Consider the following 57,671-nt stretch of genomic DNA (forward strand, 5'->3'; position numbering starts at 1 on the left):
AATCCTGTGTAGTCAGCATAATGACAAATTAATTTGCGGGTTTTCTCCGATAACCTATATTCAATTGGTTCCACATTCACGTACTTTGGCTTAATATATTTAATTCTGACCATCTCCCTTTTTGTGGTAATAATTAGTTTATTAAAAGGTATAGTAATTGGTGTAGCATTTTTCGTCTTACACTAACTATTGTAGGTGAACTTCTTCTTATACCAATTGTATACCAAAAATTCATAATTCTATACGCAAATAAAGAAATACCAATTAAATAAGGGACACCAATTCATATACGAATTGATATCCCTTTTGTTTTACTTATTTGGTTTTTGTACTTCAAAACAGAACCCGTTACTATAAGATGGCTTATTTATATGTGAAGAACGAAAATGATGCATTAGATATCGTTCAAGAAACGATCACGAAAGCCTATGCCAATATGAGGAATGTAAAAGAAGAAAGGTACTTCAGTACATGGCTAACAAAGATTCTTATCAACACGGCACTAGATGTTTTGCGAAAAAAATCGAAAATCATCCCACTCAAAGAAGCAATGGTGGAAAAACCTTCACCCAATATGCAGATTGAAGAAAATATGGATTTATTGCAAGCAATCGAACAGCTAGAGGAAAAATATAAAACGGTCATTATTCTTCGTTATTACAGAGATTTACCTGTGCAACAAATTGCCGATTATTTAAACTGTCCAGAAGGCACAGTGAAGTCGAATTTACACCGAGCAATTCAAAAGTTAAGACAGTATTATCAAGGGGGACAAGTGAATGAACAAGGATATTAAAAAATCAATTGATTCAATTCAAGTACCTTTTCAAAAGTTAGATGCAGCGATTGAAGAAGGGCTAATGCCTAGCCGAAAAAGAGATACTCCTAAACGAAAAAAGGTAATAATGTTACTGCTTTCAAGTGCTGCCACATTTGGACTAATCATTGGATCAGGATTCATTTCACCGACCATGGCTAGTGTCCTTGCAAAAGTACCAATATTCGATTCAATTTTTACATCAGTAGGAGATAAAGGTTTGCAAGTTGCAATAAATGATGAAAATGCAACATCTCTAAACGAAAAAATAACGAGTAATGGTGTTTCATTAACGATTGAGGATGTGTTATATGATGGTTCACGTCTTGCGTTTTCATTCGTTCAAGATAAGGCAGAAGAAATTTATCCACTTCATATTGAAGTAAACGGAGAAGTCATTAACTTTTCGGAAAAAATGACAGGAGAGTATCTACCAAACGGGCAATATTCTGGGCTCATTCAAGTTCATCCAACTAAACCATTACCGAATGAGTTTGACTTATCCGTTGCAATATATCAAATTGGTAAAACAAAAGGTGATTGGCATTTTGAAACACATGTAATAAAAACAAATAATAATAGTGTTAATTTAACCACAGGGCAAACGGCTGAACTAGGTGGCATTTCATATGAAGTGAAAAAATTTGAGAGTACAAACTCAGCTGTCAGTCTGCACATTTTATATGAAGGAACTGTTGAAGAAATCTTCAATGAACACCAGGTACTTCAGCTACACTTATTAGATCAAGAAGGGACAATTATACCGATGATTGATGCGTCTGGTTCGGGAGATGATGAGAGTATGCTTTACGAATATGTATTCGAACCACTTAGTGAGGAAGTAACTGGTCTTACAATTAGTCCATTCTTTATGCCGTTCACCAAGGAAAGTAAGGAGATTACAGCTGCTTTAGAAGAAAATCATTTACCTTTAACAATCTCACAAGGTGAAATGGGCGACCTCGTGGTGACTAAAATCGAAGAAGAAAATGGTCGGTTTGCACTTTACTTTGAATCGACAAGTTCATTCCCCTTTGGGGCTAATTTTGAAATGAATCAATTATCAGTGGAAGACACCGATGGGAATGATTTAATAGAAGATAGAGGTTATCCTACGTCTACTGGAAAAAATAAATATAAATTGTATTATAATGAGCCAACAGATAGTGGGAACATCATTTTAAAAACAATAGAGCTTCCAAATATGAAACTTGATCAAGAAGCTCAAATCACAGTCAAGGTTCCACGATAGGGGCTTTAACAGAACATCACTTGGTTGCTTAGGCAGTTCTTTTCCTTGTTCAACTCACTTGTACTTTTATGTTGCATGTGAAAAAAATTTTTAAAAAGCTCAGCTAACTAACTGAGCTTTTTTATTTTGTGAAAACCACAAATAGGTACAATTTGAAAAACGTATTAGCTTGTATTTTCCTATACAAATCTAAGTTCCACAAAAGAAGCAGAACTCCAAAACATCTTTTGTTTTTTGCTTGAAAACAGTAAATTTAAACTTCAAACGGGTTGTGACAAGACCGGATTGTCACAACTTTAAACTGTATAATTACTCTTATGATAAGATAATAATCACGAGATTATATAGATATTAATTACTTAAGGCGAGAAAATTCCGTCACAGCAATAAATTTAGCTTCCTTGGAGGTGGAACCATGAATTCTTCAACTAAAGAAATACAAGTCTACATAGTTGGATTCAATATGGAAAATATGAGTCCTTTTGCAAAAATAGAAAAGATATCTTCGGTAGCCGGTCCAGAACAAACGGCAAAATTTCATGAAATACTTGAATGCACGGGTATTGATATAGTCGACTATAGTGACGACATTGCCATAGTAGTAAGTGACCATGGAATGTTTACAGAAGGGCAACCTGTTTTCGAGATTATAACTCCCGACAATAATGTTTTGCGTCTAGCAGGAACACTTCTTTTCGCAAAAAATATATATACTCCCGAAAGCGTCGATTTAGGGGAATTAAGTTCAGCAGAAATCCATCATCTAGTACAAAACCTGAATATTAAAGTAGCAGGATCCATTAAAAATTGATTACTCTTTTATGAATAGTAAATAAATTTTAACAAAAGCAAGAAATGACCTTGTAAGGTCACTTCTTGCTTTTGTTTGTTGTTTATTATGAAGCCATGGTCTAATAAATAAAAAAGGAGAATGCTTATCAACGTTTCTGTTATTCAAAAAATGGTCAAAAAAGTGTTGATGTATCAGCTACTGACAAACTTTGATGCCAAATTAAAAGAGAAAAATCTTCAGCTGACTCACAGAGATTTAAGCATTGGTACAGGGAGAGCTCCATCTTGGTTTAACAATTCATTTAATCAGCTGGAAGACCTTCAGATTACTTCTTTTCTTCGTATGCTAGCAGTAGCAAATGAACGATCCAAGGAGAAAGCAGGAAAAGATATTGAGGCAATCTTCTTGCGTGATATTTTCACTTCTGCGGCAATCGAAACAGCAAACGCACTAAATAATTTGGTTGTCGAAGAGGATGCCCATCTTTTGGATTTTATCCAATCCGAAGAAAAGCTGTTTCTTGACTTGATCGGCTATTGGGGGATTCTGAGTTCTAAAAATAAATTGGATGCTGTCGAAAAAGAAGCACTGAGAGAGATTCGGACAATCTTGAAAACGAGCAGCGATTCAGAAGAGGGGGAAGAAGATGAGCAGTGAAAGGAAAGTATGGTTTATCACTCGGCCTGAACGCGATCCGGTATTCCATGTAGATGCCCTGCGTTCGTTACAAACAACCACAAACAATTTCAGTGAAAAGTGGTCGGGAGAGCGAGCCTTGCATAAGCGATTTGAAGAAGTTCTAGCTAATGACGGGTTGAAACGGCAAAACATCAGCAATGATGGTTCTGGCGGACGAACATGGGCTGCGATGTTACGGACATTCAGCTATGTTTATCTCGACGACTTGGGAAAGTTAAAGCCTACGAAAGCAGGACTGGCTCTGCTAGCAGGAGCTAAAATTCGCGAAAACGTTGCAAAGCAGATTTTAACGTTGCAGATTCCGAATGCCTATTTCTTAGACAGTGGATTTCGGCCGAAATTTGAAGCAGATTTTCAAATTAGACCTGCGCGTTTCCTGATTCGCTTAGTGAATCAAAAGGAACTGGATTATTACATTACCAAAGAAGAGATTGTATTCTTTGCGCTGACAGCCCATCAGGATAAAGATCTTCTAAGCGTAACCCAAAAAATCAAGCAATTCCGTGAGGCTGATGTGTCAGCTAAAGAGGAAATGAAAAATCAAATCGCCGCCGCCTTTGAGCATCGAGAACGCTCCGATAAAGCAGCACGCGACTTTGCGGCTGCCCACGGCGATGTAGCCCATACATTTATGATGCTTTGCGATTACACTGAGCTTGCTGATTATGTCCGGGGAGATGCATTGCGGGTTCCGGCTGAGAAACAAGAGAATACAGCACAGAAGTTGACTGAACTAGATGTACGATATCCGTTCAGCAAACGCTATCTGATCTCGCCAGAACGCTATGCTGAACATGCCGGACTGGATGTGGACAGTTACAAAGCAAGTTCATACGGTTCAATTTCGCCAGCTACCAATTCAGCTAAAAGTTTGCTCAAGGCTCATCAGCTTTTAGCTAAATATCCATTGATTCAGACAATGTCAGAAGAGGAGATTTTAGCAATTCTAAAGCAGCAACTGACGGATAGAGAAGCTCGGAAGTACGCCGCGTTATTAGCGGACCCACAATATTCAGCTCTGAATGAAGATTTTGTTGAATCGTATTTAAATGAAGAAAATGACCGTACTTTTGAAGATAAAACTGCAGAAATTTTGAAGGCCATAGGCTTTGATGTAGAATTGCGTCCAAAATCAGTTGGAGCGAACGTACAAACTCAAATTGAAATTCTTATTAATACAGATGAGGAAAACATCTGTATTATAGATGCCAAAATGTATCGGCCTAAATTTCCTCTTTCAGCAAATTTAGCCTCTCATATGGGCTCTGAATATCTTCCGAACTATCAAGGCTATAAAGGAAAGAACGTATCCTCATTTGGTTATGTAACTGTAAGTGATTGGAGTGGAGAGCTCAATCTGAAAAAAATCACTGAAAAAGCTAACGTTACCATTCCAGGCAGCAACATTAAAGGTGCTTTGATAACAGCAAATGCACTCCTGGGCTTCTTAGATTATTGTCTCGACAATGAAATCGATACAGAAGAAAGAAAGCGTCTTTTCATGTCCTGTTTCACCAACCAAGGATATCGAACAGTTGGAGAAATGATTCGCTCTGAAGATAAATAACTAAAAAAACGAAAAGCCAAAGAGTTTCTTCTTCAGGAAGGAAGCTCTTTGGCTTTTTGAATAAATTGTGCCAATTCTTCGGCCGTTTTTTCTGCATCTTCCTTCACCTCATGCTCCCAAATTCGTTTAATGAACCAGCCTCTTTCAGTATAGTACTCGGTTACTTCCCGATCTCGTTCTCTATTTCTTGCAAGTTTCTTAATCCAGTATTCCTGGTTGCTTTTCGGCTGGTTCCCGTGAATCTCGCAGGCATGCCAAAAACAGGAGTCAATAAAAACCACGACTTTATACTTTTTAATGGAAATATCGGGTTTACCAAACAGCGTTCGGTCATTTTTACGAAAGCGAAATCCTTTAATCCAAAGCATACGCGACACTTTATTTTCCAACTTCGACTGGGAACGGATTGCCTGCATGTTTTTTCTGCGTTGTTCCTTGGTAAGTTTATCTGCCATAGCATACCCCTCGCTTTTTTCTACTATTCCCCCGATATCTGCACAATACACTACCAAGAGCTTCCACTATTTAGCGAAGTAGACTGACTTAAGTGGTGGGGGCTGCTTTTTTTTGAATTTGAGTGTACAATGAAAAGCATAGGGGTATGCAAGAACGTATTTTCGTATAAAAATAGCCACTAAGGAGCGATTTTAAAATGATATTTAAAAAAGGCGAACTTTTTAACGGTCCGGGCGGGCTAAGTTTAGCAGCAAAAAAGGCACGTGTCGTTCATCCAAAAACAGGAGAAGAGTTTCGAATCGAGCATCTTTGGTCAAATGACTATGATGCTACAGCGTGTGAAACGTATCGGTTAAATATATGTGAGAATCCAGATGATGCGTCGGTTCATTGGGGTCCAGTCGAAAATCTGCCAATTGGGGATAAATCCATTCTAGGAGATATTGATTGTTTTGCGTTCGGGTTTCCGTGCAATGACTTTAGTATAGTGGGGGAAACACGCGGGCTTGAAGGCAAGTTCGGTCCCTTATACACGTACGGTGTTAAAGTATTAAAAGATTACCAGCCTAAATTTTTTGTTGCTGAGAATGTCGGTGGGCTTCAAAGCGCCAATGAAGGAAAAGCCTTTATTCAAATCTTGACTGAACTGGAAGAGTGCGGATACAAACTGACTCCTCATTTGTACAAGTTCCAGGAATATGGCGTACCGCAGGCAAGACACCGCATTATCATTGTTGGTATCCGAAACGATTTGGCTAAAGAGGGAATTGAATTCAAAGTACCGGCTCCAACCACGTTAGCATCAACAGAATATAAAACTTCGGCTGAAGCCATTACAAATCCGCCGATTCCGCAAGATGCACCGAATCATGATATGCCGAAACATACAGACAAAGTAAAGGAAATGCTGAGCTACATACCGCCGGGCAGTAATGCCTGGTATCCAGGAATTCCTGAACATTTGCAGTTGAAAGTAAAAGGAGCGCGAATGAGCTCTATTTATAAGAGGTTAGATCCTGACCGTCCTGCATACACGGTAACTGGCAGTGGCGGTGGCGGAACGCATATGTATCATTGGAAAGAATTACGAGCTTTAACTAATAGAGAGAGAGCCCGTCTCCAGACTTTTCCAGATGATTTTGTATTCGCCGGAAGCAAAGAAGCTGTACGAAAACAAATTGGAATGGCAGTGCCGCCAATGGGAGCACAAGTTGTATTTGAAGCTATTTTGAAATCCTTTGCAGGAATTGAATATGAACACGTAGATCCAGCAGCAAAACTACAGTTAGAAAATTTAAGAGGGAAAAAGAAAATCACTATTGAAGAGGTAGAGCCAACTATTAAACATGAAGTGTTGAATAGTTAAGAGTAGTAAAAAGAGAGAGGGCAAACTATGTTGAACTGAACCCCGAATAGGGGTCACTTTTTTAAAGTGTCCATTATTCGGGGTTCAGTTCAATAAATGAGCAGATAGTTTATATATACAGTTTATTAGCATCTATTTCATAACCAGAGCTTTTCATTTCTTTAATTAGCATATTCTTCCAATACCCATTATCGTCCATCTCTACATAAACTACTCCTGAAATATCATTTGGTTTTTCTACTTGTGATTTCACTAATGCACAAACATTATTACGACCTATTTTCCCCATAAGATATCCATGTTCAAATACAACATTCTGACGCGCTCTTGAATTCAGTTCTTTATCATCCTTGGATTTTCCTAAATCACATGGAGTATATAAAATAATAGCAAATCCCACGTTAGAATAAGCTTCTATTTTTTCAATAATAGTATTACCTCCACTAGCTTGTTCGTGTAATATTATTGCTTTTAAACCCAAACTTTCAACAAATCTTGCTGTTTCTTGTTTAGCTAAATTATCATGCCCATGAACTATAAATACTTTGCTTTTGTCCAATATTATCTCACCTTTACACTTAATAAGATCTCCATGCTCAAATATATACTTACCATTTTCAAACAAGATAGTTTCTTTGGATCTTTTAATTTTTATACCTAGTATGTTTTTATTTTCTATAAGCAGATTTTTTATTTCTATTTCTGGCTTTGGATTTAATAAGTTGATAGTTTTACTGATAATTGAATCCGTATTAAAATCGGAACTTAAACCAACTATCCTAATTTTATTACTTTCTTTATCTGCACCCATAATTATATAACCACCATTTGAATTTGAAAGCCCACTTATTATCTTAGCCATTTTTTTTGATGGTAATAATATTGGTTTACATATGATTGATTCAATATTATTGCTTTTTATAAGTTTATCAATTTCATCGCGCATTAATTAATGTATCCTCTCAAACTATTTTTCTTAATGGAATCTTATTAATGCCAGTTATCTTTAATATCTTTCCAAAAGTAATTTTTTGAGGTGATGAATCCCCATTGTCAACCCATAATTCACAATCTTTTTCATAATCTAGTAAGTCTTTTTCAGAGTCATAATAAATTATTATTTGGTCATAATCTGAAGGTCTAATAATAATATAAATCTCCTCACCATTTTTTGTAACTGAATAAATTGTTTTAGCTATTTGTTCACAATCCTTTATATTATATTCCGATTTACTTTCTAAGTATTTAAAAACATTATCTATAGAACGGTCGATAATTTTTTGAACATATTCAAATTTAAACAAATCTTTATTAGAAATGTGAATGAAGTTGTCTGAAAATACTTTATCCTTGAAGGCAATCTGCAATTCACTCAAAGAGGAAATTCCCATTTGAACTAACATGTCTTCAGTTAATTCTTGTTTGATTCCTTTTCCTGGATAATCTTCACTGTATATTTTATTTTCCAGTATATTTTCTAAACTTTTATAGTCCTTGATGTTGAATTTATCCATTATCTCATCATACTTTATTGATTTTTCCATATTTTCAGCAATTTCCGTGTCATCATACAATTTATATTTATTTTTATATAGATCGGAAAAAAATTCTATTGCTTCCTCCTTGTTTTCATTGAACCACAATAATAATTTTCTAAATGTTTTTTTTGTTTCTTCACTAACTAAAGGGTCACGGTATAGCTCTTTTACTGATTTTGAAATTTCATCGGCGATATCTTTTTGACTTAAAGTTCTACTATCTGGTAAATCTAAAAAAATCTCAACACATAGTAAATCTTTTCTTATATCTATACCCAAATCTTTAGATATATCTTTTAAAGTATTATCAGTTGTACCATCATCTAAAAACAAATCATCTTTTATAAGAAAAACACCATTTTGATTTGGTAAAATAGGAATTTCTTTATCATTTACTAAATAACCATAATCATTTTCATTAAGAAAAGATATTAAATCATTAAGCCATTTTAATGTATCTACCCTGTAAGTCTGTAATTTTTCTGATAGAATATCAAGATTTTCTTTATTGGAGATTTCGGTTACCAAATTTTCTATTACTATCTTATCAACACTTTCCCAAATTTCTATCGACCAGTGCATTATTTTCTTCTTATCTTGGATTTGATCTTTGAATATAGCTCTACAAAAATTATAAATCTCTTCTCGTTCTTTTGGAAATGACTCATCAATCGAGAATAACGAAATCATATAAAAGCATGCTTCTTTATTTTTAGAATTTGAAATTAATTCATTTATTTTGTTAATAACATCTTTTTGTTCTTTGGAAGAATATTGTATTTTGTCTCCAGTAAAAATTTTTTTATGTAATAATTTTTCCCTATAATCCTCGCCTAATATAGCTAAAACATTTTTTAATTCCTCGTCAATATTTTTATCAAGATTAAGATCAGTTCTATTTTTAAAAATTCCATTTTGATTGGGAATAACCGAATACTTGTCGCCAATTATCTCTTCTATAAAATTTTCTTCTTCATTTAATAAATTAAAATAACAATTTATCCATTCATAAACGTCTATTGTTGAAAGAATTGATTCTAAATTATTTACATTTACAGTTTTTTCTAAATTTTCAGAAATTTTGTTTAAAGTAAGATTTTTGTAATCTGTCCATAAAACGCTATACCAATTATCTATATCCTTTTGTACCGGTAACTTTTCTGGTATCCAATAGCTACAAAGTTTCCAAATCTTATTCCTAATTTTAGAGTCTTTATGTGCAGGGAACCATATTTTTAATTTTCCTTCTTCATCTAGTATAGAAACTCTTTGTCCTAAATGTGTGTCGACTATTGGAGTATGAATAAGTTTATTTTTTATTGGATTTAGTATATTTTTTTTAATCCAATCAATTGAAAGCCAATCTTCATTTATTTGTAAATTTAGATTATCAGCGAATAAGTGCATATTACCCCAATTTTGTTCTGATGCTTTAATTAATAGTTCATAGTAAAGCTCTTGGGCTATAGATAGGATTAATTTATTTTCAATAATTTTATCTTCATCAATATCAGTTAAATAGACACCATCTCTTGGCTCTGTAGGATTGAAATTGGGACTATTAATAATAAAAGGAAACGGAAAACTTTCTGTACCAATTAACGGAAAGTGGCAAAATAATTTTGGAACAGATTTACTAAATTTTTTTATAAAAATACGATTTTGTATTTCTTCTATTTGAACAGCCACTGTTACGTTATTTTTATTAATAGAAATAATTTTATGTTCTTTTATAAATGAATTATTTGTTTCTATTATTGTATGAAGGGATATAAATTCATTTATAGTTTGAATTTCTTTCTTTAATTCATATTTAATATTTTTATTTTCGATATACAAAGATTCGATTTCTGGTAAAAAAACTAATGTGAAAATAATATTATTAAGCAAATCCATAATACCTTGTTCAGCAACTTTAATACCCTTATCATTCAGCTTATATGTAAACTTAGTATTTAATTCATTTGAGTCGTAATCTTCTATATTAGGAGAAGAATCAATACTATGTAATTGCTCTATTGAATGTTCAACCGATTGTATAATTGAATCAATGTCTCTTCCACTTCTATCAATTACTAAGTCTATTTTTTTGTATGGCTCATCAGTTTCTTTTAAAACTCCACTAATAGATACAATCTCAGATAACAAATGGGTAGTAAGAAAACCAGTGCCAAACTTCCCTATAGTATTAAGTTTACTTGATTCATTAAATTTCCGATCTTTAGTAGAAACTTGCTCAATTAAAAAAGTAATATTTTCAGAATTAAACGGCTTACCATTATGACTAAATTCTAATACTTTTTGGATTATATCTAAATTTAGTTTAACTTTAACTTTATTATTTTCATTTGATACATCTTTAGCATTTTGAAGTAATTCCCATATCCAACGTTTTGAATCTTTATTATTTGAATTTAGCCTTAACTTATCCATTAAATCTAGGATTTTAGTTGCTATTCCTTGGTTTAATGCTTTTTTTTGAGCTTCAAATATCTTTTCGCTATAAGCCATTCTAACCAATCCTTCTATAAAATATAGAGTCTATATTTAATGATGATAAAGCTCCGTTATTTTACTTTAACAACACTTCACTCTAATTTCATGGTTTCTATTAACACATTTAATTTTACACATTTTTTCCAAATCATTCTACTTATGTCTTATAAATTTTATAACAGTTAGTTATATTAAATAAGAAGTCGTAGCTATTTAGTCATTTCAAATCACTGACGTGAAAATAATAGAATATCCTAAGTAACGATACCCATATTATCGCTACTTAGAAAATGCTGACGAGTTGCTGACACCTAGTGAAAATCTTAAGAAATAGATATAGACAGCAAAGCGAAAATAGAAAAGATTCCGAAGAAAGTCATTCGGAATCTTTTCTATTTCAACTTTATGAGTTAAGTAAGGAGTAGGTTTACCAGTCAGTACGTGCTTCTATAGCAACATGATCCATCCCTGTTAGGTTTTATTCCATTCGATATACAAGATAAAGTTTTAAAGGATGCTTACTCTGATGAGGAGATGAATAATCGATTTAAAACTTCTCTAAATTTAGTTACTTAAAATAATATTTCAACAAAATACACTATATATAGTATGAGTTGACAATTTAAGTGTCTATATGTAGAATTAATACAGAATATATGTTCGTTTTTTAAAGTTTAGTTTTTTTATGAATGGAGAGTTGCAAATGGTAAAAAGTAAACAAGAATCAGTACTACTAACAATGGTTGAACAGTTAGATCTTCCTGATTATGTAGTCGAACAAGCTGTAAGACGATATAAGTCTTTAGGAGAATGGTTTGATCGAGAGGGTAGTCTTTTTGAAAAAACAGCTATAGAAGTCTTCCCTCAGGGATCATTTGCTTTAGGTACAACCATAAAACCCATTGAAGAAGAGGAAGAATACGATTTAGACATTGGCTGTAAAGTAAAAATTGGCGACTATAAGTCGATGCATTCTCAAAAATACTTAAAGGAAAGTTTGGGAACTGAACTAGAAGCCTACCGGAAAGCAAAAGGGATTAAAGAGAAGGCAGAATCTAAGCATCGTTGTTGGAGATTGGAATATCAGGACGAGATAAAATTTCACATTGATGTTGTTCCCTGTATTCCTTTAGGAGATGCGGAGAGAAAGATCTACGAACAAAGAATTAATGAATTTTATCAGTACCCTGATGAATTTAGCGAGAATGTGGCAAAATTTGCTATTAACATTACCGATGATCGCCATGAAAACTATGGATTAATTTCACCAGAATGGCCTGCAAGTAACCCACAAGGTTACTTAAGATGGTTCCAGAGTAGGATAAATTCTTCTAAATTAATACTATTAAACGAGAGAACTAGTATAGTTCCCATACAAGTCTATAAGCAGAAATCAGTTTTGCAACGCTGTATTCAGTTAATGAAAAGGCACCGGGATAATATGTTTGCAGACGATAAACGGAAACCTATCTCCATCATCATTACTACATTAGCAGCAAGAGCTTACAGTGGAGAGACAGATTTGTCAGCAGCGTTAATGAATATTCTAGAGAAAATGCCAAGATATATAAACCCATCCTCACCTCGTATTCCTAATCCAGTAAATCCGGCAGAAGATTTTTCTGATAGATGGGAAATGCCAGAAGGCATTGAATTGGACCTGGAAGGTAACTTCAGAAACTGGCTCATGCAAGCTCAAATGGATTTTAAGCAGATTCTTGAAAGTAAAGATGAGAATTTTAAAAATAGGATGGTAAATGAAAAGTTTTCATTAGACATCAATAAGTCTTTAAATTCAGAAGGACATAATAAGAGTTCAAATCATTCAATATCAGCTATAAAAAAATTACCCGTAAATCCTCCTAAGATATGGGGGAAGGATTATTAACAGTAAACTGATAATTTCCTTCTTAGAAAAATATCCATTGATGAGTTTATTACCTTCAAATAAAGATGCTTGGATTATTCAGGGTAGCGTGACTATAGATATTAATGATTCAACACATGGTACTGTTGAAGATGAGTTTTTGTTGAAAATAATCGTTTCCAAAACATTTCCTAATGAGATACCCAAAGTATTTGAGTTAGAAGATAGGTTTCCAAAGACAGCTGATTACCATACGTATATTGACGGTTCTCTATGCCTAGGTTCACCTTTAAGCATTCAAAAGAGAATCCACGAAAACCCCACAATAGAAGGGTTTGTTGAAACTTGTATTGTGCCTTATCTTTTTTCAATGTCTCTATATTTAAAAGGAAATAAAACTTTTGTTCTCGGCGAATTGTCTCACGGAACCATTGGTATTTTAGAAGATTACTTTGAAATATTTCACCTTAAAACAGTTCCTCAAGTTATAAAGTTAATTGATATTCTATGTATGAAGAAAAAGGCAGCTAACAAACAAGTATGCCCATGTGAGTGTAATCAAGTAATAACGAAATGCAAGATGCAAAAAATAGTAATTGAATATAGAAATGCAATGAGTAGAAAGGACTTCGAAAGAGACAAAGCAGACATTTTGGAGCTAATGGAACTTGTAACGCAATACCAAGAACCTAAACGAATTCCTTTAGCTTGATTAAATTATTGTAGTTCTTAAAGGGGGATATGAATGGGGAAAGTGCTTCTGCAATGTTTTTTGATATTGATAACGCCCATACTCGGGATTTTTTTTCGCCTACAAGATGCTTTATATGCAGTCTTAGCTATATTAAGCATTGAGATAAGCCCGATAGAAGCTATATTATCTTCGCTTCCTCTTAGTGAAAGAGGAGTCTCATTAGTATGTGGATTACTAATTTCGTCAATTTTATTATGGGTTCTTCGAAAGGTTAATAAAGAGAAAGTTTTTAATACAGGCGATAAATACGGTGAATATCCATTGTCTTTATATTATTTTGCTTCAAAAATTTTAGGTTATGGGTTTGTTACTTTGGTAAGAGTTCCGATTCATTTACAGTTTCAATTAGTCATTAAAGATTTGTTTGATAATGTCAAAGTGGATGACAATACAAGAGCCTATGTACAACCAGTTAAAGTAATGAAAAAGAATATGGAGCATATTTCTAACGAAGTTAACCTAGTACTAAATGATACCTATAAAATTTTAGAAGAACAGATTCCTTCTAATAAACGACATTTACCGACAATTATTATTTTTAATGGGAATAAGTTTAGTGGGGTGCGAAATTTTAATACTAAGTTCGTTGATGAAATAAGAAAACAAACTAACAAATACAGCCAAAACTACTCGCAAATTAATATATTTGCCACTACAAACACAAAACATAATAAAGCTTTTATCGAAGAGTGTTTTAAAAATGCAAGAAGGACTGGGTTCAAAAACTTGACTGTTTTTCAATTTGATCCTATAAATAACTCTTTTGCTAAAAATTATTCTATATTAAAAAGTTAAGGCATCAGAAACGTATAAGGAATTTTTACTAATGAGATAATCCGAAGATATGCAATCAATAAATGCTATCTTCGGATTTAGTTTCTTCTATTATAAGAGGAAATTATATTATTGTTATTTCATAGTCTTTATCTAATTTATTCAATTGCTTTATTTACTCCGATTTCTTCCATAGCTTTCACGACAGAGAACTCACCAATTTTCGAACGATTATAGACTTCTTCGAATTCTTCTAAAGATTTAGCTTCCAGACGGCCAAAAGCGATTCCTGTTTCTAATGCAATGTCAATTCCCTTGCACTGTCGTTTTCGTATGCGTTCATTAGAATCTTCAAAATTAGATTGCCATTTAAACATTTCTAAGCTTATAGAAACAATAATCTCCGTTCCTTCTATATAATAAGGTCATTTACGTTCCAAATAACGATAGATTGTTGTTCGCGAAACTCCCCATCTTTCTGCCACATCTTTAATCGGTGTACCACCATCAATAAGATTTTTCATCATTTCAATATCTTTATCTCCGTATTTTTCTGGACGTCCGCCAAGTCGGCCACGTGCTTTTGCCGCCACTCGTCCTGCAGCTGACCGTTCTTGAATTAGATTTCGTTCAAATTCAGCAAATGCCGCAAAGAGATGGAACATCAGTTGGCCTGTAGCGTTACTGCGATCCATTGTCAGATTCTCTTGGAGACTGTGAAATCCAATGCCTTGATTATTAAAAGTGTTTACTAAATCAATCAAGTCCTGCATGTTTCTACCCAGACGATCTAATCGCCATACAACGATGGTATCCCCTTGACGAGCATATTGAAGCGCTTCTTCTAATCCTGGTCGTTGTTTTTTTGACCCACTCATCTTATCATGAAAAATTTTAGTACATCCATATTGTGTAAGTGCATCTGTTTGTAAATCCAAGTTTTGTAAACCTGTCGACACACGTGCATAACCAATTAGCATTTCTATTCCTCATTTCCATAATAATCCTATATTTATTGTAACATAAGACAATTGATGAGTAGTTATTGAACATAGAATAATGGTCAGAGTTATATTACAGATTATAGATTCAAAATGATGAATTTTAGAACTAGTAGTGTTGTGTTCAGAAAAGGACGAGTTTTGTTACATCTCCCATTTATATTTAACATTCCATACCTACATAATTTAAGAGAAAATTTGGATATTTATGTTAAAATGAGTCGCCCCTGTTTGTTGTGCAAGCTTTCGGCTCGCTCCACGCTTCCATTCCACCTTCAATGGAATAAACGTTAGTGAATCCTTTTTCCATTAAGAACTTAATATAGTATTATTACCCATGTGGGTATATTAATAAATAAAAAAATAGAGCGGAAAAATTAGTGCTTATGGTTTGGATCTATATAGCCTTATCAATAGATGAAATAAGTTGTTTCTCAATATCTTCTGCAATCTTCTTGATTTTGTCGTCATGCAATATTTCCATTAATGAGGTGGGTTTAGGCATGCCGATTTTTGTCGTTCCATCTTCCTCAAAGACAGCAATTTTACATGGCAGAAAATAACCAACGAGCAAATTCTCAGAAAGTACACGCTGTGCTTCCATTGGGTTACAAACTTCTAGTACCGTATATGGTGTGTTGAAATCTACACCTTTTTCCTTTAGCTTTGCAGTTAAATCAAAATTCCATAAAATGCCGAATTTTTCTTCCTTCAAACTTTCTTCAAGTGCACGAACAATCGAATCTCGTGAATTCGTTCTTTCTCCTATCCTTTTACCATCATAAAATAAAAAAGTCTTCATCCCTTTAGTTGCATTAGCGATGTTCGTGACTTTCAAATAACTCCATTAGAATTATCCACCACGAACTCAACATCATATCTTTCTCTAGCGCCAACAGTGAGAACTTGATTCTCAATTGTTGTGAATTCTTAATTGGTTGTCCGTCAGTACTAACTACTTTGTAGGAAACATCGTGAAAATGTATTTTATGTTTCATAGCATGTTTGTATTGGTATATTACCCAATGGATGTGCAGAAAACATGTAGAAATGATAATAAAACAAATTAATTGTGACAATATCTTTTCATAACGTATTGCTTCTTTATAAATACTACAAATAGCTCCTTATCATAAATCCTTTAGTACTTAACACTCTTTTGTTCCTGAACACTTCGAATTTCGTGCTGAATACATTCATTAATCGTCTTGTTGGGAATGCATTTTAATTAAAGTAATGAGATGAGATACCTACCTCGTCTATTAACCCTAGAAAATTTATAAACCCCCTAATCTGCACACTATTTGCATATTTTAGGGGTATAGACATGTTGTGATGCAAAAAAAAAAATTGCGAGGTGCATTTTCCATGTCGGGATCAGATTACAAAAAAGATAGTATTTCTCTTACTGGAGCAGTCGGATTAGGTACAGGAGTCATGATCAGCGCAGGGATTTTCGCGTTGCTTGGGCAAGTAGCCGAGATGGCAGGTTCATGGTTTCCATTTATTTTCATTGTAGGTGGAATTCTAACAGCCTTTAGTGCCTACTCCTATGTGAAATTAAGCAATGAGTTCCCTTCAGCTGGAGGAATCGGTATGTTTTTAGTTAAGGCCTATGGAAAAGGAACACTAACTGCTTCTGCAGCGCTTTTAATGGCTTTTTCCATGGTAATTAATCAAAGTCTAGTAGCAAGAACATTCGGAACCTATATACTTCAACTCTTTGATGGTGAACAAAGTAGTTATTGGATACCTTTACTTGGAGTTGCCTTACTTACTGTTGCCTTTTTAGTAAATATTTCAGGAAACAGCTTTATTCAATCCTTCACCTCAATTGCTTCTCTTTTAAAGATTGTTGGATTATCAATCTTCGCTATTGCTGGATTATGGGTTTCAGGGTTTTCATTTACACCTGCAGAGGGAGGAAAAAACCTGTCAGATCCTTCGACCGCAAGCTATATAGCAGCCGTGGCACTTACGATTCTTGCATTTAAAGGATTTACCACCATTACAAATAGTGGATCGGAAATTGTTAAACCAAAAAAAAATGTTGGACGAGCCATCATGATTTCAATTTCCATCAGTTTACTTGTTTATTTACTGCTCGCCTGGGCTGTTTCAAGTAATTTATCTCTATCTGAAATTATTAACGCAAAGGACTATGCTCTTGCTGAAGCTGCAAAGCCTGCTTTTGGAAGTTATGGTCTGTGGTTTACTGTAGCGATCGCGATTCTTGCAACGATCTCAGGGATCATTGCTAGTGTTTTCGCCGTGTCGCGAATGCTTGCTATGTTGACGGATATGAAACTCATTCCTCATAAGCACTTTGGAATGCCAGGAAGCATTCAAAAACACACGCTCGTTTATACAATTGTGATTGCTATAGCGCTTACAATCTTTTTTGATTTAAGTAGAATTGCTTCTATGGGTGCAATTCTCTACTTGGTGATGGACATGATTGTTCATTGGGGAGTTCTTAAGCATCTGCGAGAAAAAATAGGGGCAAATTCATTTATTGTAGTGACCGCTCTCGTGTTCGATGCCATTGTTCTTGGAGCATTTGTATGGGTTAAAGCTACTTCTGATTTGCTAGTAGTTGGTGTATCCATTTTATTTATCATCATTATTTTTGTAGGAGAGCGTTTTTTCCTAAATCGTACGGCTTAAATCTAAAAATGTTCGATTCAGATAGATAATCCCTTTAATTCCCTGGTTGAACTGAGCCCCATTTAATGGACAGTATAATAAAATCTTTTTTAATTCCCATTGCTTTCGAGTGTCGTTGTAATTGGCAATGTACGTATTGACCCGTTCCTTCAGTTCTATGAAAACTTTTATTGGCAGACTTGTTAAAAAAGGAATGCTTCATACACAAACAGAGGGAAAGAAGTTTATTTATTCCGCTACTATAAATGAAAGTGAATTTATCAAAAGTACCCTACATGAAACTTTCGATAATATCTGTAATAAAGACGTTGGTAATACAATAATCGAATTAATTTCAAAAGCAACGTTGAGTTTTCATGATATAGAAAAATTGGAAAAAGCACTTAAATGAAGAAAAAGGATGCTGTTGATGAAGTCCCATGCCATTGTGTTCCAGGACAGTGTAGATGTAAGGGGCGTACCTGTTCATTAGGGTACTAAAATGTCATCAAAAATTAAATTAAAAGGAGTGAGAATCATGAAAAAAACAACTTTAAAAATCACAGGTATGTCCTGTGCCCATTGTGTAAATAAAATTGAAACAGCTTTGCAAAGCCTTCAAGGTGTGGAAAATGCAAAAGTTGATTTGAAAAAAGGAACTGCCAAGGTCAAGTATGATGAGACGATTCAAACATTAGACAACTTAGCAGTAGCAATACAGGAAGTTGGATATGAGGTTGAATCAATTAAGTAGAAGGGATGTAGGTTAGATGGAAAACAAAACATTTAATATAGAAGGAATGACTTGTGCGTCATGTGTGCAGACAATTGAAAAAGCGACCAAGAAACTGCCTGGTGTTCAAGAATCAAATGTGAACTTGGCAACTGGGAAATTGAATATTAGTTTTGACGAGAACGAAATATCTACTCAGGATATACAAGCAGTACTATTCGTAATATAAAACAAAACTTATTCTGGGCGTTTGCCTATAATGTAATAGGTACTCCGTTTGCAATGGGTCTTTTCTATCTCCTAGGTGGTCCATTATTAAATCCGATGCTTGCCGGGGCTGCAATGAGCTTAAGCTCTGTTTCAGTCTTAGTTAATGCTTTGCGCTTAAAACGCTTTAAACCTTCAATAATTTAGTAAAGGGGAGATTAGAGTGAAAGGCAGATTAGAACTCGAATTATATACAAGACCAACCTGTTCAGATTGCCAAGACGCGAAAAAATATCTATCGGCTAACAATATTCACTATATAAATAAAGATGTAGGAGAAGATCTTAGTTTGGAAGAAGATTTGAAGCAAATATCAGGGAACCGAATCGTACCGATGTTTGCTTTTTACAAAAAAGGGTTGTTTGGTAAAAGAAAGTTGATTGAACATTTTATAGGGTTTGAAAATAATAGGGATGAAATAATAAGGTTGTTAAACCCGAAAAAAAGTTGATGGTAGTCAGCTCTCGTTAAAAATAAATTAAATCATGCCTAACTCTCAGTAAGAAAATCGATTGTTTAAGGAGCCTTCAGTGGAAGGTTTTCTCAGATGATACCGACCTCTTTTGAAAAAACTTACAAAAGAACTTGAAGAAGAGCAAGATTAATTGATTTAAGTGGTTTACTCCTCTTTCACATATGATAAAAGGGTTCGAAGTTACTAATGGTAACTTCGAACCTTTTATTAAATTTATTAATAGTTCGACCTTTATGATGCATACATATTAAGGTCTTTTGTCGTGTTATTGGGTTTATTAATCTATGTGAAAAATAACGCTTAAATTAATGCAAGTTATCTCTTAAAGTTTACAGATAACTTTCGTAACTAATAGTGTCGTGTTCAGAAAAGGACGAGTTTTGTTACATTGAAGGGTATACAACACTCCTAGGCTATTAAAAAATCTATGGTACAAAACGATTTATATTAAAATGTAATTATTTATCTATATTTAAAAGTTTGATTATTACGTATAGTAGATATTGGCATCTCTTGTCTGCCAAAGAATAACTCTTCTCTTAGATTAATTTAAGAGAAGAGTTATTTTTGTATAACGAATTATAAGAAAATGGATATTTATGTTAAAGTTTATTATGAAAGATTCTTATTAAACTAACGAAGCAGGTTAGTACAACAAAAATTGTTTGATTTTGATAAGAAATATATTTATTGAGGAGGATAAAAATGGAGAATTATAAACTTTATAGACTTGTATTGTTGACAATAATTACTGTTACTTTATTGTATATTGCGTTTATAATATCAGACCCAGGTTTTGGAGTATGATATTAAAGTAACGGAGTGCGTTGATCCAAGAAGGATTAACGCTTTTTTTGTTGAACTTATTTAACTAACGAGACAGGTTAGTTCAATAAGAAAAACTTAAGGTGATTGGTGGAATTGAAATGAAATGGAAGTTTATAGGTAGCACTATCGATGATTCATTTATAATTGATGGAGTAGATATCTTTAAAGAAAAATGGAATGATACAGGTATAAATGTAAAATTAAAAGACCCACTTTATGGATTACATTTGCTGCAGGGGAATTTTCTAACAATGTTTGGGGTATCTACACTGAGGAGAATCGCTCAGCTAAAAAGAAATCACCAATTTCCATACTAAAAAAGCTGTTTAAGAGATTTAACTAACGAAGCAGGTTTATGGAATAAGGTTTAAAGTATTATGAGATTAGAACGGAGGAGATTAAATGGTCTATTTAGTTGGAAGTATTGTCTTTATTCTAATATCTGTATTTGTAATGAAGAAAGTTGATGTTATTAACCCATTTTCAAAAGGAATTCTATTAGGAATAGTATTAAGTTTACTTGCAAATATGAGTTTAGCTGAAAATGTTGCAAATAATCTACAACCTGAAGAAAATGATGGTTACTCAATAAGGAATGGAATTGCTAGGTGGATTTTAGGAGACGATGGAGGTATTCTCGTTGATTTTAAATCTGCCTTTATAACATCCACTTATTTCACTTTGTTATTCTTAGTATTGTTTGTTGTGGTTTTAGTCATTGAGACAAGAATAATCAAGAACAAAAGGTAATCTGTTTCTTCAACTAACGCAGCAGGTTAGTACAACAAGTGTATCTTTTCAAAACTAGAAATCATCAAACAAATTATGGGGGGAGTGAATGAGAATTCGGTATAGTTATTTTGTTTTTATAATAGTAATACTTCTAATAATAGCTGGTTGTTCTAATGAAATATTAAGTAGTGATGAGAATGATAATTTGACACCGCCCAAGTTAAGAGTTTCAGTAGAAGGCAATAAAATATTTGCTGGACAAGGTTCTTACACGTGGTCAAAAGTTTATGATGATGGTACTGAAAAGAATATTAACGCTCAGTCAGGGCCACCACCTGAATTTGCAGGAAAAGAGTTATTAGTAAAATCACAATCAGAGGTACAGTTAATTTTTGAAGAAGCACCAACTGATTACCAAGTAAGAATTTGGGAAACAGATAATGATAAAGCAATATCAATTACAGATAGTACATTCACAATAACTCAAAACAAGGGAAAAGTAATATACTGGGTTGATGCAAATTGGGAACAAGGCACCGCTACTTATGCATTTACATTTAATGTGGAATAATTATATGAGTTATTCAACTAACGAGTGCGTTACTTAAAGATTCGAAGTCCGAACTAAACAACTTTATGAGCCTTACTACATAGTCTAATGTAGTAAGGATCCAATATTATCAGAGAAGAAAAATAAATTAATGGTTAGATCTACAAATGGAAATCTAATAGTTTCTTCTATTATATTATGCAGCTCTCCGGGCAAACTGATCTAGTGAATGAAATTAAAGAACATCACTCCGTAAAAGTATCTGTCATAATGAGAACGTTCATAAAATGATTTAATAGTTTTACGAACTACATAAACCACTAAATTTAAGTAAATTAAATACGTTCGCAAAAGTGTACTTTTACGAACTTCTAAATATAGAAGATTCATTAGATATTCTTGAGATTAAAGTTATGCGAAATTTATAGGGCGAAGTATTTTACTTAGATTTCTTAAATTTAACAATTAACTGTTTATTAGGCAAATCCATAAATAAGCAGTATTGGTCCTGCAAAGTAATATTAGCAATTTCGATAATTTCCTTTGGGATTTTAAGGTAACCATTCTTTGAAATTAGTCGTTTGTTGTGAGAGGACTGTGCATTTTCTCTTCGAATGAAAATTACATCTTCTTGATAGGCGATATCGACTCTTCTTTCTATGTGAAAACCCAATTCTATCTGAAATTTTTTTGGAATTCGCAATATTCCCGAAGTAGGAAATTCTTTATAATTGTATTTGTCTATGACCATAGTAGCTCACTCCTGATTTTGTACATAAATGTGTAAGGAAATATTAAAGGGATTAAAATTATTTATATAAACACACTACTTTCAATTCGCTATGATTTATAATACTTGAAAAATATGAAGAAACTATGCAGATTCAAACCTGTCAATTTAGCAGTCATATTGTAAGAAATTTATTCCTCATTATTTTATTATTTCTTGTTAAGTAAAAGAGCTTATCCCTTTTAGGGATAAGCTCTTTTAGATTACATTAGAATATTTCAACTAAAATATGGATGTATTAATTTTGACGAACACAAACTGGCCACCTAAAGTTATATGACTTCATAATATGACTACTATATGTTTCATAAAGTTCTAACTGGGTAGCTTTAAATTAAGGTGATTTTTTATGATTCCCAAATAAGAAGGAGTGATTTTATGAAGAAATATGTCAATTTCGGAGTAATGATTGTGACGTCTACAGTTATTATGTATGCACTCATGTATCTTAATGTGTTTCAATTAGACCATATCATTTTTAGCGAAACTCGCCTTTACATGGCATTTATTATGGGCTCTGTAATGGCTGTCGTAATGTTGCTTTTTATGCGACATATGTACACGAATAAACGGTTGAATGTGATTATCCTTGCTGTTAGTGCAATCGTTTTTGCTAGTTCACTTGGGCTAGTCAGAAGTCAAACAACAGTCGAAGATACTTCTTGGATGAAAGCAATGATACCGCACCACTCTATTGCAATCTTGACAAGCGAGCGTGCAAATATATCTGATCCACGTGTACAAGAGCTAGCAGATAGTATAATTGAGGCACAGCGTAAAGAGATCAAAGAAATGAAAATACTTATAGAAGAACTGGAAGAGGAGAAATAATAGATAATTTGATTGCTTTATTCATCTTATCCGTACGATTAAATAGTGGTTGTAAGAAGTCATTATAAATTTGAATTAATAAGTTACTAAAGGGGGTTCAATAGAAAAATTCGATGATTCGTTCAAATATTAACGAATCATCGAATTTTTCTTTTCGTTTCTTTACTCTGATTCCTTCTTTAGACAAGTATTCGTGTGTGATTTAATCTATGGAATGTCTATGTTTTAACTCGCTTTTGTTCACTTCAAATTTATAGAGAAATTTTGCTCTCCCTTTCGATTCCTTGCTATTTTTAAGTATTTTTTAATATTCAGTTAATTTTATCTGGTATTCGAAATGGCACTTTTTGTTAAACAAAAATACAGTAAAAAAGCAGATAGTTCATTGGACAAGCAAATTGTCTTAGAAACCATAATAGCAGCAGATTAAATGGCCATACCATTAACAAACCTATGGTTACAAAAGCACATGTGAACTTTGGTCTCTAGGAATTGAAATATTAATGGAGATTAGGGAAATACTAAAAGAGATGAACACGGAGATTAGTCACGGCCGAGGAATAGAGGATAATAAATGAAGCCCTTTAAACGCATTCTGGATAAACAAGAAAATAAGTTTTCAACGATCTTATCATTAATAAAGGAGTGATAATTGATGAACCAAGACCACGCACATGATCACAACGAGCATTTGCTGCATGCACACAAAGACAGAAATATCGTTGAAGAGTTGAATGTGGAATGGGAAGTAAATCCCCATCACATTAGGCCAGGTAAAGATTCCGAAATTACAATAACTATAAAAGATAAACATGGAATTCCAGCCACAACCTTTGCTGTAGTCCATGAAAAGCAAATGCATTTGTTGGCAATCAGCAAAGACCTGTCTGTGTTTCTTCACCTTCACCCTGAATATACAGGAGATGGTGAATTTAAAGTAACAACTCAATTCCCTGCTGAAGGAACCTATAAATTATACGCAGATTTTATGCCTGAGGGAGGTTCACAGCAACTAGCCACCTTTGAAGCCCAGGTTGGAGAAGAAGAGTCTGAGCCAGAGATTAAGGTTGACCAGAAGTTAAAGAAAACGATAAAAGATTTGAGTTTTAAACTTGAATTTGATGTGCTTAAAGCAAGACAGCATATTAATATGGGATTTACCATCAGTGATGCTGATACCAATGAGCCAATCAATAAGCTTGAACCTTATCTTGGATCCGCTGGCCATGTTGTAATTGTAAGCGAAGATTTGAAAGAGTTCTTACATGTCCATCCAACAGACGAGGAAACAACAGGTCCGGCGGTGTCTTATATTACTACCTTCCCTGAACCAGGCATTTATAAAATATGGGGGCAATTTAAATACAATAAGGAATTATTTACTGTTCCATTTGTCATTAACGTGTCTGATAGCTAAGACAAAAGCACACTTTGCCGTGTGCTTTTATTCTTCGGATTGAAAGAAAGGAGGAGTGAATTTGAAAGATCCAATCGAGTTCAACATAGTCATGACAGCCAATACGGATAGAGAAAGGATCAAACTTATCATCATCCTCGCCATACCTGCAGTTATTGAAAATTTTTTTCAAACCGTACTTGGCTTTGTTGATACTTACTTTGTGTCAAAAATTGGACTGGCCGCTGTATCTGCTGTTGGTGTAACAAATGCTATTTTGGCTATTTATTTTGCTTTGTTTATGGCGATCGGGGTAGCTGCCAATGTAAGGATAGCGAATTTTCTCGGAGCAAATCTTCCAGAAAAAGCTCGACATATCTCCCAGCAATCAATTGTACTGTCTATCGTTTTTGGACTTTTTACTGGAGTTTTAACGGTTTTATTTGCTGAGCCTTTCCTGAGATTGATGGGAATTGATGATGATGTATTGGAACTTGGTGCCTTATACTTCAGAATTGTTGGTATTCCATCAATCTTTATGTCCATGATGTTTGTATTGAGTGCCATTTTAAGGGGGGCAGGTGACACTAAGTCCCCTATGTATGTCAGCATCATAATTAACGTCGTGAATGCGATTCTCGATTATGTACTTATTTTTGGGTTTTTATTTATCCCTGAAATGGGTATTGTTGGTGTAGCTATGGCTACGGTGTTTTCGAGGTTGGTTGGAAGTATACTCCTGATTTTCTATATTAATCGCACAAAAGTACTTACCTTTCGTAAAGACTATTGGAAACCGGATAAAGATCACCTAATGGAACTAACAACGCTTGGAGCTCCGGCAGCAGGTGAGAGACTGCTTATGCGTGCTGGACAAATTGTTTACTTTGGCTTTGTTGTTGCACTGGGAACTAATGCATTTGCAGCACATCAAATAGCAGGCAATGTAGAGGTTTTCTCCTATATGATTGGGTACGGCTTTGCAACGGTTGCAACCATCCTAGTGGGTCAACAAATTGGGGCTGGAAGATATGATGAAGCAAAACATTATGTAAAGCTATTGACCTACCTTTCCTTTGGATCTATGGCTATTCTTGGTGTATTGCTCTTCTTCCTGGGCGACTGGGCTGGAAGTTTCTTTACCGAAGATGAGGCTGTTATAAAAGATATTGGGACCGCACTAAAAATTTCGGGAGTATTTCAGCCCTTTTTGGCTGTTCTGTTAATTCTTACTGGAGCATTCCAGGGAGCGAATAACACTAAATTCCCCATGTACCTAACAGCTGTCGGCATGTGGGCTGTCCGAACTCTCCTGGTTTATGTTCTTGCCATCATGCTTGAGTGGGGACTGGATGGAGTTTGGATAGCCATAGGGATAGATATTGCCCTCCGGGCAGTTGTCTTGTTTGTCCAATTTATGAGAGGTAAATGGATGGCACTCGAAAGAGTCCCTGAGCCGGAGACTAATTGCCATCCGCAAACTAACAAAGAAAATATGTCGGCATGTGCGAACAACTACTAAAAAAAGCATTCTTTTGGCTATTTACCAAAAGGATGCTTTTCAGTTACTTCTTCTATTGAGCTGGAGTTTACTATTTTACTAAAGTTTTACAGAATTTTTTATTCGGCTAGATAACCTTAGGTACACATAACAACTTCGGATTCCTGGGTCCTGAGGGCTTTGGATTGAGTAACGAGCACCACTGAAGCGCTTGCTGATGTAATAAGCAACTAATATTGGCACAATTGAATCATTCTCCATTTCACAAAGACTACCTTTACTAGGAAGTCTTTGTGCCTCACGATAATTTTTTGACAATAACGGCATGACTCCCAACTGCTTCGTAACTATCAAAAAAAACATCTTCCGAGACGGTGTGTTGACCCTCAAGTGGATTCATAATATGTACCTTTCCTTTTTCCCATCCGTTCAAGACAACGGCGTGAAGGTTTGTAAAAGACGAATGAAATTCATTTTTCCCTTCAATATACCATCCCCCACGTTTGATAGGGGGTGACAAATCAAGTGTTACCCATACGACTACAGGTATATTTTGATCTATATAAGAAAGGAGTTCTTCTCGTGTACTTCCACTCACATTCTCCGGGGATAAATCCATCTTATTGGCAGCAATTGCACCATTGGCAGCCTCGACGATAGGAGATGCAAAGACGTACCAACCGCCTTTCAACTCACGCGGATTACCCGCGTAGGCTATATGTGGGTTTGGTCCAACTCTTTTGCCATCCCGAATACTGAAAGGTGTTTTGGGCAAGTATTTATCTGCCATTGTCGTTTTAGAAACTTCCATTCCATAATGATTTAGGATGGCTGTTAAAGCTACTATTTCACATCCATTAGGCAGTTCAGGATACTGCATGACAGTAGGTATATCAATGTAATTTGTGCTACGTTCTATGTATGTCTCTATTAGGAATATATCGTTTTTTGAGTCATGTATATATGGTTTTTCTTCTTTAATTGGATTGAATGTTCCACTTTCCTCCATAATTAAAACCTTAATTATGTATTCCTTGCCATTAATCAAGCCTTCAATTTTTGTTTCGCCAGATGGATTAGAGTTCGCTGAAGTAACTAGATTCCCAGTCATTTTATCCACTATCTCGATTTTGTAATTGGATACGGGCTGTCGGTTGCGGCTATTTAATAACATAAAGTTTCTTGATGTTGGTAAGTTCTCGGTCTTACTAGCTTTTTGTGAGTTGGAATCTCCAGGTTCTGAGAGTGCGTTATTTTCCTTTAAGAATGGATTGTCGGTGCATCCTGCCAATAATATAGCAATTGAGAATATCAAAAAGTGGCTTCGTTTCGATTTCATCCATATAAACATTGGTTTCACCTCCGTCTGTCTTTATGTCTTACAGAAGATTCACAAATAGTTTTAATATACCAACAATAGATTATTTCTAAACACAAAACATGGTTTTTTTGAAAAACAGATAGATAGTCCTTGTGAAAAATAAAAAACCACCTATCTTAAATAGGTGTTTACAGTCTTTTTTCTTTTTATAATAGAAATATAAGTAGTTTAGGGGGAATCGACCATGATGACGAAGAATTTAGGAAACCAACGCGACCAGCTTGAGATGTTGACGATTGACCAATTGGTTCCACAGGACCATCTTGTCCGAAAGTTGGATGAGACAATTGATTTCTCATTCATCTATCCTATGGTCGAAGATCTCTATTCTACTCTTGGCCGCCCAAGTATAGATCCTGTTGTATTAATCAAGATGACGTTTCTTCAATATACCTTCGGTATTCGATCGATGCGCCAAACGATAAAGGAAATCGAGACGAACATGGCTTATCGTTGGTTCCTCGGATTTGGATTCCACTCCGAGGTCCCTCACTTTTCGACATTCGGTAAGAACTATATCCGACGTTTCGCTGATACTGACCTGTTTGAACAAATCTTCTTTCGTATCTTGAAAGAGATCATGGACAAGGGTCTTCTTAGTCCTGAACACGTCTTTGTTGAATCGACACATGTAAAAGCAAGCGCAAACAAACGCAAATTCAATAAGAAAACGGTGCGTAAAGAGACACGTGCCTATGAAGAGAAGCTCCAGGTGGAGCTCAACCTTGACCGTGAAGAGCACGGAAAGAAACCGTTCCCTTCAGAATCCTTTGAGAAAGAGGAGTTCAAGGAAATAAAAGAGTCAACGACTGATCCAGAGAGTGGATACTATGTGAAGGACGAGAGGACCAAACAGTTTGCGTATTCGTTTCATGCTGCCACTGATGAGAAGGGTTTTGTTCTTGCCAACTTAGTCACTCCGGGGAAAGTCCATGATAGTATTCCGTTCCAGTCCATTATCGATGCTGTAATTGAACTGGTTTAAAGGCTCTGACATTGAATAATCTGGAATCAATCTCAAAAGAAGATACGGCTTCAAACGAAGATTACCTAACGATTATGAGAAGAAATATCGAGTCACTTAAACAAGGGCTAAACCAATAAGATTGATGGTATATAGAGAGAAAATAAAACAGCCTATTGGACTCAGATAGGCTGTATTACTTTTGGTGTTGTACCCACCTTGCATTTCCCTCAAGAAACAACAATAAACTACATATTAACCCATGAAAACCTATGTATCTGCATAGTTTCTGCACATTTAATGTTTATAGTATGTAGGTAGAAAAAATTAAGATTGAATGGAGTTAGTATGTATGTGTGGATTTACTGGATTTATAGGTGAAACAAAAAATTCGTCAACCGTTTTGGAAGAAATGATGAACCAAATTATACACCGTGGCCCTGACTCGGCGGGCATTTTTACAGATAACAAAGCTGCACTAGGCTTTCGCCGTTTGAGTATTATTGACTTAGAGGCAGGCAGTCAGCCCCTCTATAACGAAGATGAATCATGCGTATTAATTTTTAACGGTGAAATCTACAATTTCATGCAACTGCGTGAAGAATTGATTTTAAAGGGTCATGTCTTCGCGACACATACAGACAGTGAAGTACTTATCCATGGATATGAGGAATATGGGGAGAAGTTGGTAGAACGATTGCGTGGAATGTTCGCTTTCGTAATATGGGACCGAAAAAATGAAAAGTTGTTTGCTGCCCGGGATATGTTTGGCATTAAACCTTTCTACTATACACACATGAATGGGACACTTCTATTCGGCTCCGAAATAAAAAGTTTCCTTCCACACCCCCATTTTATTAAAGAATTAAATGAAAAAGCATTGAAGCCTTATTTAACGTTCCAATTTCCAGTTTTGAACGAGACATTCTTCAAAGGAGTGTTTAAATTACCTGCGGCTCATTATATGACCTATCAAAATGGCAATATTGACTTACATCAATATTGGACACCTGAGTTTCAACCAACAGAACAGCCTTTGGATGAAATTGTTACAGAAATCGATCAAGTGGTTAGAGAATCTATACGTGCTCATCAAATCAGCGATGTTAAAGTTGGATCTTTTTTATCCAGTGGGGTAGATTCCAGTTATGTTGCATCCGTTCTAAAACCTAACAAAACCTTTACGGTTGGTTTCAGTGACAAAAACTTCTCTGAAATTGATAATGCTAGGACATTATCTGAGGAGCTTGGCATCGAAAATGTGAATCAAATTCTAGATCCTGATCGCTGTTTCGATAAATTAGAGGATATTCAGTACATGATGGATGAACCGCATTCAAATCCTTCCATTGTTCCATTATATTTCTTGGCTGAATTAGCTAGACGTGATGTGACAGTGGTCCTTTCTGGTGAAGGGGCCGACGAATTATTTGGTGGCTACGCTGAATACGATACGACGGCTGCCATGAAAAAATATAAAAAACTCCCTAAATTGATTCGTCAACCATTGGGTGTGATTGCGAAACGTTTACCGGAAGTCAGAGGGAAGAACTTCTTAATAAAAGGTGGGCTTTCTCCAGAAAACTGGTTTATTGGACAGGCAAAGATATTTGAAGAAAAAGAAGCAAGCAACTTGTTAACAAATGTGTATAAAAGCTCTCCTACGGTAAGAGAAATTGTAAAACCAGTGTACGACCGGGTTAAGCAAGAAGATGATGTGACAAAAATGCAATATCTAGATCTTCATCTATGGTTAGTGGATGACATCCTATTAAAAGCAGATAAGATGAGTATGGCGCATTCCATAGAATTGCGCGTACCGTTCCTGGACCGTGAAGTAATGAAGACAGCTGCTAAATTACCAGTGAAATATCGAATCAATGGGATTGATACAAAATATGCCTTTCGTTTGGCGGCAGGAAAAGCACTTCCAAAAGAGTCAGCAAACCGGAAAAAAATCGGATTCCCAGTACCTATTCGTCACTGGATTAAAGAAGAAAAGTATTACGAGAAAATCAAGTCTTATTTTGAAAGCGCGCAGGCAGCACAATTCTTTAATCAGAAAGATATCATGGCATTGTTAAACGACCATTATCAAGGTAAAACAAACAATGCGCGAAAAGTATGGACAATCTTTATGTTCTTAATATGGCATAAAAAGTATTTCAATTAAGTAGAGGGGTTATCTACTTTACCTCTTTTACAACATAGTGTTCATTTACTGAGCACTATGTTTTCAATTAAGGGGAATAAGGTGCGAATGGCACTGGTCTTCGACAAGTGATTGAAAAGGAGATATATTATGCAAAACATTAATGGTTTTCAGAAGGATTTGACATCCAACACCTTAAAATACATAGCCATTATTGCCATGTTTTTTGATCACTTTTTTGCAGTATTTTTAAATCAGGAAAGTATGCAAGGAATACTCTCGCGTATCCCCGGGCGGGTTGTTATGCCAATTATGTGTTATTTGATTGCAGAAGGTTTCTTTTACACATCAGATGTAAAAAAATATGGAACGAGGATGCTGGCTTTTGCAGCTGTTTCGCATTTTCCATACATCATCTATTTCAACCTACCAGATGCAACTAGTGTGATTTGGGGATTATCACTGGGGTTAATCGCTTTAGCAACTTTTAAAAACGATAAGCTATCCATATTTTTAAAGATACCTATTATCGTTTTACTCTGTTTGCTAGCAATTCCTGGAGATTGGTACTACATCGGTGTATTGTGGATATTGTTCTTTGGAATATTCAGAGGAAACTTCAAAGCACAAATGATTAGCTTTGCAATTATAGGGGTTTTCCTGCATGTCATTCCAAAAGTAATCAGTTTGGGGTGGGACCAATTGAATCAAGTAGCCATTCTGCTTGCCATCCCAATATTGGCTATGTATAAAGGCAGACGTGGCAGAAAATCAAACTTTATGAAATGGGCCTTTTATGTTTTTTATCCGTTACATCTAATACTGTTATATCTATTATATAGATTGGTTACTCAATGACCTATGGCTAGATTAATGAGGAGAAAATTCTTTGTATTTGTCATACTTGTGTTAGTTTTAATCTTTATGTTAACAGCTTTTTTAAACCGTTTTGACGAGAATGAGGATTCCGTAAATGTACCACCAGGGACTGAAGAAACAACACCAAACTTAGAGCCGACACCTCCCTCACCTTCACAGCGATACAATGTGGATTTGGAATTTCCCGTAACTGGAGCGACGGGTTATACTTCTGTAGCCTTGGATTTAAAAACATCTGGAAATTCAGATGCTCAAACTATAGAAACATTAAAAGCAGGCACTGCCTTCGAGGTTTTGGAGGAGCAAGGGGATTGGTGGTTAATTAAAAATGATACTTCTACAGGGTGGGTAGAACACACATTTTGTTTAGTAAATCTTCCTGATGTCATTCCATCCATTATTTACGACAATACCAATACCTATTCCTCCCGATATATGTCATCAGGAAAATCCATCCCGAACATAACCGGTAAATCATTGTATTCTGGTAAAACATATAATAAGAGGCTTGGTAAAGAAGAGTTTATTGTACCTGTTTTATATTCGATGTCAAGAAAGATATTTCTTGCCCAGCAAGAAGCTTTGGCAGATGGCAATTCCTTGATTATTCTTGAAGGGTATCGACCATATCCAGTACAACAGTCAGTTGTGAGTGAATTGACTAAATTAGCGAATAAGGATAGAGAGGTTAAGGCTGGTATTAGTGCAGAACCATGGGGAGTGAATTGGTTTATTGCGACAAACGTTTCGAATCATCAGATGGGGTATGCGATTGATGCGAGTTTAGCTAAAATCCACGCTACAACAGAAATTGTAATCGGTGAATATGCTGGTATTGAAATTACCGATTATACGGAATATAAGATGCCTACAAAAATACACGAACTTAGTGTTACGGCAGTTACATTTACCGCACCAGTGAAATCAACGATACCATTGGCTTGGAAAAACTCCGTTATAGCAGAAACAATGAACGAACCGGCAATTATGCTCCAATCGTATTCAACAAATGCAGGACTATCGCCCTTAGCTTCTGAATGGTGGCATTTCAATGACCTAGATGCAATGAAGGCAACGATGGATAATAGTAGCGACGGCAATTATTTTTTGACTGATAGTTATAGTACAAGTCCATTCGACTAAACAGATGGCAAGATGGATGCCGATAACTATTATTTTTTCTGAAAATTACTAATGATTTCAAAAAAAGAACCCATTTGATCAAATGGGTTTTTTTCCGTCTTAAAGTATTTGTGTAAAACTTCGAAAGCGAAATGTGAATATTTCACTTATTTCAAGAACAGTGTTAAACATTCCTAGGACTAAAAAGGATTAAATCACCAGTTACAATAGCCCTTTAATTACTATTGGAGTTGCTCTTTAAATAAGTATACCTGAAAAGTACCTAATTCAGCCTAATCATCGTTGCTTTATAGATTCTGATAATAAAACCAAAAATCAGGATTCCCATAAATAATGCCACAATAATCATCGGGAAGATTTCTTTCGATTTGTTAGATGTAATTATTAAAGGACTACGTTTAAAGGGTGAAGACGTAATAGGTAGTCGCATTTCTTTACAGGTAGAAGAAAGGATTTCATTTTTATGGTTAACAGCAATTCTTCAAAAATCAGACCCTCTGCATCAGCGTATAGATTAATAAACGCTCGAACATAAAACGTTCCAGATATCATGTTATAGTTTCTTTCTTCAAAACCAATAAGATAATGTTTTTGAACTTTTATGGTGTTTTGTACGTCATCCAATCTATATCCTTCTGCAATTTTAACCTCTTTTTTAGATGCGTTCCCAACTCAGTCAACTAAAACACCTTCATGTTCAATTTGTGCGTAGGGGTAAATTTCCATCGAATATAGTTGGTATTTTTTAAATTTTTTACTCATAGCATGTACCCAAAGGGGGTACTGATAGTGAGTGACTTTCATTTATATGTGTTGGCCTTAATAAGTGGCATTTCACTGTTTACCATACTGTTAGCTTTAAGAAGGAAGAAACATTTCTCGTCTATGTCAGGAATGATTGTTTCAATGTTCTTGGGCATGAATATTGGTTTAACTGCTGGGATTACTTTTGGAACAGTGTATCAAGGGGATTTATTTCTTTCGACAATTTTGGGTATGGGTTACGGGATAGTGGCAGGTTGTCTATGCGGAGCGTGTTTTGGTTTCCTTTCATCTCTAGAAGGAACCATGTCTGGTTTGATGGGCGGGATGATGGGGGCGATGCTTGGTGAAATGATTCCGGCAGACCAAGCAAATGTGTTGATAAAGTTTTTTTTACTTCTTTCGTTTTGTACCATTTTTTTGATGGTCACACTGTCGACCTCGAACAATGCTACAATTGAGAATATGGATTGGTTATTTAAACCAATTTTAACGTCCTTGTTGGTTGGCGGTGTTTTATTATTAGGAAATTCATTCGAAATGGAAAAAGCAGAATCTAAAGCTCTACCACAGGAAACTCAGTCAGAATCCCATAATGATCCTGATACAAAAACAGAAATCAATAAAATTGTGATTGAAATGTCTGATTTGAAATATTCACCCAAGGAAATGGTTATTGAGAAAAACAAACCCATAACAGTTGAGTTGAAAAATACGGATCAAATTGAACATGATCTAGAAATTAAAGATGTATCTTTTAAAATGGTCAGTGAATCAAAGCACCAGCATGGGGGAGAGAAGAATGTGTTGCATTTGCATGCAGAGCCACAGAAAACGAGTGAAATGACTTTCTCCATCAATGAAAGGGGAACATATGAATTTTATTGTACAATTCCTGGTCATAAAGAGAACGGAATGGTTGGACAGTTAGTTGTTAAATAGGTAGGAAATCATCTTTAAAAAATAGTCTTTTGTACTTTACATACCCCCACCGGGTACATATAATGAGTGTAATGAAGATACGATTCATAATGACTAGCTGAAATGGAGCATTTGTACATGAGTATACCTAAGACGATTAAAGTTGCAGTTAATGGAGGGATTTCATTTGGCTCCAAATTAAATGCTAAACAGCTGATAACTTTGGCCTCGTATTTACCGCAAGATGCCGAACTGGAACTGACAACGTTCCAACAAGTGTATTTGGAGGTTGAGGAAGATAAGTGGGAGGAAATCAAAAAAGAGTTCGAACTAGTAGGCCTTCATTGTTATCCTGTAGGAAACTTCGTCAAAAGTTTACGTACATGTAACTTCTGTAAAGGATCTGAAGAAGAAGGAATGCCGGTGGCGAAAGAAATCAATCGGAGAATAGCTGGAATACCTGTACCATTCACCTTAAAACCTGCATATACAGGCTGTCCTATTGGATGTGGTGAACCAATGGTATCAGACATTGGAATCATGAAAATGAAAGACACGTACAATTTATATATAGGAGGAAAATCAAAAGGCCATGATGCAGAGGTAGGAAAACTGGTTGGCGAAAAACTGACTCCCGAAGAGTTGTATGCCCGTATTGAAAAAATGGTCTATTATTATTCGGAAAATGGGAAGAAGAGAGAGCCATTCCATAAATTCATTTCCCGTGTCGGACTGGAAGACTTCCTGATAAACACGTCAACTTCACAGGCCTAACAGCAACTTTACAGCAATTAGTAAATGCCGGGCATTTTACCCATATATACTATCCTTTGCATACCCTGTATGGGTATGTTATAATAGATTTAATCAAGAATGGAGGCTGATTTGATGGGTAATATATTGGAGTCAACATCACTGAGTCCTGTAGTCTCTGAGGAATGTTGTAGAAAAAGTCATCATCCCGAATCTGTAAAGATTGATTTAGTTCATCGATTGAACCGGATTGAAGGTCAAATTCGAGGGATTAAAAGTATGGTTAATAAGGATACTTATTGTGATGATATCATCACCCAACTTTCTGCCACTCAGTCAGCCTTAAACAGTGTAGCGAAAGTTCTTTTACAAGGTCATTTAAAGGGCTGTGTAGTTGACCGTTTAGCTGAAGGTGACGAAGAAGTGCTCGATGAATTATTAGTGACGATTCAAAAATTAATGAGAAAATAAAAGGAGGAATTTCATATGTCAAATCAAGTTACTTTACAGGTTCAAGGAATGTCTTGTGGTCACTGCGTGAAAGCAATTGAAAATAGCGTGGGTGCACTTAACGGCGTGGAGAAAGTCAATGTACAATTAGATGCTGGGACAGTTGATGTGGAGTTTAACAATGAAGTGGATGTTCAAAAAATTACAGATACGATTGAAGATCAAGGATACACTGTAGGGGCTTAATGAGAAGAATGCTGCGTAAATCGCAGTAATTTTTTTATCAATAATATACCCCCTTGCGGTATGAGAGGAGTGAAAGACTATGACTGAAAAAAAGACGGACATTGCGATAACCGGCATGACCTGTGCTGCTTGTGCGAATCGAATAGAAAAAGGATTGCAGCGAATGGAAGGGGTATCGGATGCGACAGTTAATTTTGCGACCGAAAAAGCGAGTGTTTCCTATAACCAGGAGAAAACAAACGTAACTTCTTTACAGGACAAAATCCGGACCCTAGGTTATGACGTACTGAAGGAAGAAGTTGATTTAAATATAATTGGGATGACTTGTGCTGCATGTTCGACACGTATTGAAAAAGGACTAAATCGTATGGAAGGCGTACAGAACGCATCGATTAATTTGGCTTTGGAGACTGGTCGGGTTTCATACGATCCTAGCATTTTGTCGTCGAATGATTTAATAAAAAAAATTCAATCCCTTGGATATGACGCTGAATTTAAGAATGAACAAATGGGTGTTAAGTTAGATCACCGCAAAGTGGAGATTAAAAAGAAAACACGTCTATTTCTTATCTCTGCGCTATTATCACTTCCACTTCTATGGACCATGGTGGCTCACTTTGCATTCACGTCATGGATCTACGTTCCAGAATTTTTGATGAATCCTTTTGTGCAATGGGCACTTGCAACACCTGTACAGTTTTGGATAGGCTGGACCTTTTATAAAGGAGCTTATTTTGCGCTTCGTAATAAAAGTGCCAATATGGATGTATTAGTTGCTTTAGGGACGTCTGCAGCCTATTTTTACAGCGTTTATTTAGTTTTAACGAATTTAGCTCATTTAGGCGCTCACAGTATTGGCTTGTATTTTGAAACAAGTGCAGTGTTAATTACCTTGATTATTTTGGGTAAAGTGTTTGAAGCTCGAGCAAAGGGCCGTTCATCCGATGCCATTCAAAAGCTAATGAAACTTCAACCCAAAACGGCATTTGTGGAGCGAGAAGGCACAACGCAGGAAATTCCAATAGATGATGTCCGAATCGGAGACATCCTGATGATTAAACCAGGTTCATCCATCCCTGTGGATGCAGAAGTCATTTCTGGTAACTCAGCCGTGGATGAATCGATGCTGACTGGAGAAAGCTTGCCGGTCGATAAAGCTACAGGTGACGTTGTTTATGCGGCTACCGTCAATGCCAATGGAACGTTGCGTGTAAAAGCTCAGAATATTGGTAAAGATACGATACTGTCCAATATCATCCGTGTAGTTGAAGAAGCACAGGGCTCAAAAGCTCCGATTCAACGATTAGCCGATCAAATTTCAGGTATATTTGTGCCAATCGTTGTTGGTATTGCTATTCTTACATTTATCGCTTGGTATTTCATTGTTTCCCCGGGTGATTTTGCGAATGCTTTGGAAAGCACGATTGCGGTACTTGTCATTGCTTGTCCGTGTGCCCTTGGATTGGCGACACCCACTTCCATTATGGCTGGATCCGGTCGATCAGCAGAACTAGGTGTTCTATTTAAAACGGCAGAAGCCATGGAAAATACAAAACACATCGACACGATCGTGTTGGACAAAACGGGAACCATCACGAATGGCCGTCCAGAAGTGACTGAATTTGTGGTGGCAGAAGGATTTGACCGGGATCGTATCATTTCGCTTGCTGCTGCGGCAGAAAGTCAGTCGGAGCATCCTGTCGCAACAGCGATAAGCGCGTATGGCGATAATGGGAAACTTGCGGTTGAATCATTTGAAGCCATTCCTGGGTATGGAATTCGCGCAGTCGTAGACGGTTCGAATTTATTGATTGGTACTCGAAAACTTCTGAACGAGTCGAAGGTAGCTTTCGATGAAACAGGAGCGAGTCAATTAGAATCTCAAGGCAAAACCGTTATGTTTATGGCTGTAGAAGGGAAATACGCAGGATTAATAGCAGTTGCGGACACTGTCAAAGACTCTTCAGCAAAGGCGATTTCCGAAATGAAAAAAATGGGATTGCATGTAGTCATGCTGACAGGCGATCAAGAAGGTACTGCGCGTGCTATTGCCGCACAAGTGGGAATTGAAGAAGTTTTTGCTGGTGTACTGCCTACAGAAAAAGCACATGTTGTAGCTAAGCTGAAGGCTGATGGACGAAGGGTGGCGATGGCTGGTGATGGGTTGAATGATGCACCAGCACTAGCAACGGCTGATGTTGGGATGGCCATGGGCACTGGAACTGCCGTCGCCATGGAAGCTGCGGATATCACCTTGATGCAGGGAGATTTGATGCGAACAGTTGACGCGATTCAAATGAGTCGTTTGACTGTACGTAATATCAAACAAAACCTGTTCTGGGCGTTAGCCTACAATGCAGTAGGAATTCCTATTGCAGCAGCAGGCTTCTTAGCGCCTTGGCTTGCTGGTGCTGCAATGGCATTTAGTTCGGTATCGGTTGTTTTAAACGCTTTGCGACTGCAACGCGCAAAACTTTGAATTAAGTAAAAATACGACTCCTTTGGGGGTCGTTTTCACATTTAAGCTGTAAAATTAAATTGTTATCTTTTCCAAGTAAATGACAGTATTGTGTCTGCATAATTTCTTCATATTTTTCAAGTATTATTAAGTAATGAACAAAGGGAAGTGTTTTCTATAATGAATAGAATTTCGATTAAACTAGCTACTTACTTTATAGTCACGGTACTGATCATGGAATCATTGTTGATGGTTTACCTTCATCAAACGATTGTGCATTCCAGAATTGATGAGGAATATTCACAATTGATGTCAAAGGGTTCAAATCATAGAGAAGTGCTTGAAGATAATTTTTCGGATGATACCATGCGTCACATAGTGTTGATGGAGTATGGCAGTGAACGTAGGGTAGTCATCGCTGACGAACAGTTCAATGTGATTATACGTTCGGAGGGTGAAACTAAGACTGTTGATACGCTACTGAATCGTATTTCGAGTCAAGAATTCACTGAAGACCAAGTCATTGAAAAAAACTGGAAGGGAGAAGACTTTATCGCCAGTTTGCATCCGTACAAACTGAATGGAGAACATGCTGGCTACGTCATTCTCTTCCAAAGCACTGACACCATTCAATCTCTTGTCAAGAAACTTAATTTTCATTTCATGTTGGCCGGATTGGCCAGTTTAATCATCTTGTGCTTAGTCTATATCATACTTTCGAGATTTTTGACTGCCCCTTTAATCCGAATGAAAGAAGCGACAGAGAAACTTAGTAGAGGGGACTTTAATGTTAAATTGCCTTCCCAAGGAAAAGATGAGTTAGGGGATTTATCGGTTGCTATACAGAAATTAGCTTCTGATTTAGAACGGGTGAAGAAAGAACGTATTGAATTTTTGGCATCAATTTCGCATGAATTACGGACGCCGTTAACATATCTATCGGGTTATTCCAAAGTTGCAATGCGACCAGAACTGACTGAGGAAGATCGACAAAAATACCTTGCTATTATTGACGAGGAATCAATACGCTTGACTGAATTAGTGAAAAATCTGTTTGATTTGGCAAAAATGAATGAAACCAGTTTTACAGTTTCAAAACAAGCGTTTCAATCCATGCCATTCTTTTCCCACCTTTATAAAAGAATGCTTCCTTCATTTAATATAAAGGGCATCCAGTTGGAAATGAAATCTCTGGAAAACTTTGAAGTATGTGCTGATCCCTTGCGTTTGGAGCAAATCGTGATGAACTTATTGGATAATGCACTTAAATATTCACCTACGGGAACCACTACGAGTTTGGAAATCGAACAGAAAAATGACAAAACAGTGATTCGAGTGACTGACCAAGGTATTGGCATCCCAAAAACTGATATGGAAAATATCTTCGAAAGACTATTTAGGGTTGAAAAGTCGCGGTCCAGAGAATATGGGGGTTCTGGATTGGGCCTTTCTATTGTAAAAGAACTGGTTGAAGCTCATGGGGGTAGTATTGAGGTGAAAAGCGAATTGGGGAAAGGAAGTCAGTTCACAATTATGATTTAAGGGAGGTTTGACGATGCAAACAATTTTGTTAGTGGATGATGAACAAAGGATGTTGGATTTACTGGAACTTTTTTTAATCCCTAAAAGTTATAGATGCATTAAGGTAAAGAGTGGAGAAAAAGCATTGGCAGTTCTTTCCGAAAAAGAGATTCACCTGGTCATCCTGGATGTCATGATGCCCGAAATGGATGGATGGCAAACGTGTGAAAAAATACGGGAACGTTCATCAGTTCCCATTTTGATGTTGACAGCAAGGACGGATAAAACGGATATTGTGAAAGGGTTAACAGTTGGAGCAGATGATTATTTAACGAAACCGTTTGATGATCAGGAGCTCCTTGCTAGAGTTCATGCTTTATTGAGACGTATACCAAATGAGAAAATGGAGCAAAGAATCATTAAATATGATGATTATGAATTGGATCCAAAATCGTATACGTTATTTTACCAGGATAAGCATGCCTTACTGACGATGAAGGAATATAAAATAATTGAAGCTTTGATTAAGCACCCGATGCGCACTTATACAAGGGAACAACTGCTATTGGTCGCCTGGGATTATCATTCTTCCACCGATATTCGAACAGTAGATTCGCATATAAGGAACTTAAGAGACAAACTAAAGACAGCAGGTTTTCCAACTGATCAATTTTTGAGTACCGTGTGGGGAATCGGTTATAAATGGAAATAACGGAGGTTAGATCATGACTAAGAAAATTAAATTGATTGTAGTTGCGATGTCACTGATTTTTTTAAGTGCCTGTAACTCTGATGATGATGTTTATAAATTCCAGAAGGTGAAAAATGAAAAAATCGATCATATGCATGGACTTGGCTATCCAAATGGAAAAGAAACGGTCATGATTGCTACTCATGAAGGGTTATACGAATACGATAACAATTGGAAAGTAGCAACAAGTGAAAAACACGATTATATGGGTTTTTCTCCTGTTAAAGTGGGGTTTTACTCAAGTGGTCACCCGGAACCAAACTCGGATTTTAAAAATCCCTTTGGAATTATAAAGAGTGTGGATGAAGGAGCCAGTTTTGAACAATTGGCTTTTTATGGGGAAGCAGACTTTCATTACATGTCGGCAGGTTATGAAACCAATACAATTTATTTAATCAATGAAGGACCTATGGATAAACTTGATTTTGGCCTTAATTATTCAGATGATGATGGAGATAGCTGGACACATTCCAAAATGGAGGGATTCAATTCTCAATATATTTCGAATGTTGCAGCACATCCATCCATTAGTTCGAAACTTGTAATAGGGAGCCAAGATGGGCTGTTTCAATCCAAAGACTTTGGGAATTCGTTTAAGCTTTTGGGGGCGCCAACTGTAATTACGTACGTTACATTGACGGAAAAAGACGGAATATACGCAAGCATCGAAAACGAAAAAGTGAAATTGGTTAGGTTCAACTTGGATAATGGTGATTTAGAAAGTCTTAAGATACCTGAATTAAGCCAGAATAATCCGATTCTCCAGATAGCTGTAAATCCAATCGACGAAAAGGAAATTACCATTGCATCCTATGAAAATGATATTTATCAAACTCAGGACTCGGGGAAAACGTGGAAAATGATTGCGGAAAAAGGAACATTGCATGACTAGAAAGGATATTGAATATGTACAGTTTATTGTCGAAAATAAGCACGACATTGAGTGAACCTTTTAGTATCTTTGCACATTCTTTTTCGGAATACCCGTTTTTGGTGGCCATATTCCTTGGACTTGTTGGCGCATTAGCTCCCTGTCAATTGACTGGGAATATTAGTGCCATCACCTATTACGGGAATCGTACTATACAAAACCGAACCGATTGGCTGGATGTTCTTTCATTTATACTCGGGAAAATTGTTGTATTCAGTTCACTGGGCCTTCTTGTTTGGCTGTTTGGTCACACATTTGAACAAAGCATGGTCACTTATTTTCCCTTTTTAAGAAATCTAGTAGGTCCTTTGATTATTTTCGTGGGACTGGTTTTACTTGGCGTCTTCAAACTTAATTTAATCAACCGGATTACAAGCAGAATCCCTCTTAAACTTAGAAAAGGAAAACTTGGTTCTTTCTTGATGGGGGTGAGCTTCTCCATAGCATTTTGTCCAACCATGTTTGTTCTTTTCTTTGTTTCTTTGATGCCTCTTACACTAACTTCTACTTATGGACTGGTATTGCCAGCATTATTTGGAATAGCAACTTCCTTGCCTTTATTGCTTGTTCTTGTGATGATGTGGTTCCTTGAACTGGACAACCGTACATTTAAGAACAGTAAAAGATTTGGATTCGTTGTGCAAAAAACTGCAGGTGTCTTACTGGTTATAATTGGAGTGGTTGATACAATCACGTATTGGGCTATTTAAAAACAGGAGCTGACTTAACCCTTGCAGGTATGGTGTAGGAATGGATGCTACCTATAATTAAGAAGGAGATGCTAAATGAATTTATCACTTGGAATTATCGATCCAATTGCTTTTTCCCTCGGTCCCATCGATGTACGGTGGTACGGGATAATTATTACTGCAGGAATCGTTGTGGCCTTTATCGTTGCACAAAGAGAGATGGTGAAGCATGGGTTCCATCCGGATTTCTTAACGGATTTATTAATGTGGGCGGTACCAACAGCCATTTTAGGAGCACGTTTTTATTATGTACTTTTTGAATGGCAGCAATATTCTGAGAACCCTAATCGAATTTTTCGAATCTGGGAGGGTGGTATAGCAATACATGGAGCATTAATTGCTTCATTGATAGTGGCATACTTGTTTACAAAGAAACGAAAGGTATCGTTTTTGAAAGTTGCGGATATTGCAGCACCTAGTATCTTAATTGGTCAAACTATTGGCCGGTGGGGCAATTTTATGAATCAAGAGGCTCATGGTGGACCGGTTACACGTGACTTTCTTGAGAATATGCTATTGCCGGATTGGATTATTGATCAAATGAAAATCGAAGGTACCTATTATCATCCAACGTTCTTATACGAATCACTGTGGAATTTTATTGGTGTTATCCTCATGATTATGCTCCGTCGCGTAAATTTACTTCGGGGAGAAGTGTTCTTGTTTTATGTCATTTGGTATTCAACAGGTCGTTTCTTCATTGAAGGAATGCGAACGGATAGCCTATATCTAGTCGGTGAATTTCGTACTGCTCAAGTGGTGTCACTTCTTGCGATATTAATTTCCATCATTCTATTTGTATATAGAAGATTTATGGTTAAGAACGCTAAAAGATATAATGATATATAAACTTAAGTTAATTCAATAGCGTTCTGTTGTTGTCTCGGTGGCAGCAAATGATAACGGCTTACCTAAACTCTAAATTTTTAGAGTTTAGGTAAGCCATTTTTCATATACACTGGAATGAATATTAAGACTTGTGAAGTTTTTATGAAAATACGGCGAAACAGGGGTTCTGCATAGTTTCTCCTTACTTTTGATGTATCGTTAATTATGAAATTACATGGAGGTGTCAAAAATTATGAACAAAAGACTGATACTGATATTCAGCCTATTTTTATTCATGGTAATACTCGCTGCATGTTCAGATTCAATGGTCGGTATGGATCACAGCAATATGGATATGGGAGGGCAAGAAGAGAACGATCAAGAAACTTCTGCTAAGGATACTCTGACTCAGAATTTACTACAGACTGTCTCCACAGGCAAAATAGAAATGAATGAATTTACCCTAATTGCGCAAGAACGTAAGCACACGTTAACAGAGGGGAAAGAAGTAACTGCATGGACATTTAATGGTTCTTCCCCTGGTCCTGAGATTAGAGTGAAGGAAGGGGAAGAGGTTAAAATCAAACTTGAAAATGAATTGAAAGTTCCAGTTACAATTCATTGGCATGGTATCCCTGTTCCGAACAATATGGATGGCATACCTGGATTAACAATGAATGCTGTACAACCGGGGGAAAGTTTCACTTATGAGTTCAATGCGTCGGTTTCGGGAACCTATTGGTATCATTCACATCAAGATGGCGTAAACCAAGTAGATAAAGGTCTTTATGGTTCATTTATTATAGAGAGTAACGAAGATGAAAAATACGATAGAGACTACTCCCTGGTCCTAGATGAGTGGATGAGTGACATGGAGTTAATGCAGATGGGCGAAAGTGCAGAATCTGAATCTATGGAAGGGATGGACCACAGTAACATGGAAGGCATGTCCGGTGAACCGAGCGTCACCGAAGAAGATGATGCTATGGGACATGACATGAGTAGTATGTATGATACGTTTACCATAAACGGTAAAAGTGGGAAGGACGTTACTCCTTTGACGGTAAAAGAAGGGGAAAAAGTGAGACTTCGTCTGACTAATGCTGGTTTTATGTCTCATAAACTGCATCTACACGGCCATGACTTTAAAGTGATCGGTACTGACGGACAGGAAATTAATGACCCGGCAGTAATTAAAGATGAACTCATTAGAATTGCACCTGGCGAACGCTATGATATAGAATTTACTGCAAATAACCCTGGAGAGTGGTATTTAGAAAGCCACGGAGACATGGAACCTACTCAGGGAATGAAAGCCTTAATAAAGTACGAGGGCTTTTCAGGTGAAGGTCTTGATCAAGCAAACGAGAATGAGACCTTGCCAGTATTCGATTTAACCTCCTACGGTAAAGGAGAGAAAGCAGAGTTTTCACTTGACCAGGAGTTTGATCTGGAATATACGATGGACCTAAATACTGTTTCCCGAGGAGCTAGCGAAAAGTATACAATTAATGATAAAACATATCCAGATACAGATAAACTTCAAGTCAAAGAAGGAGATTTGGTCAAAGTGAAATTGGTGAATAACTCTAAACGCGATGAGCATCCAATGCATTTACATGGTCACTTCTTCCAGGTACTAAGTAAGGATGGAAAGCCAGTTCAAGGCTCTCCAATCATAAAAGATACTCTAAATTTAAAACCTGGTGAAGAATATGTGGTTGCATTCAAAGCAGACAATCTTGGTAACTGGATGTTCCACTGTCATGATTTGCATCACGCTGCGGCTGGAATGGTCACTCAAGTTACTTACGATGGATTTAATTCAGATTTCACCCCGGATCCTCATGCGAATAACCAGCCAGAATAATCTTAGAAAAGTATCATGAACCAAAAGAAGAGCCTATCCATAGAGGATAAGCTCTTCTTTTTTTCTTATTTAGCGGAAAGTTCGCTATCTGTAACCCATTTATGATTGGTCACTTTTTCACCACCGTTAGTCGGCGTGTAATCAATCATATAAACGGTTGTTTGTTTTGCTGAATCAATTACTGCAGTAGCACCTTTCATGCCTTCCATATGGTCGGCCTCAACTGTTACTTCCGCACCAGGTTCAAATGGTTCTGCTCCAGCATCTTTTAACTCTTCGTGGATAACCCATTCATGATCTTCCACCCGTTCACCGCCAGTAGTGGGGGTATACGAAATGGTATAGACCGTAGTATCAAATGCACCTACAATGGTTGCTTCGGCGCCTTTCATGCCTTCCATGTGATCGGCTTGGAGGACAGCTGTACTGCCAACTTCATAAGTAGGGTTTTCTGCCTCAGCCAATCCATCAGGAATTTCACCTGACCCTGAATGGTTCATTCCTTCCATACTACCTTCAGAAGAGGAACTTTCTTCAGAACTGGAACCCATATCCGTGTTTTCATGATCCATGCCTTCCATATCATCTTTTTCGGGAGATGAGTTTGAACATGCACTCAATGCAAGCGCTAGAGCTGGGAATAATAACAATTTTTTATACACATTTTTCATTTATAAAACCCTCCTTCAACTTGATTATAAATAGTATACCCCTAATTTTTGCAGAAATTATGCAGAACTCATTGTTTATGAATGAATTAGGAGGTGACCGTCATCTTCTATAGTTTGATGTGAATACACCAATTCAATAAATTATATTTTGGTTACGATTATGGTGAGCAAAATGTGGACATAAGAAAGCCTCTTTATCTTCAATTAGAAAAATGGATCTTTTTCGATTGTACTTACCATCATTTTATCATAAAACTTGCAAATCAAAATGCACTGTAAATTAGTTAGAATACCCCGAAAATATGCAGAATTTATGCAGTTTCAAATTTATTGGAACATATTTAATTTGAGTGTTTAACTCCTTAAACCCTTGGTAATACATGTAGGGAAGACAATACGTTAAGGAGGAATAATAAATGAATTCACAATATGAGGAATGTATTAAGGCCTGTTTGGAATGTTTAGAAGCATGCAACAACTGCTTTACTGCTTGTTTAAAGGAAGAGCATATTGGAATGATGAGAGATTGCATTAAACTTGATAGGGAATGTGCGGATATCTGTAGCTTTGCGATTACGGCAATGCAGACTGAGAGCAGACATATCAAAGAAATTTGTACTCTTTGTGCCTTGATATGTAGATCATGTGCTGAAGAATGTGCCAAACATGATCATGAACACTGTCAAGAATGTGCCGAGGCTTGCCGTAAATGTGCAGAAGCCTGTGAAAAAATGGCTGGATAAAAATATTATTAAAAGTAAACAGAAGTCCCCTTTTCATTTGAAAAGGGGACTTCTGTTTTTGATGTGATTAAAATACTGCTCGATATAAAAAATATGTTGTTTAATAAGTATAATATTACGAATATTATAACAAATACATATCGTGGTAGACTGGGTTTAGTTAAAGTTTAGAAAAAAATTCAGCCTAGAGCTAACATCGGAGGATTTTACTTTATATGAAATTACAGTCACGGTTGCTTAAGGGCATTTCAATAGTTACACTATCGTCATTCATCTTTTTAGCTCCACTTGCAAATCAAGCAGAAGCTGCTTCAAGTATAAATGCAACACAAATCGTATCGACTGCAAACAAAGTGATGGGTACAAAGTACGTTTGGGGTGGTACTACAACAAAAGGCTTTGACTGCTCAGGATTTATCGGGTATGTATATAAAAAAGCTGGTGTTGCCTTACCAAGAACAACTGCTGGGATGATAAATGTTGGTACGTCAGTTTCAAAGAAGAATCTTAAAGCTGGAGATTTGGTATTCTTCAATACTTCAGGTAAAGGTGTATCCCACGCTGGAATTTACATCGGAAACGGCAAATTCGCACATTCTTCATCCAGTAAAGGTGTCTCTGTGTCGAAATTAAACGATCCTTACTACTGGGGTGCCAAATATATGGGTGCTAAGCGTATAGCAAAAGTATCTCAAGTAGCTTCAGCAAAAAAATAAACTTACATTTCCAAACGTCTAACTGCAAACTATCATGCGGTTAGACGTTTTTTAGTTTATGCACCGCACATCTTTTCTATGTTATTTTCCATAAATAAATAAGTATTTAATAACATTGAAAAAGCCTTATTGCAAACTACATCTGCAATAAGGCTTTCTTATCCACAATTGAAATTAACTGTTGTATGCTATGCTGCATTCAAGAAATATTCTTATAACGATTTATTTAGAGTACGATTCAAAAAAACTTTCGTACGGTTATGCTGGGGATTCATAAACAAGTCAGCTGGATGACCGGATTCTATGATTTCCCCGTTGTCCATAAAAATGACCCGGTTTGCTACTTCTCTGGCAAATTCCATTTCATGCGTCACTACACTCATCTTCATATGTTCTTCGGCCAGACGCTTGATTTCTTGCAATACCTCACCGGTAAGTTCAGGATTCAAGGCAGAAGTATGTTCATCAAACAGCAGGATATCTGGATTCATCATAAGAGTGCGCTCAATAGTTACGCACTGTTTTTGCCCGCCGGAAAGTGTTGCCGGGTAAGCCATTGCCCGATTGGAAAGACCGACTTTCTCCAAGAGATCTGCGCTGCGTTTTCTGATTGCTTCGATTGGCTCACTTTTTAGCATTTTGGGTGCAATCTCCAGGTTTTCCTTTACAGTTGGAGTTAATAGTTATTAACGCATCCGGACATCGTCTCTTTTGATGTTTGAGGATGACATTCATCTTCTGCATCTTTTTTAACAGAAATCCAATTCCCACGTGTGAATTGTATAGTTAAGACTACGGCTCTAAAAGTGATGTCTATCCCAATTGCAATCCAAACACCGAGAAGTCCCTATCCCAGTTGAATTCCTAGTACATATACAAGTAATGTTTGAATCCCCCACATACCTACTTAAGTCAGATACATGGGGAACTTATTATTATTTGCTCCTTGAAATGCACCGGTAAGAATGAGTAATAAAGCGAGGCGCGTGTGTTACCAGCTCCTCTTAAGACCGAACTTAGTACAAACATTAAAGACATAAATACAGAGGGAATTGCTACTATTTTAAAGTAACTAACCCCTGCCTCTAGCACATTATCTTCTATTCCCATTAACTTTAATAATGGTGTTGCAAAGAACATAGTTAGTATTCCCGTTAATATGCCAAATAAAATAGACAATATGACCGATTGTTGGGCAATATGCCGGGCTTTTTCAAGCTGTTTCGCTCCAATAAAATTTGCTATCCGTACATTAAAGAGAAATCTTAGAAATCCTTAATGACAATTGCTTGTTTATTTAGAGAATCGTAACTTCTGAATAATGTGGTTTTATCATGTTTAACATATCCCTTTAGAGGATCCATAACAATCACTTCATTTTCTGTTGATTTCAGTAAGACTACTGTATGTAAATTTGTGTATGAACGATGAAATTTATTAGTCCCATTTATGTACCAACCCCCATTTATCTTGGGTTCTTCTAAATTTAAAGTAACCCACATGATTACAGGAACTCCTTGTTTTAACCAATTATCTATTTCTTCTACAGTACTGCCACTTACATTTTCTGTTTTCAACCTAGTATCTAATGATTTGGATGCCACCTTTGCAGCTTGTTCTATTGGACCCGCAAATGCATACCATCCATTTTTTGCATTCTTTGGACTTCCAGCATAGCCGATGTTTGGATCGGGTCCGTACCTACGGTTGTTTACCGTCACAATAGGTGATTGGTAAAGGTAGTAATCAGACATTTTAATTTTATCTATAAGAAAACCATAATAGTGAAAAACTGATGTTACTGCTGTTATTTCACATCCGTTAGGAAGTTCTGGATTTTGATAAACTATAGGGAAATTTAAGATTTCTTGTTCTTTTGAATTAAAGTCCGAAATGCTGTTTTCATCGGTTAATGTAGGGTAATTTACACCTGAAGATATATTGGAAATACCTATATTAGAAGTAGTCTTATAAGGATAAAGTCTTAATGGAGAAAATGTATACAAATTATCTTTTTTGAATTCGAACTCTTTTTGAATACGAGTATTTTCGGGATTTTTAACTTTCAGTGTAGACATATCCTCATATAAAAATAAAAGATAACCAAAGGCAGTGAGTAGAGATAACAATAGCATGAATAAAAATATATTTAATTTCATTTGAAATTCACCTACTAATGTATGATAGTTAAGTCTTTCTACTACTAGCTAGAATTCTTCATAATATTGTCAAGATTTTTGTTTTTTTAAAGTATATTACGAAATTAATTTTTATATTTCACTTTAATAGTGTACTGAATAAATAAGCAGAATCTATGCAATATTACATTTTACGGAAAAATTTTATACAAAAAATGTTTAACCACATCTTAAATTTTGGGAAAGCAATGGGTGGAAATAAAAACGAATAATATAATTAGTGGAGGAATAATATTACAAATGTGCATTGTGAAGAATGTATTCCAGCATTTTTGGACTGTTTAGAAGTCTGTAACACTGTCTTTTCTTCTTGTTTGAAGGTAAAGCACGTCGATATTGGGAGTGTACGGATATTTGCAGCCTTGCGATAACAGAATGTTCATTTAGAGCCGAAATATGAAAAAATTTTGCTATATGTGCTTTGATATGTAAATCATGAGGCTTATTAAAAATTAGAACTAGAAAAAATAAAAATATTCTTAGTTTTTTATGTAATTTATTGTAAGAAAACAACAAATGAGCACCACTAAAATGATCTGCACCCCAATTGTTAGACACAACTAACAATTGGAGGTGCAATTTTTTATGACTAAATTTAGTACTGCTTTCAAATTGAACGTAGTGAAGTTTTATCTTGAAAACAATGTTTCAAAACATGAAATAGCTAAGCAATTTGGTGTAATAAAATCTGAAGTGATTAAATGGATTGCATTATTTGAACATCATGGGGAGAGTGGATTACGACCTCGATATACAAATTATTCACAAGAGTTTAAAATAGACGTACTCAATTACATGAACGAAAACGGGACGTCTTTCCGCGAAACGGCTGCGATTTTTAATATTTCTTCAGATGCCACTATTGGAAAATGGTTAAAAATCGTTGAGACACAAGGGATAGACGCTCTACAACCAAGAAAAAGGGAGCGTCTACCTATGGAAAAAGAAGTGAAGAAAATGATATTTGTAGAGGATTCAAAAGAAGCGTTATTAGCCGAAAATGAACGTTTACGTATGGAGAATGACTATCTAAAAAAGTTGAATGCCTTAGTTCAAGAAAAGGAAAGATTACAGAACAAGACAAAGCACAAGTGATTTTTGAATTAAGGCATAAGTATAAAATCATTAACTTAGTTAAGGTCGCTGACCTTCCACGTAGCACGTACTATTACTGGATCGAGAAAATGAAGCATCCTGACAAGCACAAGCTAGTTAAGAGTGTAATAAAACAGATATTTGAGGAACACCAAGGGAGATATGGATACCGCCGGATTACGATAGATTTGCGGAATCGTGGTTATTTACTTAATCATAAAACGGTCCTTAAGTTAATGAATCAACTTGGACTAAAATGCATGGTACGGATGAAGAAGTATCGTTCCTACAAAGGAAATGTCGGAACGGTCGCACCAAACATTTTGGAGCGTAATTTCAAGGCTTCTAAGCCGAATGAAAAGTGGGTTACTGATGTGACAGAATTCCACTCCGTGGTGAAAAGCTGTATTTATCACCTATTTTAGACCTATACAATGGGGAAATCATTGCATTTCATCTAGAGAAACGTCCAGTATATCAATTAGTATCCAGGATGTTAGATAAAGCATTAGAGAGAATCCATGACGGAGACTCTCCAATCCTCCATTCCGATCAAGGATGGCATTATCAGATGAAAAAATATAATCACACATTGAAGGAAAACAATATTGTACAAAGCATGTCCCGTAAAGGGAATTGTCTTGATAACGCGGTTATAGAGAGTTTCTTTGGTTTATTGAAATCTGAGTTATTATATCTTAAAGAGTTTGAAAGTATCGATCATCTCAAGCAAGAATTAGAACAATATATTGATTACTACAACCACAAACGAATTAAGGCAAAATTAAAAGGCATGAGTCCGGTTCAATACCGAAATCATACCTCATCTGCCGCCTAATATTCGTGTCTAACTTTTTGGGTTCAGATCAAAGGTGCTCTCTTTTCTATTTTTAATCATTGTCGTTCGTTTTGTATATAGTTTTGAACGTCTTCTTTTACCCAATAAGGTTTTCCACCGATAATAGCTGTCTCTTTTGGTAATTTCCCTCTCTTTCGATACATGTGAATCTTTTTTACGTCCATAGTGTAACCATACTCATTCATAAGTTCAGCAAAATTCTGTTGACTCAATAAATCGCTTGGATTTTTGATAATTAAGGGTTTCTGTGTTTTCGCGAGATAGGTATCCTCGTGGTAATACGTCCAAATTCTTTCTAACGCAAAGGAGATCCAGTCCGAATCTATTTCTTTAAATAACCGATTCAAGTCAAACGTTTCTTCGTACTCAAATAATCGGGCAAGGGATGCGAACGCTTGTTCATTTTCATTCAATGGTGTCCAATCTTTTGGGATTTCCTTTTTTTCTATATAGCAAGCTAATTTCGGGTAATGGGTCAAAATCTCCTTTGTTGCATTTTTCAATGGGTTTCCCTCCATTTTGTTGAGTTACTCAACATCCTTTTCAAAAATCCTACTAAAATTAATAACACCAGAAAGAATTATTTACTGGTGTTACCATGAATTCAAATTGGAAGGTTACTAAAAGAGACATATTGAATAGCCCTTTTTTATTCTTGAACAAAAGGGGAAAGCTCCCCTTTAGCCTCTTTAAATCAATTCTTTTTCTCTTAAAGAAATGCCGTCTGAGTGACTGACGATGATGGAATCTAATACCTCAATGCCCATTATATCTCCGGCTTCTTTTAGTCGTTCACTGACTTCAATATCTTCCGGGGAGTACTGACAGTTACCACTTGGATGGTTATGAGCTACCATGATACTCCCTGCATTATTTAGAATAGCTGATTTGAACACTTCCCTTGGATGAACAATACTAGCGTTTAAGCTACCCACATGGCTTTTATGAATGGCAATAATCTGGTTTTTTACATTGAGGCAAAGTACCAAAAACACCTCTCTGTCCTCCTCTGCTATCATGGCTTGAATGAATTCGATGGCATCTTTTGGTGAACGAATTTGTTTAGGTAGTAAGCTCGTATAGGCTTCTTCCACCTCTCGGATTTCTTGTTTAATACGTACGATTTCAATCATCTTGTTTAATGTCATGATTTGTTTCGCTCCTTTTTTGTGTTGTTCTCCGGGCGGTAAATGTCCCAAAAGGGATTATTTTTTGCCTTTTGACACGAAGGACGAACAGATCCAATAGCCGACCAGTCAAGGGTACCAGCGTAAAAAGTTTTTCTGCGCAAGCGTGATGTGAAAAAGTTTTTCGCCCCTTGACTGTTGTTCTGGTGGTTAGTCGGCTCCTGTCTTTGTTCGAAACAGAGGGAGGGCGAACGCCTAGGAGTCTGCCTTTGTTTCGGGCTTAGACAGGTTGGGAATCTGTACGATCCGGAGGACAAAAGCAAAAAATACAACAACAAAAGGCAGCCATTTGGCTGCCCTCCATTTCTTCATTTCTTTTTGAAATTACTCTCTTCGGCTCGTTTCCTCGTAATGAAAAGAACAGGAACCTACGAAATGTAGGCGAAGCCGTACAGATCGTGGTTATCGGGCTTTTTAGAGGAAAGCGACACGTTAGAGTTTCTTTCAAAGCGTTTGCTGTTAGGAGCTATCGTTCTGACCCCAGTCAAATATCAGTTTTCATTTGCAACTGCCACTAAACTCAGATGAAGTACGTGATTCGCTTTGGTCCAATTTTCTCTATTACAGAGAGTAGTTTTATTTTGGTCGTATTTGCTCCATATAGGCCTTAATGTCTTCTTCAGTCATTTCGCCAGTTATGATTTTTTCTATCTGACCTTCTGAATTGATAAGAAATGTTGTAGGTAATGGATTAATATTATAAGAATGCATCACACTTTTCGTCTTATCGATTAAAACTGGAAAAGTTAAGTTTCTTTGATCGATATATTGTTGAACGACAAAATCAGATTCTGCAATGTTCACTGCTAGTGTTTGAACTCCCTTATCCTTATACACTTTGTACTGTTTGTCCATTAAAGGAAATTCTCTCTCACAAGGTTTACACCAAGTACCCCAAAAGTTTAAAAACACACCTTGCCCTTGATAATCCGATAATTGATGTGTTTTTCCATTCATATCAACAAGCTCAAAGTTAGGAGCCATATCCCCTACTTTTAAGACGCCTGTTGTCTCCTTTGTTAAATTGTTGTATATCGTGAAGATGATTAAAGCAACCAGAAGTATAAGAATTGAAATACGTATAATGAAACGATTATTTTTTCGCTTATTCATAGTTATATCAGTCCTTTCTTAATGCACGTAACTTAATTTAGAAACCAGTGAAACCGCCAAAAAATGGAGTTAAAAAAGCAATAATTTTAGTCATCATATCAAAATACAATAAGACACCCATTAATATCATGAACACACCGCCTATTTTCATAAATAACCCACTTCTTGTTTGGAGAAATTTCATTTTTCCTATGAATAGGGACATAATTAAAAACGGTATAGAAAATCCAAGTACATAAAAGAGCATATACAACATGCCTCTCCCTGGATCTGATACGCCTAAAGCAATAACGCCTGCAAGAATAGGTCCTGTGCAGGGTGTCCACCCAGCAGCAAATCCCATTCCAATTAACACGGATCCAGTGTACCCCTTAGGTCTTTTCTTAAATTGAATCTTCTTTTCTGAAAGTAAAAGATCAAAATTCAGAACCCCCATAATGACTAATCCGAAAAACACCATAATGATTGCGCCAATTTGTCTGAGTAGGTCTTGATATTGAATGAAGATGGTTCCAATAAACGAAGTGGAGAATCCCATCGCCAAAAAGATAATCGAGAAGCCTGTAAGGAATAGAATGGTATGAACTATTGCCTTCTTATTTAAAATGCCTTTTTCTTCTTTTAACTCATCTAAAGAGACACCAGTTATATACGAGAGAAAAGCTGGATATAAAGGAAGGGAGCATGGGGAAATAAAAGACAACAAACCTGCCCCAAATGCCAAGAATAAACTTAATTGCTCAAACAAATTACTTCACCTATCCTTTTTAAAGACTTAATTCATTCTAACAAAGAAGACAGGCTATATATTGTCTTAATTATGTAGATATTTAAACAAAACGATGCAGAAACTGCATAAATTGAAAGATTATAGTTACTTTAACCTGGTAACAAAGAGTACTGGTATTCAGGATACAAGAAAATTGCGGGTTCTGTCACAGTTATACTAATGATTTATTGCTACAATGGCAACAAACTATGGAAACGAGGCGTATGATAAATGAAACGATTATTGGCAATTGGTGTAGTGCTTGCAGTTCTCACGCTTAGTGGATGTGGAACTAATGAAGATAAGAACTCAACAACGGCGAATGAAATATCTGGAATAGTGGAAGTTGATTTATCCGTTCCTAAAACTGCAAAAGTTGGAGAAGAAGTATTCTTTATTGCCGCTGTTACACAAGATAAAGAAGTTGTAGATGATGCTGATGAAGTAAAGTTTGAAGTGAAAAACTTATCTTCTGGCGACAAAGAAATGATCGATGCGTCTTTAAACCAAGATAAGCATTACGAAGGTAGATTTACTTTTCAAAAAAAAGGCACGTATGATGTCACATCTCACGTGACGGCACGAGACATGCATACAATGCCAAAGAAACAAATCACCATACCCGGTGGTGAAGAATAACGAATAAATCGAAGATCGTGTCCATGAAAAATACTATTGAATAGGGTCAAGCTTGGTTTATATTTTCAGTTGGAGTATTAACAAGGTTTTACTTAATCAATAATTTGCAGAAAAAAGGAGCGAATTTTATGCCTTTAAATATATTTGGATTTCAAGCATTATGGAGTCCGGTTTTTATCGTTTCAACGTTACTGATACTCATTCTATACTTCTTAATTACAGTCAAAATACGGAATCGTTATAAAGACAGTGAAGCATTGACACTTAAACAAGCAAGTGCATTTGTTATTGCTATCGTATTGCTTTATGCATTGAAAGGGTCACCCGTAGATTTGTTGAGCCATATTATGTTTTCTGTTCATATGGTTCAAATGGCATTACTCTTGATGCTAGTTCCACCGTTATTGATTTCAGGAATTCCAGTATGGATGTGGCAAAAATTATTCTCCAAAATTTTTATTCGTAAAATTTTCCGGTTCTTTACGAGACCAATTTTCTCTCTGATTGTGTTCAGTGGATTATTCTCTTTTTATCATGTACCGGTTATTTTTGATTTCATCAAACAGAATGAATCGTATCATACTCTGTATACCCTAATATTGTTTATTTCAGCTATTTTTCTTTGGTGGCCAATCATGCACAAACTCTCCAGTGAGCCTCAAGTTCATGGTCTAAGTAAAATTGGCTATATCATTGGCAGTGCTATATTGATAACACCAGCTTGTGCTATTATCATCTTTGCTAGTGAACCTATGTATGAAACCTATACAAGTGGAGAAGCGTGGATGAAAGCGATGGAGCTTTGTGTGCCTGTCTCAACACTAACCAACTTATCTTCTCTTGGCCTGTCGGGTCCGGAAATGTTTTCTAGTCTTTCACCAGTTGATGATCAGCAATTGGGCGGCATCATAATGAAAATTATTCAGGAAGTGATCTATGGGGTGGTTCTAGCCATGATTTTTTTTGAATGGTACAAGTCTGAAAAGGATAATGCAGAGGAAATTACGAATAAAGCACTTTTAGATCGACAAGCTTATTTAGCAAATAAATAAATTCCCATTACATTATGTAAATGTCTAGAGTTGAAACTGACCCTTGAAACCTCTTTTGCATGAATGTTTTCATAGAATGTAACATAGAAAACCTGTAATACTAATGATCGTCTTGCATTTTAACACTCCTTCCACTTTATAATTAGATAAGAGACTCAGTATTTTTATCCTAGATTCGAGCATTTATCGGCATTCAAGAAGGGTTAGAATAGTATAAACTGAGTGTTTTTGATTAGATAATTTAGACAGCGCGATTTAAATAATAATAAATATAAAACCTAATCAAAAACAAATTTTGATTAGGTTTTTATTTAATGCAATGATGTTTGCATTCATTTAATTTTAATTAATGTATATGGAAATTGAAATTAGATTTGTAGTTCAGGGTGTTTAAAGGTGGATTTTTCAATTTGAATGGTCGTGTGCTCAATTTCATATCTTTCCCTGACTAAATGAATAGCCTTTTGTAGAATGATTTGTTCATTGCCATTATCACTGATTGTCATGTGGCAACTTAAAGAGTCCATTCCAGAAGTAATGGTCCATATGTGTAAATCATGAACATCTAGAACATCATCAATTCCTGTTAACAACTCCTGTATCTCAGTTTTATTAAGTGAAGGTGGTGTTCCTTCCATCAGAATATGAATACTTTGCGTGAGCACTCCCCAGGCACTTTTGAGAATTAAAAGAGCTACTAGAACAGAAATGATGGGATCCGCAATATACCAATCAAATACCAACATGACGATACCGGCAATGATTGCACCAACTGATCCTAGAGCGTCTCCTACTATATGTAAATAAGCACTTCTCAAATTAATATTACTTTTAACATCAGCTTTTTTTATTAAAGTAACTGCACTAAGTATGTTAGCGATAAGACCAATAATCGCGATTAGAATCATGGTACCGCTTGACACAGATGGAGGTTCATTGAAACGTTGAATAGCCTCATAAATAATGAAGCCAGAAATTAAAAATAAGGTTAGTCCGTTGAATAAGGCCGCTAGAATCTCAAATCTATAATACCCGTAGGTCTTAGTTGGAGAAGGAGGTCGGCTGGCAAACCGAATGGCAACAAGACTTAATGCAAGTGAACTTGCATCGGAAAGCATGTGACCACTGTCAGATAACAAAGCTAAACTGTTTGTGATAATTCCCCCGAAAAACTCTAATACCATAATTCCTGTCGTAATGGTAAGTGCAATGATGAGTCCTTTTTTATTGCCTTCTCTTTGATCACTTCCGTGATTGTGATTGTGCCCCACGTTGAATCACCTCATTCTTATTTAATCATCTCAACCATTCCACTTTTAGTTAAACGATACAAGTTCTACAGAAAAACCGAGGATTAACTGTCTTTGCAGTTTTTCCTCGGTTTGCTCTTTTTTAAACCTTTTCAAAACTATTCATTTGTTTTCGCTTGCTTTCCATAAAGAACCAACATGCTGATTGTAATTAATGTAAAGGCGCTAAGGGCTAAAAATGGGATCGTAATAAACCCAAACCAATTGATGTATTCAGCGCTACAAGGAACACCACTCACACAGGGTCTAATTCCACCAAACCCTGGAACTTTTTGCTCAAGGTAGTGAAAAATTGAAATTGTCCCCCCTATTACACTCAGAGGTAAGACAAATTTTCTTACAGAAATATCACTTTGAAACGTACCAATTCCTAATATCAAAACTAAGGGATACATGAAGATTCGTTGGAACCAACACAAATCACATGGGAT

General features: G+C 36.0%; 56 protein-coding genes and 4 pseudogenes (1 of these 60 running past the window's edge). 41 read left to right on the plus strand and 19 right to left on the minus strand.

The window, feature by feature from the left end; all coding sequences use genetic code 11:
- Nucleotides 1-319 precede the first annotated feature (319 nt).
- From ACHUE4_RS09535 to ACHUE4_RS09555, 5 genes are all read left to right on the plus strand, one after another.
- Complete coding sequence (locus ACHUE4_RS09535) at nt 320-796, plus strand: sigma-70 family RNA polymerase sigma factor (protein WP_394189376.1); 477 nt, start codon at nt 320-322, stop codon at nt 794-796.
- Entirely contained in the window at nt 780-2,069 is a 1,290-nt protein-coding gene (locus ACHUE4_RS09540) for a DUF4179 domain-containing protein (RefSeq protein WP_394189378.1), read from the plus strand. Before ACHUE4_RS09535 ends, ACHUE4_RS09540 begins: the two co-directional genes overlap by 17 nt.
- Nucleotides 2,070-2,484: 415 nt before the next feature.
- Nucleotides 2,485-2,880, plus strand: a complete 396-nt coding sequence (locus tag ACHUE4_RS09545; protein ID WP_394189380.1) for a hypothetical protein — start codon at nt 2,485-2,487, stop codon at nt 2,878-2,880.
- Nucleotides 2,881-3,000: 120 nt separating this feature from the next.
- Nucleotides 3,001-3,519 (plus strand): hypothetical protein, encoded by a 519-nt coding sequence (locus ACHUE4_RS09550; RefSeq protein ID WP_394189382.1) that lies wholly within the window; start codon nt 3,001-3,003, stop codon nt 3,517-3,519.
- Nucleotides 3,509-5,128, plus strand: a complete 1,620-nt coding sequence (locus ACHUE4_RS09555; protein WP_394189384.1) for a restriction endonuclease — start codon at nt 3,509-3,511, stop codon at nt 5,126-5,128. The genes ACHUE4_RS09550 and ACHUE4_RS09555 overlap by 11 nt, the downstream gene beginning before the upstream one ends.
- Nucleotides 5,129-5,160: 32 nt before the next feature.
- On the opposite strand, the gene ACHUE4_RS09560 is transcribed toward ACHUE4_RS09555, so the two are convergent.
- The gene (locus ACHUE4_RS09560; protein ID WP_394189386.1) at nt 5,161-5,583 is read right to left on the minus strand and encodes a very short patch repair endonuclease; all 423 of its coding nucleotides are present in this window, start codon (nt 5,581-5,583) and stop codon (nt 5,161-5,163) included.
- Between the two features lie 197 nt (nt 5,584-5,780).
- On the opposite strand from ACHUE4_RS09560, the gene ACHUE4_RS09565 reads away from it, so the two are divergent.
- The gene (locus ACHUE4_RS09565) at nt 5,781-6,950 is read left to right on the plus strand and encodes a DNA cytosine methyltransferase (protein ID WP_394189388.1); all 1,170 of its coding nucleotides are present in this window, start codon (nt 5,781-5,783) and stop codon (nt 6,948-6,950) included.
- Between the two features lie 109 nt (nt 6,951-7,059).
- On the opposite strand, the gene ACHUE4_RS09570 is transcribed toward ACHUE4_RS09565, so the two are convergent.
- Both ACHUE4_RS09570 and ACHUE4_RS09575 read right to left on the minus strand, forming a co-directional pair.
- A complete protein-coding gene (locus ACHUE4_RS09570; protein ID WP_394189390.1) occupies nt 7,060-7,896 on the minus strand; it encodes a TIR domain-containing protein in 837 nt (278 codons plus the stop codon).
- 16 nt (nt 7,897-7,912) lie between these two features.
- Nucleotides 7,913-10,999 carry a sacsin N-terminal ATP-binding-like domain-containing protein gene (locus tag ACHUE4_RS09575; protein WP_394189392.1) on the minus strand — a complete coding sequence of 1,029 codons (3,087 nt, stop codon included), beginning with the start codon at nt 10,997-10,999 and terminating at the stop codon, nt 7,913-7,915.
- A gap of 688 nt (nt 11,000-11,687) precedes the next feature.
- Between ACHUE4_RS09575 and ACHUE4_RS09580 the strand changes: the two genes are divergently transcribed.
- Genes ACHUE4_RS09580 through ACHUE4_RS09590 form a run of 3 tightly spaced genes read left to right on the plus strand, consistent with a single transcriptional unit; the run spans nt 11,688 to nt 14,400 of the window.
- Nucleotides 11,688-12,872 carry a nucleotidyltransferase domain-containing protein gene (locus ACHUE4_RS09580; RefSeq protein WP_394189394.1) on the plus strand — a complete coding sequence of 395 codons (1,185 nt, stop codon included), beginning with the start codon at nt 11,688-11,690 and terminating at the stop codon, nt 12,870-12,872.
- 37 nt (nt 12,873-12,909) lie between these two features.
- Entirely contained in the window at nt 12,910-13,563 is a 654-nt protein-coding gene (locus ACHUE4_RS09585) for a hypothetical protein (protein WP_394189396.1), read from the plus strand.
- A 33-nt stretch (nt 13,564-13,596) separates the two neighbouring features.
- Nucleotides 13,597-14,400, plus strand: a complete 804-nt coding sequence (locus tag ACHUE4_RS09590; RefSeq protein ID WP_394189398.1) for a hypothetical protein — start codon at nt 13,597-13,599, stop codon at nt 14,398-14,400.
- A 137-nt stretch (nt 14,401-14,537) separates the two neighbouring features.
- Here the strand turns inward: ACHUE4_RS09590 and ACHUE4_RS09595 are convergent, their stop codons facing one another.
- The 3 genes from ACHUE4_RS09595 to ACHUE4_RS09605 all read right to left on the minus strand — a co-directional run bounded on the left by ACHUE4_RS09595 (nt 14,538) and on the right by ACHUE4_RS09605 (nt 16,182).
- Nucleotides 14,538-14,756, minus strand: a complete 219-nt coding sequence (locus ACHUE4_RS09595; protein ID WP_394189400.1) for a hypothetical protein — start codon at nt 14,754-14,756, stop codon at nt 14,538-14,540.
- A 48-nt stretch (nt 14,757-14,804) separates the two neighbouring features.
- Nucleotides 14,805-15,359: a recombinase family protein gene (locus tag ACHUE4_RS09600; protein ID WP_394189402.1), complete on the minus strand. Its 555-nt coding sequence runs from the start codon at nt 15,357-15,359 to the stop codon at nt 14,805-14,807.
- A gap of 418 nt (nt 15,360-15,777) precedes the next feature.
- Entirely contained in the window at nt 15,778-16,182 is a 405-nt protein-coding gene (locus tag ACHUE4_RS09605) for a DUF302 domain-containing protein (protein WP_394189589.1), read from the minus strand.
- Between the two features lie 566 nt (nt 16,183-16,748).
- Here ACHUE4_RS09605 and ACHUE4_RS09610 point away from each other — a divergent pair.
- From ACHUE4_RS09610 to ACHUE4_RS09650, 9 genes and pseudogenes are all read left to right on the plus strand, one after another.
- Complete coding sequence (locus ACHUE4_RS09610; RefSeq protein ID WP_394189591.1) at nt 16,749-18,047, plus strand: APC family permease; 1,299 nt, start codon at nt 16,749-16,751, stop codon at nt 18,045-18,047.
- A 127-nt stretch (nt 18,048-18,174) separates the two neighbouring features.
- Nucleotides 18,175-18,438 (plus strand): BlaI/MecI/CopY family transcriptional regulator, encoded by a 264-nt coding sequence (locus ACHUE4_RS09615; RefSeq protein WP_394189593.1) that lies wholly within the window; start codon nt 18,175-18,177, stop codon nt 18,436-18,438.
- Nucleotides 18,439-18,564: 126 nt separating this feature from the next.
- Complete coding sequence (gene copZ / locus ACHUE4_RS09620) at nt 18,565-18,780, plus strand: copper chaperone CopZ (protein ID WP_394189404.1); 216 nt, start codon at nt 18,565-18,567, stop codon at nt 18,778-18,780.
- 46 nt (nt 18,781-18,826) lie between these two features.
- A complete protein-coding gene (locus ACHUE4_RS09625) occupies nt 18,827-18,988 on the plus strand; it encodes a cation transporter (protein ID WP_394189595.1) in 162 nt (53 codons plus the stop codon).
- Nucleotides 18,964-19,173, plus strand: a pseudogene (locus ACHUE4_RS09630) (hypothetical protein); the annotation flags it as partial. The gene ACHUE4_RS09625 and the pseudogene ACHUE4_RS09630, both read left to right, overlap by 25 nt.
- A gap of 16 nt (nt 19,174-19,189) precedes the next feature.
- A complete protein-coding gene (locus ACHUE4_RS09635; RefSeq protein ID WP_394189406.1) occupies nt 19,190-19,477 on the plus strand; it encodes a glutaredoxin family protein in 288 nt (95 codons plus the stop codon).
- Between the two features lie 950 nt (nt 19,478-20,427).
- Nucleotides 20,428-20,646, plus strand: coding sequence for a hypothetical protein (locus ACHUE4_RS09640; RefSeq protein WP_394189408.1), 219 nt, complete (start codon nt 20,428-20,430; stop codon nt 20,644-20,646).
- Between the two features lie 85 nt (nt 20,647-20,731).
- On the plus strand, nt 20,732-21,079 hold the full coding sequence (locus tag ACHUE4_RS09645) for a hypothetical protein (protein ID WP_394189410.1): 348 nt from the start codon (nt 20,732-20,734) through the stop codon (nt 21,077-21,079).
- 88 nt (nt 21,080-21,167) lie between these two features.
- Nucleotides 21,168-21,632 (plus strand): hypothetical protein, encoded by a 465-nt coding sequence (locus tag ACHUE4_RS09650; RefSeq protein WP_394189412.1) that lies wholly within the window; start codon nt 21,168-21,170, stop codon nt 21,630-21,632.
- A gap of 418 nt (nt 21,633-22,050) precedes the next feature.
- Here the strand turns inward: ACHUE4_RS09650 and ACHUE4_RS09655 are convergent, their stop codons facing one another.
- The gene (locus ACHUE4_RS09655; RefSeq protein WP_394189414.1) at nt 22,051-22,362 is read right to left on the minus strand and encodes a hypothetical protein; all 312 of its coding nucleotides are present in this window, start codon (nt 22,360-22,362) and stop codon (nt 22,051-22,053) included.
- Nucleotides 22,363-22,779: 417 nt separating this feature from the next.
- Here ACHUE4_RS09655 and ACHUE4_RS09660 point away from each other — a divergent pair, with 417 nt between their 5' ends.
- The 3 genes from ACHUE4_RS09660 to ACHUE4_RS09670 all read left to right on the plus strand — a co-directional run bounded on the left by ACHUE4_RS09660 (nt 22,780) and on the right by ACHUE4_RS09670 (nt 26,150).
- On the plus strand, nt 22,780-23,232 hold the full coding sequence (locus ACHUE4_RS09660) for a DUF305 domain-containing protein (RefSeq protein ID WP_394189416.1): 453 nt from the start codon (nt 22,780-22,782) through the stop codon (nt 23,230-23,232).
- A gap of 655 nt (nt 23,233-23,887) precedes the next feature.
- A complete protein-coding gene (locus ACHUE4_RS09665; protein ID WP_394189418.1) occupies nt 23,888-24,649 on the plus strand; it encodes a hypothetical protein in 762 nt (253 codons plus the stop codon).
- Nucleotides 24,650-24,740: 91 nt separating this feature from the next.
- Complete coding sequence (locus tag ACHUE4_RS09670; RefSeq protein WP_394189597.1) at nt 24,741-26,150, plus strand: MATE family efflux transporter; 1,410 nt, start codon at nt 24,741-24,743, stop codon at nt 26,148-26,150.
- A 277-nt stretch (nt 26,151-26,427) separates the two neighbouring features.
- Here the strand turns inward: ACHUE4_RS09670 and ACHUE4_RS09675 are convergent, their stop codons facing one another.
- Nucleotides 26,428-27,480, minus strand: a complete 1,053-nt coding sequence (locus tag ACHUE4_RS09675) for a C39 family peptidase (protein ID WP_394189420.1) — start codon at nt 27,478-27,480, stop codon at nt 26,428-26,430.
- 214 nt (nt 27,481-27,694) lie between these two features.
- Here ACHUE4_RS09675 and ACHUE4_RS09680 point away from each other — a divergent pair.
- The 4 genes and pseudogenes from ACHUE4_RS09680 to ACHUE4_RS09695 all read left to right on the plus strand — a co-directional run.
- A pseudogene (locus ACHUE4_RS09680) lies at nt 27,695-28,492 on the plus strand (transposase); the annotation flags it as partial.
- Nucleotides 28,493-28,826: 334 nt separating this feature from the next.
- Entirely contained in the window at nt 28,827-30,647 is a 1,821-nt protein-coding gene (gene asnB / locus ACHUE4_RS09685; RefSeq protein WP_394189422.1) for an asparagine synthase (glutamine-hydrolyzing), read from the plus strand.
- 129 nt (nt 30,648-30,776) lie between these two features.
- A complete protein-coding gene (locus ACHUE4_RS09690) occupies nt 30,777-31,484 on the plus strand; it encodes a TraX family protein (RefSeq protein WP_394189424.1) in 708 nt (235 codons plus the stop codon).
- A gap of 15 nt (nt 31,485-31,499) precedes the next feature.
- Entirely contained in the window at nt 31,500-32,648 is a 1,149-nt protein-coding gene (locus tag ACHUE4_RS09695) for an SH3 domain-containing protein (RefSeq protein ID WP_394189426.1), read from the plus strand.
- Between the two features lie 384 nt (nt 32,649-33,032).
- On the opposite strand, the gene ACHUE4_RS09700 is transcribed toward ACHUE4_RS09695, so the two are convergent.
- A complete protein-coding gene (locus ACHUE4_RS09700; RefSeq protein WP_394189599.1) occupies nt 33,033-33,290 on the minus strand; it encodes a helix-turn-helix domain-containing protein in 258 nt (85 codons plus the stop codon).
- Between the two features lie 147 nt (nt 33,291-33,437).
- Here ACHUE4_RS09700 and ACHUE4_RS09705 point away from each other — a divergent pair, with 147 nt between their 5' ends.
- The 11 genes from ACHUE4_RS09705 to ACHUE4_RS09755 all read left to right on the plus strand — a co-directional run bounded on the left by ACHUE4_RS09705 (nt 33,438) and on the right by ACHUE4_RS09755 (nt 44,888).
- Nucleotides 33,438-34,352: a cupredoxin domain-containing protein gene (locus ACHUE4_RS09705; RefSeq protein WP_394189428.1), complete on the plus strand. Its 915-nt coding sequence runs from the start codon at nt 33,438-33,440 to the stop codon at nt 34,350-34,352.
- Nucleotides 34,353-34,469: 117 nt separating this feature from the next.
- Entirely contained in the window at nt 34,470-35,105 is a 636-nt protein-coding gene (locus tag ACHUE4_RS09710) for a nitrite reductase (protein ID WP_394189430.1), read from the plus strand.
- Nucleotides 35,106-35,219: 114 nt separating this feature from the next.
- Entirely contained in the window at nt 35,220-35,555 is a 336-nt protein-coding gene (locus ACHUE4_RS09715) for a metal-sensing transcriptional repressor (RefSeq protein WP_394189432.1), read from the plus strand.
- A 15-nt stretch (nt 35,556-35,570) separates the two neighbouring features.
- On the plus strand, nt 35,571-35,780 hold the full coding sequence (gene copZ, locus ACHUE4_RS09720) for a copper chaperone CopZ (RefSeq protein ID WP_394189434.1): 210 nt from the start codon (nt 35,571-35,573) through the stop codon (nt 35,778-35,780).
- Between the two features lie 79 nt (nt 35,781-35,859).
- Nucleotides 35,860-38,259, plus strand: coding sequence for a heavy metal translocating P-type ATPase (locus ACHUE4_RS09725; RefSeq protein ID WP_394189435.1), 2,400 nt, complete (start codon nt 35,860-35,862; stop codon nt 38,257-38,259).
- Between the two features lie 159 nt (nt 38,260-38,418).
- On the plus strand, nt 38,419-39,780 hold the full coding sequence (locus tag ACHUE4_RS09730; RefSeq protein ID WP_394189437.1) for a sensor histidine kinase: 1,362 nt from the start codon (nt 38,419-38,421) through the stop codon (nt 39,778-39,780).
- Between the two features lie 13 nt (nt 39,781-39,793).
- Nucleotides 39,794-40,471: a response regulator transcription factor gene (locus ACHUE4_RS09735; protein ID WP_394189439.1), complete on the plus strand. Its 678-nt coding sequence runs from the start codon at nt 39,794-39,796 to the stop codon at nt 40,469-40,471.
- Between the two features lie 13 nt (nt 40,472-40,484).
- Complete coding sequence (locus ACHUE4_RS09740) at nt 40,485-41,402, plus strand: F510_1955 family glycosylhydrolase (RefSeq protein WP_394189441.1); 918 nt, start codon at nt 40,485-40,487, stop codon at nt 41,400-41,402.
- A 14-nt stretch (nt 41,403-41,416) separates the two neighbouring features.
- Entirely contained in the window at nt 41,417-42,151 is a 735-nt protein-coding gene (locus ACHUE4_RS09745) for an urease accessory protein UreH domain-containing protein (RefSeq protein ID WP_394189443.1), read from the plus strand.
- A 75-nt stretch (nt 42,152-42,226) separates the two neighbouring features.
- A complete protein-coding gene (gene lgt, locus ACHUE4_RS09750; protein WP_394189445.1) occupies nt 42,227-43,039 on the plus strand; it encodes a prolipoprotein diacylglyceryl transferase in 813 nt (270 codons plus the stop codon).
- A gap of 232 nt (nt 43,040-43,271) precedes the next feature.
- A complete protein-coding gene (locus ACHUE4_RS09755) occupies nt 43,272-44,888 on the plus strand; it encodes a multicopper oxidase family protein (RefSeq protein ID WP_394189447.1) in 1,617 nt (538 codons plus the stop codon).
- Nucleotides 44,889-44,953: 65 nt separating this feature from the next.
- Here the strand turns inward: ACHUE4_RS09755 and ACHUE4_RS09760 are convergent, their stop codons facing one another.
- The gene (locus ACHUE4_RS09760; RefSeq protein WP_394189449.1) at nt 44,954-45,559 is read right to left on the minus strand and encodes a YdhK family protein; all 606 of its coding nucleotides are present in this window, start codon (nt 45,557-45,559) and stop codon (nt 44,954-44,956) included.
- A 416-nt stretch (nt 45,560-45,975) separates the two neighbouring features.
- On the opposite strand from ACHUE4_RS09760, the gene ACHUE4_RS09765 reads away from it, so the two are divergent.
- Complete coding sequence (locus ACHUE4_RS09765; protein WP_394189451.1) at nt 45,976-46,302, plus strand: four-helix bundle copper-binding protein; 327 nt, start codon at nt 45,976-45,978, stop codon at nt 46,300-46,302.
- 215 nt (nt 46,303-46,517) lie between these two features.
- Complete coding sequence (locus tag ACHUE4_RS09770) at nt 46,518-47,018, plus strand: C40 family peptidase (RefSeq protein ID WP_394189453.1); 501 nt, start codon at nt 46,518-46,520, stop codon at nt 47,016-47,018.
- Between the two features lie 212 nt (nt 47,019-47,230).
- On the opposite strand, the pseudogene ACHUE4_RS09775 reads toward ACHUE4_RS09770, so the two are convergent.
- The 3 genes and pseudogenes from ACHUE4_RS09775 to ACHUE4_RS09785 all read right to left on the minus strand — a co-directional run.
- Nucleotides 47,231-47,689: pseudogene (locus ACHUE4_RS09775) on the minus strand (ATP-binding cassette domain-containing protein); the annotation flags it as partial.
- Between the two features lie 241 nt (nt 47,690-47,930).
- Nucleotides 47,931-48,263, minus strand: coding sequence for an MATE family efflux transporter (locus ACHUE4_RS09780; protein WP_394189601.1), 333 nt, complete (start codon nt 48,261-48,263; stop codon nt 47,931-47,933).
- Nucleotides 48,264-48,283: 20 nt separating this feature from the next.
- On the minus strand, nt 48,284-49,177 hold the full coding sequence (locus ACHUE4_RS09785; RefSeq protein WP_394189455.1) for a C39 family peptidase: 894 nt from the start codon (nt 49,175-49,177) through the stop codon (nt 48,284-48,286).
- A gap of 624 nt (nt 49,178-49,801) precedes the next feature.
- Between ACHUE4_RS09785 and ACHUE4_RS09790 the strand changes: the two are divergent.
- Nucleotides 49,802-51,149: pseudogene (locus ACHUE4_RS09790) on the plus strand (IS3 family transposase).
- Between the two features lie 56 nt (nt 51,150-51,205).
- Here the strand turns inward: ACHUE4_RS09790 and ACHUE4_RS09795 are convergent.
- From ACHUE4_RS09795 to ACHUE4_RS09810, 4 genes are all read right to left on the minus strand, one after another.
- On the minus strand, nt 51,206-51,673 hold the full coding sequence (locus ACHUE4_RS09795) for a hypothetical protein (RefSeq protein WP_394189457.1): 468 nt from the start codon (nt 51,671-51,673) through the stop codon (nt 51,206-51,208).
- Between the two features lie 186 nt (nt 51,674-51,859).
- On the minus strand, nt 51,860-52,318 hold the full coding sequence (locus ACHUE4_RS09800) for a JAB domain-containing protein (RefSeq protein WP_394189459.1): 459 nt from the start codon (nt 52,316-52,318) through the stop codon (nt 51,860-51,862).
- Between the two features lie 615 nt (nt 52,319-52,933).
- The gene (resA, locus tag ACHUE4_RS09805; protein WP_394189461.1) at nt 52,934-53,470 is read right to left on the minus strand and encodes a thiol-disulfide oxidoreductase ResA; all 537 of its coding nucleotides are present in this window, start codon (nt 53,468-53,470) and stop codon (nt 52,934-52,936) included.
- Between the two features lie 37 nt (nt 53,471-53,507).
- Complete coding sequence (locus tag ACHUE4_RS09810) at nt 53,508-54,218, minus strand: cytochrome c biogenesis CcdA family protein (protein WP_394189463.1); 711 nt, start codon at nt 54,216-54,218, stop codon at nt 53,508-53,510.
- A gap of 252 nt (nt 54,219-54,470) precedes the next feature.
- Here ACHUE4_RS09810 and ACHUE4_RS09815 point away from each other — a divergent pair, with 252 nt between their 5' ends.
- Complete coding sequence (locus ACHUE4_RS09815) at nt 54,471-54,878, plus strand: FixH family protein (RefSeq protein ID WP_394189465.1); 408 nt, start codon at nt 54,471-54,473, stop codon at nt 54,876-54,878.
- 128 nt (nt 54,879-55,006) lie between these two features.
- Entirely contained in the window at nt 55,007-55,930 is a 924-nt protein-coding gene (gene ctaG / locus ACHUE4_RS09820) for a cytochrome c oxidase assembly factor CtaG (RefSeq protein ID WP_394189467.1), read from the plus strand.
- Nucleotides 55,931-56,298: 368 nt separating this feature from the next.
- Here ctaG and ACHUE4_RS09825 read toward each other — a convergent pair whose 3' ends face one another.
- Together ACHUE4_RS09825 and ACHUE4_RS09830 are read right to left on the minus strand one after the other, a co-directional pair.
- Nucleotides 56,299-57,201, minus strand: coding sequence for a cation diffusion facilitator family transporter (locus ACHUE4_RS09825; RefSeq protein ID WP_394189469.1), 903 nt, complete (start codon nt 57,199-57,201; stop codon nt 56,299-56,301).
- A gap of 137 nt (nt 57,202-57,338) precedes the next feature.
- On the minus strand, nt 57,339-57,671 hold the 3' portion of the coding sequence (locus ACHUE4_RS09830; protein WP_394189471.1) for a disulfide oxidoreductase. It continues 114 nt past the right edge of the window; only the last 333 of its 447 coding nucleotides appear in the window; its start codon lies beyond the right edge, outside the window; it ends in the stop codon at nt 57,339-57,341.

It is taken from the genome of Paenisporosarcina quisquiliarum (genome assembly GCF_043641925.1).
GTDB classification, from domain to species: domain Bacteria; phylum Bacillota; class Bacilli; order Bacillales_A; family Planococcaceae; genus Paenisporosarcina; species Paenisporosarcina quisquiliarum_A.

Coding starts and splice junctions, on each gene's coding strand:
- ACHUE4_RS09550 (WP_394189382.1), top strand. CDS start 3,001: ATGCTTATCAACGTTTCTGTTATTCAAAAAATGGTCAAAAAAGTGTTG.
- resA (WP_394189461.1), bottom strand. CDS start 53,470: ATGAATAAGCGAAAAAATAATCGTTTCATTATACGTATTTCAATTCTT.
- ACHUE4_RS09735 (WP_394189439.1), top strand. CDS start 39,794: ATGCAAACAATTTTGTTAGTGGATGATGAACAAAGGATGTTGGATTTA.
- ACHUE4_RS09565 (WP_394189388.1), top strand. CDS start 5,781: ATGATATTTAAAAAAGGCGAACTTTTTAACGGTCCGGGCGGGCTAAGT.
- ACHUE4_RS09600 (WP_394189402.1), bottom strand. CDS start 15,359: ATGCTAATTGGTTATGCACGTGTGTCGACAGGTTTACAAAACTTGGAT.
- ACHUE4_RS09655 (WP_394189414.1), bottom strand. CDS start 22,362: ATGGTCATAGACAAATACAATTATAAAGAATTTCCTACTTCGGGAATA.
- ACHUE4_RS09615 (WP_394189593.1), top strand. CDS start 18,175: ATGTACGTATTGACCCGTTCCTTCAGTTCTATGAAAACTTTTATTGGC.
- ACHUE4_RS09590 (WP_394189398.1), top strand. CDS start 13,597: ATGGGGAAAGTGCTTCTGCAATGTTTTTTGATATTGATAACGCCCATA.
- ACHUE4_RS09710 (WP_394189430.1), top strand. CDS start 34,470: ATGAGTATACCTAAGACGATTAAAGTTGCAGTTAATGGAGGGATTTCA.
- copZ (WP_394189434.1), top strand. CDS start 35,571: ATGTCAAATCAAGTTACTTTACAGGTTCAAGGAATGTCTTGTGGTCAC.
- ACHUE4_RS09755 (WP_394189447.1), top strand. CDS start 43,272: ATGAACAAAAGACTGATACTGATATTCAGCCTATTTTTATTCATGGTA.
- asnB (WP_394189422.1), top strand. CDS start 28,827: ATGTGTGGATTTACTGGATTTATAGGTGAAACAAAAAATTCGTCAACC.
- ctaG (WP_394189467.1), top strand. CDS start 55,007: ATGCCTTTAAATATATTTGGATTTCAAGCATTATGGAGTCCGGTTTTT.
- ACHUE4_RS09645 (WP_394189410.1), top strand. CDS start 20,732: ATGGTCTATTTAGTTGGAAGTATTGTCTTTATTCTAATATCTGTATTT.
- ACHUE4_RS09745 (WP_394189443.1), top strand. CDS start 41,417: ATGTACAGTTTATTGTCGAAAATAAGCACGACATTGAGTGAACCTTTT.
- ACHUE4_RS09740 (WP_394189441.1), top strand. CDS start 40,485: ATGACTAAGAAAATTAAATTGATTGTAGTTGCGATGTCACTGATTTTT.
- ACHUE4_RS09660 (WP_394189416.1), top strand. CDS start 22,780: ATGAAGAAATATGTCAATTTCGGAGTAATGATTGTGACGTCTACAGTT.
- ACHUE4_RS09595 (WP_394189400.1), bottom strand. CDS start 14,756: ATGTTTAAATGGCAATCTAATTTTGAAGATTCTAATGAACGCATACGA.
- ACHUE4_RS09725 (WP_394189435.1), top strand. CDS start 35,860: ATGACTGAAAAAAAGACGGACATTGCGATAACCGGCATGACCTGTGCT.
- ACHUE4_RS09580 (WP_394189394.1), top strand. CDS start 11,688: ATGGTAAAAAGTAAACAAGAATCAGTACTACTAACAATGGTTGAACAG.
- ACHUE4_RS09675 (WP_394189420.1), bottom strand. CDS start 27,480: ATGTTTATATGGATGAAATCGAAACGAAGCCACTTTTTGATATTCTCA.
- ACHUE4_RS09785 (WP_394189455.1), bottom strand. CDS start 49,177: ATGAAATTAAATATATTTTTATTCATGCTATTGTTATCTCTACTCACT.
- ACHUE4_RS09715 (WP_394189432.1), top strand. CDS start 35,220: ATGGGTAATATATTGGAGTCAACATCACTGAGTCCTGTAGTCTCTGAG.
- ACHUE4_RS09640 (WP_394189408.1), top strand. CDS start 20,428: ATGAAATGGAAGTTTATAGGTAGCACTATCGATGATTCATTTATAATT.
- ACHUE4_RS09625 (WP_394189595.1), top strand. CDS start 18,827: ATGACTTGTGCGTCATGTGTGCAGACAATTGAAAAAGCGACCAAGAAA.
- lgt (WP_394189445.1), top strand. CDS start 42,227: ATGAATTTATCACTTGGAATTATCGATCCAATTGCTTTTTCCCTCGGT.
- ACHUE4_RS09570 (WP_394189390.1), bottom strand. CDS start 7,896: ATGCGCGATGAAATTGATAAACTTATAAAAAGCAATAATATTGAATCA.
- ACHUE4_RS09765 (WP_394189451.1), top strand. CDS start 45,976: ATGAATTCACAATATGAGGAATGTATTAAGGCCTGTTTGGAATGTTTA.
- ACHUE4_RS09650 (WP_394189412.1), top strand. CDS start 21,168: ATGAGAATTCGGTATAGTTATTTTGTTTTTATAATAGTAATACTTCTA.
- ACHUE4_RS09575 (WP_394189392.1), bottom strand. CDS start 10,999: ATGGCTTATAGCGAAAAGATATTTGAAGCTCAAAAAAAAGCATTAAAC.
- ACHUE4_RS09800 (WP_394189459.1), bottom strand. CDS start 52,318: ATGACATTAAACAAGATGATTGAAATCGTACGTATTAAACAAGAAATC.
- ACHUE4_RS09690 (WP_394189424.1), top strand. CDS start 30,777: ATGCAAAACATTAATGGTTTTCAGAAGGATTTGACATCCAACACCTTA.
- ACHUE4_RS09555 (WP_394189384.1), top strand. CDS start 3,509: ATGAGCAGTGAAAGGAAAGTATGGTTTATCACTCGGCCTGAACGCGAT.
- copZ (WP_394189404.1), top strand. CDS start 18,565: ATGAAAAAAACAACTTTAAAAATCACAGGTATGTCCTGTGCCCATTGT.
- ACHUE4_RS09760 (WP_394189449.1), bottom strand. CDS start 45,559: ATGAAAAATGTGTATAAAAAATTGTTATTATTCCCAGCTCTAGCGCTT.
- ACHUE4_RS09560 (WP_394189386.1), bottom strand. CDS start 5,583: ATGGCAGATAAACTTACCAAGGAACAACGCAGAAAAAACATGCAGGCA.
- ACHUE4_RS09605 (WP_394189589.1), bottom strand. CDS start 16,182: ATGAAGACTTTTTTATTTTATGATGGTAAAAGGATAGGAGAAAGAACG.
- ACHUE4_RS09695 (WP_394189426.1), top strand. CDS start 31,500: ATGAGGAGAAAATTCTTTGTATTTGTCATACTTGTGTTAGTTTTAATC.
- ACHUE4_RS09815 (WP_394189465.1), top strand. CDS start 54,471: ATGAAACGATTATTGGCAATTGGTGTAGTGCTTGCAGTTCTCACGCTT.
- ACHUE4_RS09730 (WP_394189437.1), top strand. CDS start 38,419: ATGAATAGAATTTCGATTAAACTAGCTACTTACTTTATAGTCACGGTA.
- ACHUE4_RS09540 (WP_394189378.1), top strand. CDS start 780: ATGAACAAGGATATTAAAAAATCAATTGATTCAATTCAAGTACCTTTT.
- ACHUE4_RS09670 (WP_394189597.1), top strand. CDS start 24,741: ATGACAGCCAATACGGATAGAGAAAGGATCAAACTTATCATCATCCTC.
- ACHUE4_RS09770 (WP_394189453.1), top strand. CDS start 46,518: ATGAAATTACAGTCACGGTTGCTTAAGGGCATTTCAATAGTTACACTA.
- ACHUE4_RS09665 (WP_394189418.1), top strand. CDS start 23,888: ATGAACCAAGACCACGCACATGATCACAACGAGCATTTGCTGCATGCA.
- ACHUE4_RS09545 (WP_394189380.1), top strand. CDS start 2,485: ATGAATTCTTCAACTAAAGAAATACAAGTCTACATAGTTGGATTCAAT.
- ACHUE4_RS09610 (WP_394189591.1), top strand. CDS start 16,749: ATGTCGGGATCAGATTACAAAAAAGATAGTATTTCTCTTACTGGAGCA.